53 protein-coding genes (1 of these 53 running past the window's edge) are annotated in these 57,080 nt (G+C 73.5%); 36 read left to right on the forward strand and 17 right to left on the reverse strand.

What is annotated here, in order from left to right:
* The 3 genes from A0J59_RS22025 to rpsA all read left to right on the forward strand — a co-directional run.
* Positions 1-201 (forward strand): hypothetical protein (locus A0J59_RS22025; protein ID WP_220084435.1); only part of this gene is annotated, 201 nt, incomplete at its 5' end.
* Positions 202-319: 118 nt separating this feature from the next.
* The gene (locus A0J59_RS04065; protein ID WP_053370761.1) at positions 320-1,345 is read left to right on the forward strand and encodes a 6-phosphofructokinase; all 1,026 of its coding nucleotides are present in this window, start codon (positions 320-322) and stop codon (positions 1,343-1,345) included.
* Between the two features lie 203 nt (positions 1,346-1,548).
* Positions 1,549-3,033 carry a 30S ribosomal protein S1 gene (rpsA, locus tag A0J59_RS04070; protein WP_047232834.1) on the forward strand — a complete coding sequence of 495 codons (1,485 nt, stop codon included), beginning with the start codon at positions 1,549-1,551 and terminating at the stop codon, positions 3,031-3,033.
* Between the two features lie 198 nt (positions 3,034-3,231).
* On the opposite strand, the gene A0J59_RS04075 is transcribed toward rpsA, so the two are convergent.
* Positions 3,232-5,184, reverse strand: coding sequence for an ABC transporter ATP-binding protein (locus A0J59_RS04075; protein ID WP_064315304.1), 1,953 nt, complete (start codon positions 5,182-5,184; stop codon positions 3,232-3,234).
* Between the two features lie 171 nt (positions 5,185-5,355).
* On the opposite strand from A0J59_RS04075, the gene A0J59_RS04080 reads away from it, so the two are divergent.
* The 3 genes from A0J59_RS04080 to A0J59_RS04090 all read left to right on the forward strand — a co-directional run bounded on the left by A0J59_RS04080 (position 5,356) and on the right by A0J59_RS04090 (position 7,222).
* Positions 5,356-5,898 (forward strand): MarR family winged helix-turn-helix transcriptional regulator, encoded by a 543-nt coding sequence (locus A0J59_RS04080; RefSeq protein ID WP_255364971.1) that lies wholly within the window; start codon positions 5,356-5,358, stop codon positions 5,896-5,898.
* Positions 5,899-5,966: 68 nt separating this feature from the next.
* A complete protein-coding gene (coaE, locus tag A0J59_RS04085; RefSeq protein WP_064315306.1) occupies positions 5,967-6,608 on the forward strand; it encodes a dephospho-CoA kinase in 642 nt (213 codons plus the stop codon).
* Positions 6,605-7,222: a hypothetical protein gene (locus tag A0J59_RS04090; protein ID WP_053370765.1), complete on the forward strand. Its 618-nt coding sequence runs from the start codon at positions 6,605-6,607 to the stop codon at positions 7,220-7,222. Before coaE ends, A0J59_RS04090 begins: the two co-directional genes overlap by 4 nt.
* A 66-nt stretch (positions 7,223-7,288) precedes the next feature.
* On the opposite strand, the gene A0J59_RS04095 is transcribed toward A0J59_RS04090, so the two are convergent.
* A complete protein-coding gene (locus A0J59_RS04095) occupies positions 7,289-8,653 on the reverse strand; it encodes a choice-of-anchor A family protein (protein WP_064315307.1) in 1,365 nt (454 codons plus the stop codon).
* A 246-nt stretch (positions 8,654-8,899) separates the two neighbouring features.
* Here A0J59_RS04095 and uvrB point away from each other — a divergent pair, with 246 nt between their 5' ends.
* The 3 genes from uvrB to A0J59_RS04110 all read left to right on the forward strand — a co-directional run bounded on the left by uvrB (position 8,900) and on the right by A0J59_RS04110 (position 13,424).
* Positions 8,900-11,008, forward strand: coding sequence for an excinuclease ABC subunit UvrB (uvrB, locus tag A0J59_RS04100; protein ID WP_047232830.1), 2,109 nt, complete (start codon positions 8,900-8,902; stop codon positions 11,006-11,008).
* Between the two features lie 281 nt (positions 11,009-11,289).
* Positions 11,290-12,294: a TerC family protein gene (locus A0J59_RS04105; RefSeq protein ID WP_047232829.1), complete on the forward strand. Its 1,005-nt coding sequence runs from the start codon at positions 11,290-11,292 to the stop codon at positions 12,292-12,294.
* Entirely contained in the window at positions 12,294-13,424 is a 1,131-nt protein-coding gene (locus A0J59_RS04110) for a TerC family protein (RefSeq protein ID WP_082918725.1), read from the forward strand. Before A0J59_RS04105 ends, A0J59_RS04110 begins: the two co-directional genes overlap by 1 nt.
* 8 nt (positions 13,425-13,432) lie before the next feature.
* Here the strand turns inward: A0J59_RS04110 and A0J59_RS04115 are convergent, their stop codons facing one another.
* The gene (locus A0J59_RS04115; RefSeq protein WP_064315308.1) at positions 13,433-13,732 is read right to left on the reverse strand and encodes a YciI family protein; all 300 of its coding nucleotides are present in this window, start codon (positions 13,730-13,732) and stop codon (positions 13,433-13,435) included.
* Positions 13,733-13,823: 91 nt separating this feature from the next.
* Complete coding sequence (locus tag A0J59_RS04120; protein ID WP_064315309.1) at positions 13,824-14,531, reverse strand: MBL fold metallo-hydrolase; 708 nt, start codon at positions 14,529-14,531, stop codon at positions 13,824-13,826.
* 129 nt (positions 14,532-14,660) lie between these two features.
* Here A0J59_RS04120 and uvrA point away from each other — a divergent pair, with 129 nt between their 5' ends.
* A complete protein-coding gene (gene uvrA / locus A0J59_RS04125; RefSeq protein ID WP_082918726.1) occupies positions 14,661-17,645 on the forward strand; it encodes an excinuclease ABC subunit UvrA in 2,985 nt (994 codons plus the stop codon).
* A gap of 103 nt (positions 17,646-17,748) precedes the next feature.
* Here the strand turns inward: uvrA and A0J59_RS04130 are convergent, their stop codons facing one another.
* Positions 17,749-18,234, reverse strand: a complete 486-nt coding sequence (locus tag A0J59_RS04130) for an OsmC family protein (RefSeq protein ID WP_047232826.1) — start codon at positions 18,232-18,234, stop codon at positions 17,749-17,751.
* A gap of 116 nt (positions 18,235-18,350) precedes the next feature.
* Here A0J59_RS04130 and uvrC point away from each other — a divergent pair, with 116 nt between their 5' ends.
* The 9 genes from uvrC (at position 18,351) to A0J59_RS04175 (ending at position 28,080) form a co-directional block, all read left to right on the forward strand.
* Positions 18,351-20,543 carry an excinuclease ABC subunit UvrC gene (uvrC, locus tag A0J59_RS04135; RefSeq protein WP_064315310.1) on the forward strand — a complete coding sequence of 731 codons (2,193 nt, stop codon included), beginning with the start codon at positions 18,351-18,353 and terminating at the stop codon, positions 20,541-20,543.
* 20 nt (positions 20,544-20,563) lie between these two features.
* The gene (gene rapZ, locus A0J59_RS04140) at positions 20,564-21,550 is read left to right on the forward strand and encodes an RNase adapter RapZ (RefSeq protein WP_064315311.1); all 987 of its coding nucleotides are present in this window, start codon (positions 20,564-20,566) and stop codon (positions 21,548-21,550) included.
* Between the two features lie 2 nt (positions 21,551-21,552).
* Entirely contained in the window at positions 21,553-22,518 is a 966-nt protein-coding gene (yvcK, locus tag A0J59_RS04145; protein ID WP_064315352.1) for a uridine diphosphate-N-acetylglucosamine-binding protein YvcK, read from the forward strand.
* Positions 22,519-22,601: 83 nt separating this feature from the next.
* The gene (whiA, locus tag A0J59_RS04150; protein ID WP_047232822.1) at positions 22,602-23,582 is read left to right on the forward strand and encodes a DNA-binding protein WhiA; all 981 of its coding nucleotides are present in this window, start codon (positions 22,602-22,604) and stop codon (positions 23,580-23,582) included.
* A 329-nt stretch (positions 23,583-23,911) separates the two neighbouring features.
* Positions 23,912-24,916 carry a type I glyceraldehyde-3-phosphate dehydrogenase gene (gene gap / locus A0J59_RS04155; protein WP_047232821.1) on the forward strand — a complete coding sequence of 335 codons (1,005 nt, stop codon included), beginning with the start codon at positions 23,912-23,914 and terminating at the stop codon, positions 24,914-24,916.
* Between the two features lie 158 nt (positions 24,917-25,074).
* Positions 25,075-26,274 carry a phosphoglycerate kinase gene (gene pgk / locus A0J59_RS04160; protein ID WP_064315312.1) on the forward strand — a complete coding sequence of 400 codons (1,200 nt, stop codon included), beginning with the start codon at positions 25,075-25,077 and terminating at the stop codon, positions 26,272-26,274.
* Between the two features lie 106 nt (positions 26,275-26,380).
* A complete protein-coding gene (gene tpiA / locus A0J59_RS04165; protein WP_053370771.1) occupies positions 26,381-27,154 on the forward strand; it encodes a triose-phosphate isomerase in 774 nt (257 codons plus the stop codon).
* Positions 27,155-27,361: 207 nt separating this feature from the next.
* Positions 27,362-27,604, forward strand: coding sequence for a preprotein translocase subunit SecG (gene secG, locus A0J59_RS04170; RefSeq protein ID WP_047232868.1), 243 nt, complete (start codon positions 27,362-27,364; stop codon positions 27,602-27,604).
* A gap of 128 nt (positions 27,605-27,732) precedes the next feature.
* A complete protein-coding gene (locus A0J59_RS04175) occupies positions 27,733-28,080 on the forward strand; it encodes an RNA polymerase-binding protein RbpA (protein WP_047232819.1) in 348 nt (115 codons plus the stop codon).
* Positions 28,081-28,120: 40 nt separating this feature from the next.
* On the opposite strand, the gene A0J59_RS04180 is transcribed toward A0J59_RS04175, so the two are convergent.
* The 6 genes from A0J59_RS04180 to tkt all read right to left on the reverse strand — a co-directional run bounded on the left by A0J59_RS04180 (position 28,121) and on the right by tkt (position 35,729).
* The gene (locus A0J59_RS04180; protein ID WP_064315313.1) at positions 28,121-28,807 is read right to left on the reverse strand and encodes an O-methyltransferase; all 687 of its coding nucleotides are present in this window, start codon (positions 28,805-28,807) and stop codon (positions 28,121-28,123) included.
* Complete coding sequence (gene pgl / locus A0J59_RS04185) at positions 28,804-29,592, reverse strand: 6-phosphogluconolactonase (RefSeq protein ID WP_064315314.1); 789 nt, start codon at positions 29,590-29,592, stop codon at positions 28,804-28,806. The genes A0J59_RS04180 and pgl overlap by 4 nt, the downstream gene beginning before the upstream one ends.
* Positions 29,589-30,506 carry a glucose-6-phosphate dehydrogenase assembly protein OpcA gene (gene opcA, locus A0J59_RS04190; protein WP_047232816.1) on the reverse strand — a complete coding sequence of 306 codons (918 nt, stop codon included), beginning with the start codon at positions 30,504-30,506 and terminating at the stop codon, positions 29,589-29,591. Before opcA ends, pgl begins: the two co-directional genes overlap by 4 nt.
* Before the next feature lie 106 nt (positions 30,507-30,612).
* Positions 30,613-32,154, reverse strand: coding sequence for a glucose-6-phosphate dehydrogenase (gene zwf, locus A0J59_RS04195; protein ID WP_047232815.1), 1,542 nt, complete (start codon positions 32,152-32,154; stop codon positions 30,613-30,615).
* Positions 32,155-32,302: 148 nt separating this feature from the next.
* Entirely contained in the window at positions 32,303-33,442 is a 1,140-nt protein-coding gene (gene tal, locus A0J59_RS04200) for a transaldolase (RefSeq protein WP_047232814.1), read from the reverse strand.
* A gap of 124 nt (positions 33,443-33,566) precedes the next feature.
* Positions 33,567-35,729 (reverse strand): transketolase, encoded by a 2,163-nt coding sequence (gene tkt, locus A0J59_RS04205; protein ID WP_064315315.1) that lies wholly within the window; start codon positions 35,727-35,729, stop codon positions 33,567-33,569.
* Between the two features lie 353 nt (positions 35,730-36,082).
* Here tkt and A0J59_RS04210 point away from each other — a divergent pair, with 353 nt between their 5' ends.
* The 13 genes from A0J59_RS04210 (at position 36,083) to A0J59_RS04270 (ending at position 47,908) form a co-directional block, all read left to right on the forward strand.
* Positions 36,083-37,111 (forward strand): heme o synthase, encoded by a 1,029-nt coding sequence (locus tag A0J59_RS04210; protein ID WP_255364974.1) that lies wholly within the window; start codon positions 36,083-36,085, stop codon positions 37,109-37,111.
* Between the two features lie 30 nt (positions 37,112-37,141).
* Positions 37,142-38,095, forward strand: coding sequence for a site-specific tyrosine recombinase XerD (xerD, locus tag A0J59_RS04215; protein ID WP_047232812.1), 954 nt, complete (start codon positions 37,142-37,144; stop codon positions 38,093-38,095).
* Positions 38,096-38,352: 257 nt separating this feature from the next.
* Positions 38,353-39,183: a ParA family protein gene (locus tag A0J59_RS04220; RefSeq protein ID WP_231581801.1), complete on the forward strand. Its 831-nt coding sequence runs from the start codon at positions 38,353-38,355 to the stop codon at positions 39,181-39,183.
* The gene (locus tag A0J59_RS04225) at positions 39,167-40,102 is read left to right on the forward strand and encodes a ScpA family protein (protein ID WP_064315316.1); all 936 of its coding nucleotides are present in this window, start codon (positions 39,167-39,169) and stop codon (positions 40,100-40,102) included. The genes A0J59_RS04220 and A0J59_RS04225 overlap by 17 nt, the downstream gene beginning before the upstream one ends.
* Positions 40,099-40,875, forward strand: a complete 777-nt coding sequence (locus A0J59_RS04230) for an SMC-Scp complex subunit ScpB (protein ID WP_082918727.1) — start codon at positions 40,099-40,101, stop codon at positions 40,873-40,875. The genes A0J59_RS04225 and A0J59_RS04230 overlap by 4 nt, the downstream gene beginning before the upstream one ends.
* Entirely contained in the window at positions 40,872-41,897 is a 1,026-nt protein-coding gene (locus A0J59_RS04235) for a pseudouridine synthase (protein ID WP_082918728.1), read from the forward strand. Before A0J59_RS04230 ends, A0J59_RS04235 begins: the two co-directional genes overlap by 4 nt.
* Positions 41,898-41,973: 76 nt before the next feature.
* Positions 41,974-42,336, forward strand: coding sequence for a chorismate mutase (gene aroH, locus A0J59_RS04240; protein WP_047234608.1), 363 nt, complete (start codon positions 41,974-41,976; stop codon positions 42,334-42,336).
* Positions 42,337-42,365: 29 nt separating this feature from the next.
* Positions 42,366-43,094 carry a (d)CMP kinase gene (cmk, locus tag A0J59_RS04245; RefSeq protein ID WP_064315355.1) on the forward strand — a complete coding sequence of 243 codons (729 nt, stop codon included), beginning with the start codon at positions 42,366-42,368 and terminating at the stop codon, positions 43,092-43,094.
* Positions 43,091-43,801 (forward strand): 1-acyl-sn-glycerol-3-phosphate acyltransferase, encoded by a 711-nt coding sequence (locus tag A0J59_RS04250; protein WP_064315317.1) that lies wholly within the window; start codon positions 43,091-43,093, stop codon positions 43,799-43,801. Before cmk ends, A0J59_RS04250 begins: the two co-directional genes overlap by 4 nt.
* Entirely contained in the window at positions 43,798-44,766 is a 969-nt protein-coding gene (locus A0J59_RS04255) for a DMT family transporter (protein WP_255364976.1), read from the forward strand. Before A0J59_RS04250 ends, A0J59_RS04255 begins: the two co-directional genes overlap by 4 nt.
* A 78-nt stretch (positions 44,767-44,844) precedes the next feature.
* Positions 44,845-45,216, forward strand: coding sequence for an iron chaperone (locus tag A0J59_RS04260; protein WP_047234610.1), 372 nt, complete (start codon positions 44,845-44,847; stop codon positions 45,214-45,216).
* Between the two features lie 83 nt (positions 45,217-45,299).
* Entirely contained in the window at positions 45,300-46,844 is a 1,545-nt protein-coding gene (gene der / locus A0J59_RS04265; RefSeq protein ID WP_047234611.1) for a ribosome biogenesis GTPase Der, read from the forward strand.
* Positions 46,841-47,908 carry a hypothetical protein gene (locus A0J59_RS04270; protein WP_064315318.1) on the forward strand — a complete coding sequence of 356 codons (1,068 nt, stop codon included), beginning with the start codon at positions 46,841-46,843 and terminating at the stop codon, positions 47,906-47,908. Before der ends, A0J59_RS04270 begins: the two co-directional genes overlap by 4 nt.
* A gap of 27 nt (positions 47,909-47,935) precedes the next feature.
* On the opposite strand, the gene A0J59_RS04275 is transcribed toward A0J59_RS04270, so the two are convergent.
* The 3 genes from A0J59_RS04275 to A0J59_RS04285 form a co-directional block, all read right to left on the reverse strand.
* Positions 47,936-48,418 (reverse strand): hypothetical protein, encoded by a 483-nt coding sequence (locus A0J59_RS04275; RefSeq protein WP_197088866.1) that lies wholly within the window; start codon positions 48,416-48,418, stop codon positions 47,936-47,938.
* 111 nt (positions 48,419-48,529) lie between these two features.
* The gene (locus A0J59_RS04280; protein ID WP_064315319.1) at positions 48,530-49,096 is read right to left on the reverse strand and encodes an NADPH-dependent FMN reductase; all 567 of its coding nucleotides are present in this window, start codon (positions 49,094-49,096) and stop codon (positions 48,530-48,532) included.
* Positions 49,093-49,728: a YitT family protein gene (locus A0J59_RS04285; RefSeq protein ID WP_064315320.1), complete on the reverse strand. Its 636-nt coding sequence runs from the start codon at positions 49,726-49,728 to the stop codon at positions 49,093-49,095. The genes A0J59_RS04280 and A0J59_RS04285 overlap by 4 nt, the downstream gene beginning before the upstream one ends.
* A gap of 57 nt (positions 49,729-49,785) precedes the next feature.
* Here A0J59_RS04285 and A0J59_RS04290 point away from each other — a divergent pair, with 57 nt between their 5' ends.
* The gene (locus A0J59_RS04290) at positions 49,786-50,262 is read left to right on the forward strand and encodes a MarR family winged helix-turn-helix transcriptional regulator (protein WP_064315321.1); all 477 of its coding nucleotides are present in this window, start codon (positions 49,786-49,788) and stop codon (positions 50,260-50,262) included.
* Between the two features lie 227 nt (positions 50,263-50,489).
* On the opposite strand, the gene A0J59_RS04295 is transcribed toward A0J59_RS04290, so the two are convergent.
* From A0J59_RS04295 to A0J59_RS04305, 3 genes are all read right to left on the reverse strand, one after another.
* Entirely contained in the window at positions 50,490-52,340 is a 1,851-nt protein-coding gene (locus A0J59_RS04295; RefSeq protein ID WP_255364977.1) for an amidase family protein, read from the reverse strand.
* Between the two features lie 71 nt (positions 52,341-52,411).
* The gene (locus A0J59_RS04300; protein WP_064315323.1) at positions 52,412-53,158 is read right to left on the reverse strand and encodes a cohesin domain-containing protein; all 747 of its coding nucleotides are present in this window, start codon (positions 53,156-53,158) and stop codon (positions 52,412-52,414) included.
* Positions 53,159-53,367: 209 nt separating this feature from the next.
* A complete protein-coding gene (locus A0J59_RS04305; RefSeq protein ID WP_082918736.1) occupies positions 53,368-54,885 on the reverse strand; it encodes an MFS transporter in 1,518 nt (505 codons plus the stop codon).
* Positions 54,886-55,076: 191 nt separating this feature from the next.
* Here A0J59_RS04305 and A0J59_RS04310 point away from each other — a divergent pair, with 191 nt between their 5' ends.
* The 3 genes in view from A0J59_RS04310 to A0J59_RS04320 are tightly spaced (at most 38 nt apart) and all read left to right on the forward strand, a layout consistent with a single transcriptional unit that may run on beyond the window.
* Positions 55,077-55,913: an alpha/beta fold hydrolase gene (locus A0J59_RS04310; RefSeq protein ID WP_064315325.1), complete on the forward strand. Its 837-nt coding sequence runs from the start codon at positions 55,077-55,079 to the stop codon at positions 55,911-55,913.
* 38 nt (positions 55,914-55,951) lie between these two features.
* Positions 55,952-57,043, forward strand: coding sequence for a DNA glycosylase AlkZ-like family protein (locus A0J59_RS04315; protein WP_064315326.1), 1,092 nt, complete (start codon positions 55,952-55,954; stop codon positions 57,041-57,043).
* 35 nt (positions 57,044-57,078) lie between these two features.
* Positions 57,079-57,080: a 2-nt sliver of a putative immunity protein gene (locus A0J59_RS04320; protein ID WP_064315327.1), read on the forward strand. 541 nt of this gene lie beyond the right edge of the window; only 2 of the gene's 543 nt are visible here; its start codon straddles the right edge of the window (only 2 of its three bases are visible, at positions 57,079-57,080); its stop codon lies beyond the right edge, outside the window.

Raw genomic sequence — 57,080 nt, forward strand, 5'->3', positions numbered from 1 at the left:
GGTGAGAAGTCCGATGCGCACCTGTTCCTCCGTCTCGTCGTCGCGTCGCGCGTCCTCGCGCGCGTGCCCGGCGTCGACGGAGGTGCCGACCTCCGCGGCACCGCGTCGCCCTCAACCCTAGTCAACCCGGCGCCGTGGGTCACGGCCCGGGTGCTCGGGACCTTGGTCGTCGGCGTGCCCGAGGACCGGGACGGGCCGTGACCCACGGCGCCGGGTTGACTAGGGTTGAGGGCGACGCGGTGCCGCGGAGGTCGGCACCTCCGTCGACGCCGGGCACGCGCGCGAGGACGCGCGACGCGACGACGAGACGGAGGAACAGGTGCGCATCGGACTTCTCACCGGCGGAGGCGACTGCCCCGGCTTGAACGCGGCGATCCGGGCCGTGGTCAAGCAGGGGACGGGGGAGTACGGGCACACCATCATCGGCTTCCGCAACGGCTGGCGCGGGGTCGTCGACGGCGACGTGCACCCGCTCGGCCGCCAGGACATCCGGAACGTCCTCCCCGTGGGCGGCACGCTGCTCGGCACGGCGCGGTTCCACCCGCGCGAGGAGGACGGCAGCATGGACGCCGTGCTCGCGACGGTCGAGGCGGAGCACCTCGACGCGCTCATCTGCATCGGCGGCGACGGCACGCTGCACGCCGCGAGCCGCGTCGCCGAGGCGGGCGTCAAGATCGTCGCGATCCCCAAGACGATCGACAACGACGTCGAGGGCACGGACCTGTCCATCGGCTTCCACACCGCGGTGAACATCGCGACCGAGGCCCTCGACCGCGTGCACACCACGGCCGAGAGCCACAACCGCGTCATGGTCGTCGAGGTCATGGGCCGCCACGCCGGGTGGATCGCGGTGAACTCCGGCATCGCGGGTGGTGCCGAGGTCGTCCTCGCCCCCGAGGAGCCCTTCGACATCGACCAGCTCGTGAAGTTCCTGCGGCACCGGCACCGGGCGCACGCGAACTTCTCGATCGTCGTCGTCGCGGAGGGCGCCGTCCCGCGCGAGGGCTCGTCGATGGAGTTCACGCAGCAGCTCGGCCGCTTCGGCGAGATCGTCGCGGGGTCCATCGGAGAGCGCGTGAGCGCGGAGATCGCGGAGCGTACTGGGTTCGACACGCGGCTCACGGTGCTCGGGCACGTGCAGCGCGGTGGCGAGCCCACGCCCACCGACCGCATCCTCGGCAGCCGGTTCGGCGTCGCCGCCGTCGACGCCGTGAGCGCGGGGACGTCGGGCGTGATGACGGCGCTGCGCGGGGAGCGCGTGGAGCTCGTGTCGCTGGCGGAGGTGGCCGGGCGTCCCAAGCGCGTGCCCGAGGAGCTGCTGCGCGTCGCGCGCGTGCTCGCCTGACGCGGGAACGGGTGAAGCCTGCGCGGCCTCCGGCGCCGCGTTGACCACCGGGGTGACACCCGGATAAGGTGGACGGCGGTGCGTTGCGCCTGCCTTCGTCCCGGATCACGACGCCAACCATGACGTCCACGGGTCAGCGGCAGCGGCGCGCCGAGAACCCTACCCGCTCGACTACACCTGTCCGCATCGGAGCATCGAACTCAATGACCATCTCTACCCCCGCGAAGTCCGCACCCCAGGTTGCCGTCAACGACATCGGCACCGAGGAGGACTTCCTCGCCGCCGTTGACGCGACCATCAAGTACTTCAACGACGGCGACATCGTCGAAGGCACGATCGTCAAGGTGGACCGCGACGAGGTCCTCCTCGACATCGGCTACAAGACCGAGGGCGTCATCCCCTCCCGCGAGCTGTCCATCAAGCACGACGTGGACCCCGGTGAGGTCGTCAACGTCGGCGACGCGGTCGAGGCCCTCGTCCTCCAGAAGGAGGACAAGGAAGGCCGTCTGATCCTGTCCAAGAAGCGTGCGCAGTACGAGCGCGCCTGGGGCACGATCGAGAAGATCAAGGAGGAGGACGGCGTCGTCACCGGCACCGTCATCGAGGTCGTCAAGGGTGGTCTCATCCTCGACATCGGCCTCCGTGGCTTCCTCCCGGCCTCCCTCGTGGAGATGCGTCGCGTCCGCGACCTCCAGCCGTACGTCGGCAAGGAGATCGAGGCGAAGATCATCGAGCTCGACAAGAACCGCAACAACGTCGTCCTCTCGCGCCGTGCCTGGCTCGAGCAGACGCAGTCCGAGGTCCGCTCCACCTTCCTGCAGACGCTGCAGAAGGGCCAGGTGCGCCCCGGTGTCGTCTCCTCGATCGTCAACTTCGGTGCGTTCGTGGACCTCGGCGGCGTCGACGGCCTCGTGCACGTCTCCGAGCTCTCCTGGAAGCACATCGACCACCCCTCCGAGGTCGTCGAGGTCGGCCAGGAGGTCACGGTCGAGGTCCTGGACGTCGACTTCGACCGCGAGCGCGTCTCGCTGTCGCTGAAGGCGACGCAGGAGGACCCGTGGCAGACGTTCGCCCGGACCCACGCGATCGGTCAGGTCGTGCCGGGCAAGGTCACCAAGCTCGTCCCGTTCGGTGCGTTCGTGCGCGTCGAGGACGGCATCGAGGGCCTCGTGCACATCTCGGAGCTGGCCGTGCGCCACGTCGAGCTGCCGGAGCAGGTCGTCAACGTCGGTGACGAGGTCTTCGTCAAGGTCATCGACATCGACCTCGAGCGTCGCCGCATCTCGCTCTCGCTCAAGCAGGCCAACGAGGGCGTGGACCCGGAGTCGGACGACTTCGACCCCGCGCTCTACGGCATGGCCGCCGAGTACGACGAGCAGGGGAACTACAAGTACCCCGAGGGCTTCGACCCGGAGACCAACGAGTGGCTCGAGGGCTTCGAGACGCAGCGCGAGGCCTGGGAGGCGGAGTACGCCAAGGCGCACGAGCGCTGGGAGGCCCACCGCAAGCAGGTCGCCGAGGCCGTCAAGGCCGACTTCGACGCCGCGTCGGGCGACTCGGGCTCGTCGAGCTCGTCGTCCTCGAGCAGCAGCACGTCCTACTCGTCGGCCCCGGCCGCCGAGGCCACGGGCACGCTCGCGTCGGACGAGGCGCTCGCCGCGCTCCGCGAGAAGCTGACCGGCAACTGATCTCCTGACGCCCTCCGCCGCTCCGGCGGAGACGTCGCAGGTCGCACGAAGGCCCGCCACCCCCAGGGGTGGCGGGCCTTCGCCGTTCCCGACGGCCGTGTCCGGTGCCGAACAGGTCGTCGCGGTCCGTCGGTGGCCGCGGACGAGCCGGAACCACCTGGTCGGCGGTGCGGGATCTCCTGGTCGGCGGTCAGGCCGTCAGGCCGTGGCGGTCGCCGGCTCCGCTGACGCGCTGGCCGGGTCGACGGCCGACGGCGCGGGCGAGTCCGCGAACTGCGTCCGGTAGAGCGCGGCGTACCGGCCGCTGCGGGCGAGCAGCTCGGTGTGCGTGCCGGTCTCGACCACGCGCCCCGCGTCGAGGACGACGATGAGGTCCGCCTCGCGCACGGTCGAGAGCCGGTGCGCGATGACGAGCGACGTGCGCCCGCGCAGCGCCTCGGCGAGCGCGGCCTGGACCGCGGCCTCCGAGCCGGAGTCGAGGTGCGCCGTCGCCTCGTCGAGGACGACGAGCCGCGGCGCCTTGAGGAACACGCGCGCGATGGCCAGGCGCTGGCGCTCCCCGCCGGACATCCGGTAGCCGCGGTCGCCGACCACGGTCTCCATCCCCGACGGCAGTGCCGCGACGACGTCCCACACGTGCGCGCGCCGCAGCGCGGCCTCGAGCTCGGCGTCGGTCGCGTCAGGCTTGGCGTACCGGAGGTTCTCCGCGATGGAGTCGTGGAAGAGGTGGGCCTCCTGCGTGACCACGCCGACGGCGTCGTGCAGGCTCTCCTGCGTGACCTCGCGCAGGTCGCGCCCCGCGATCCGCACGTGCCCGGAGGTCGGGTCGTACATGCGCGTGACGAGCTGCGACACGGTCGTCTTGCCCGCGCCGGACGAGCCGACGAGGGCGACCATCGCCCCCGCGGGGACGGAGAACGAGACGTCGCGCAGGGTGTCGGTCGTGGGGTCGGCCCCCTCGACGGCGACCGACTCGAGCGAGGCGAGGGAGACCTCGGCGGCCCCCGGGTAGCGGAACGTCACGCTGTCGAGCTCGAGGCTCGCGCCGCCCTTCTCGAGGTCGTCGGCGAGGTCGTCGGCGTCGGGCGCGTCCGTGACGGTCGGCTCGAGGTCGAGCACCTCGAGCACACGCTCGAAGCTCACGAGGGCGGTCATGACGTCGACCTGGACGTTGGACATGGCCGTCAGCGGGCCGTAGAGGCGCCCGAGGTAGGCGGTGAGCGCGACGACCGTGCCGACCGTGAGCGAGCCCGAGATCGCCATGACACCGCCGAGCCCGTAGACGATCGCCACGGCGACGGAGGCGACGACGGTGAGGCCGACGCGGAAGACGGTGCCGTACATGGCCTGCTTCACGCCGATGTCGCGCACGCGGCCGGCCTGGGCGGCGAACCGCGACGACTCGCGCGCGGGGTCGCCGAAGACCTTGACGAGGTGGGCGCCTGCGACGTTGAACCGCTCGTTCATGGTCTGCGCAGCCTCGGCGTTGAGCTCGTAGCTCTCGCGCGTGATCGCGGCGAGGCGCTTGCCGACCCAGCGGGCCGGGAGCACGAACGCGGGCAGCAACGTCAGGGCGAGGAGCGTGAGCTGCCAGGACATGGAGAGCATCGCAGCGAGGACGAACACGACGGTGAGGAGGTTCGAGAAGACGTTGGAGAGCGTCGACGTGAAGGCCTGCTGCGCGCCGAGGACGTCGCCGTTGAGCCGCTGGACGAGCGCGCCGGTGCGGGTCCGGCTGAAGAAGGCGAGCGGCATGCGCTGCACGTGGTCGAAGACGGCGGTGCGCAGGTCGACGATGAGGCCCTCGCCGATGCGCGAGGAGAACCAGCGCTGGGCGACGCCGAGGGCGCCGGAGAGGATCGCGAGCCCGGCGGCGACGAGCGAGAGCGTGACGACGACGCCGACGTCGCCGGCGGTGATGCCGTCGTCGATGATGCGCTGGAACAGCAGCGGCGTGGCCGCGCCCGCGGCGGCATCGATCGAGATGAGCACGAGGAAGGCGGCGAGCTGGCGGCGGTAGGGCCGGGCGAACGTGAGGACGCGTCGGATCGTGCCGCGATGCAGCCGCCGGGACGCGACGGAGGAGTCCTGGCGGAACGAGCGCATGCCGCGCCCGCCGCCCGAGCCGGGGAGAGGTGAGGTGAAAGACATGGGGCCTCCTGGATAGGGGAGGGGCGCGGTCGTCCGCGGCGGCGTGGCGCCGGCCGGCGCGGCCGGCTGGGGGACTCGGTCGCATGGACCGCTCGCGCGACAACGATAGTGAGTCTAACTCACAATGAGCGTTCTCAACAAGACCCCGTCCTGCCGGGTACGCTCGGCCTCGTGACGAGCGATGCGAGCGCGCGCCCCGCACCGGGCGCGGTGGGCGACCCGGCCTCGACGGAGGAGGCAGGGGAGTTCCTCGCGCTCCTGCACGCGGCGCTCCGGAGCGTACGACGCGAGGCCAGCGAGCGTGCCCAGCCGGCGGGGACCACCCCCGGGCAGTACCGGATGCTGCGGTTCCTCGCCCGATGCGACGAGCCCTGCCGGCTCGGTGCGGTCGCCTCCGCGCTGGACGTCGCCCCTCGCTCGGTGACGTCCAAGGTCGACGACGCCGAGCAGGCGGGTCTCGTCCGGCGCACCCCCGACCCGCACGACCGGAGAGCGACGCTCGTCCAGCTCACCCCGCGGGGGCGGGAGGTCGTCGCGCAGGTGGGAGCGGAGCGTTCGTCGAGCGCCGGCACGCTCCTCGCGCGCCTCGACGCCGCCGAGCGTGCCGAGCTCCTGCGGCTCCTGCGTGCCGTCGCGGGCGAGCGGCAGGACGATGCGCGCGGCGGCGACCGACCGGCGGCTGGCGCGGTCGAGCCGCGGGGTGCGCACGGCTGAGCGCTCCGTCCCTCCCAGGGTCGATCGTCCCGGCGCGAGGTCGCCCACCGGCTGGCAGGATGGGGCGCATGTTTCGCATCGGCCTGACCGGAGGAATCGCGGCGGGGAAGTCCGTCGCGCTCGCACGCTTCGCCGAGCTCGGCGCCGTCGTCGTGGACTACGACGCGCTCTCCCGCGACGCGGTCGCGCCCGGGACGGTCGGCCTCGACGAGGTCGTCGAGGCGTTCGGGCCGGGCGTCCTCGACGCCGACGGCGCGCTCGACCGCGCCGCGCTCGGTCGCGTCGTGTTCGGCAACGACGCCGCCCGCGAACGCCTCAACGCGATCGTCCACCCGGAGGTGCGCCGGCTCGCGGCCGAGCACGAGGCGGCGGCCGGAGCGGCCGACCCGCGAGCCGTCGTCGTGCACGACATCCCGCTCCTCGTCGAGACGGGCGACCCCGCGCGCTTCCACTGCGTCGTGGTCGTGCACACGCCCGTGGACGTGCGGGTCGGGCGGCTCGTCGAGGGGCGAGGACTGAGCGAGGACGAGGCCCGCGCGCGCCTCGCGGCCCAGGCGGACGACGCGGCGCGGCTCGCCGCGGCGGACGTGACCCTCGACGGCTCCGGCTCGCCGGAGGCGCTGCGCGAGCAGGTCGACGAGCTCTGGGTGCGGGTCCGCGCCGAGGTCGACGCCGAGGTCCAGGCCGAGATCGAGGAGCACGAGGCGTGACCGTCGTCGTCAGCGGGTTCGAGCCGTTCGACGGCGCCCTCGCGAACCCGTCGTGGGAGACGGCCGCGCGACTCGCCGAGCGCGGGGAGGAGCTCGTGGGCGACCGGGTGGTCGCCGTCCGGCTCCCCGTGACCTTCGCCGGGGCGTGGCCGATGCTCGACGCGGCGATCCGTGAGCACGACCCCGACGTCGTCGTGGCGCTCGGCCTGGCGGGCGGTGCGCCGGGCGTGCGCCTCGAACGGGTCGCGGTGAACGTGCGCGACGCGCGCATCCCCGACAACGCCGGCGACCGTCCGGTGGACGTCCCCGTCGCGGAGGGAGGTCCGGTCGGGTACTGGTCGACGCTCCCGCTCAAGGCGTCGCTCGCGGAGATCCGCGCGGCGGGTGTGCCGGTGGCGGTGTCGAGCACCGCGGGAACCTACGTGTGCAACGACGTCTTCTACGCCCTCATGCACCACTGGGGTCTCGGGCCGGGGCGGCGTGCCGGGTTCGTCCACGTCCCCGGGTCCGACGTCGTCCCGATCGACGATCAGGTCTCCGCCGTGGCCGCCGTCGTGCGGCACGCGCTCCTCGGTACCCCCGAGCCGGTCCTCGCGGGCGGCACGGAGAGCTGAGCGCGGCGCAGGGACGCCGAGGGCCCGGCAGGCGTCCTGCCGGGCCCTCGGTGCGCGCTGGGAGCGTCAGCTCGTCGCGCGCCGACGTGCGACGACGAGGATCGTCGCGCCCCCGGCGAGCAGCAGCGCGGCCACCACGGCCAGCACGACGACCGAGGCGCCCGTCGTCGCGAGGCCGCTCTCCGGCGTGTCGTCGCCCGGCTCGGCGGACGTGGAGGGCGCCTCAGGGCTCGGCGTCGCCGAGTTCTCGGCGGCCGGTGTCGACTCCGGCGAGGGCTCTCCCGGCTCCTCGGTGACCGGGGTCTCCTCGGACGTCGGCGGCGTGGTCACGCCCTCGCCCGGGTTGGGGCCCTCCGGCGACGGCTCCGGCTTGGGCTCCTCGACCAGCGGCGTCGTCTCGCACGGGCCGGCGAACGGGTAGTTGTGGTGCTCGATCCCGGCGCCGCCGGTGTAGGAGACGGCGCCGTTCGCCAGGATGCGCCCGTTGGTCGAGGTCGCGACGGTGAGGGTCGCGTCCGTGCGGGGGACGACGATCGTCCCGGGGAACTGGTCGTTCGTGCCGAGCGTCACCTGCGTCGCGTCCGGGAAGCTCCACAGGAAGTGCGCCGACAGGTGCTGGGCGGCCTGGTAGACGCGCACGCCCCCGTACTCGACGTGCTGGAGCCGCGGCACGTCGACGGTGGTGCCGGTGACGGTGAGGAGCACCGGACCGATCCCGGTGACGTACAGCGTCGTCAGGGTGGAGGCCTGGGCGGCCGTGAGCGTGTACCGCGCGCCCGCCTCGAGCGTCAGGATCCCGTCGCGGGGCGTGGCGGCGACGGCACCGTCGGCGGCGTCGGCCGCCATGCCCGTGACGAGCCCGGGGAGCGCGGTGTAGGGGCGCAGCGCGGCGTCGCGGCCGACGCCCTGCGTGACGATGCCTGGGCGGCCCGGGGCGTTGCGGCTCTCGGTGCTCGGGGTCGCGCCGGTGATCTCGCCGCCGACGACGACGTTGCCGCCGCTCGACGCGTGGAAGCCCACCTGGGTGTTCGTCGCGGTCGCGAGGTCGCCGCCGACGACGAGCATGTCGGTCCCGCCGGCCGGGGTGATGGCCGAGCCGCCGCCCCCCGCGGTCCCGACGTTGAGGCTCCCGGCCCCGGAGAGGTCGGCGTCCCCGCCCACGACGACACGGCCCTCGAGCTCGGTCGCCGTCGTGACGGTGAGCCCGCCCCCCGCCCAGATGCCGACTCCCGCGTCCTCCACGGCAGTGAGCTCGTACACGCCGACCGGTCGCGTGGACGGGTCCGCGGTGCAGACGTCGTCGGCGGTGAGCGTCGGCGCGGCAGCCAGCGGGGCGGCGGTCGCGGGCGCGGCGAGGCCGACGGTCGTCAGGGCGAGCGCGGTGAGCGCGAGCAGGGGGATTCCGCGGGGGCGCGCGGGGTGAAGGCGCATGGTGTCGGCTCCAGGTCGAGGGTTCGCTAGCGGCGCTGACTTACTGCGGGCGGACTCCGTCGCCCGTGGTCCGTGCTGTCAGGCTGCTCCACGGGCGTCGGGGAGCGCGGCAGGGTCGAGGCGACCCTAGGGGTTCCGAATGACACCTTCCAAATCACGTCCGGGTGATTTCCGGGGGCGGCTTCGTGGTGGTGCGTCGACCGCGCGGGGAGGGTCCGTGTGGGTGGCTCGACGTACCGTGGAGTCATGCGTCCTGTGACCGATCTCCAGCGTGCGACCGCCCCGTTCGAGGTCATCTCCGAGTACCAGCCGTCCGGCGACCAGCCGACGGCGATCGCGGACCTCTCGCAGCGCATCCGCGCGGGGGAGAAGGACGTCGTGCTCCTCGGCGCGACCGGGACGGGCAAGTCGGCCACGACGGCATGGCTCATCGAGGAGCTCCAGCGCCCGACGCTGGTCATGGCGCCCAACAAGACCCTCGCCGCGCAGCTCGCGACGGAGTTCCGGGAGCTGCTGCCCAACAACGCGGTCGAGTACTTCGTCTCCTACTACGACTACTACCAGCCCGAGGCGTACATCGCGCAGACGGACACCTACATCGAGAAGGACTCGTCGATCAACGACGAGGTCGAGCGGCTGCGGCACTCCGCGACCAGCTCGCTGCTCACCCGGCGCGACGTCGTCGTGGTCGCGTCCGTGTCGTGCATCTACGGCCTCGGCACGCCCCAGGAGTACGTCGACCGCATGGTCCGGCTCGACGTCGGCATGCAGGTCGAGCGCGACGACCTGCTGCGGCAGTTCGTGACCATGCAGTACACGCGCAACGACATGGCGTTCACGCGCGGCACGTTCCGCGTGCGCGGGGACACGGTCGAGATCATCCCGGTGTACGAGGAGCTCGCGGTCCGCATCGAGTTCTTCGGCGACGAGATCGAGAGCATCCAGACCCTGCACCCGCTCACGGGTGACGTGATCCGGTCCGAGCCGAGCATCCACGTGTTCCCCGCGACGCACTACGTCGCGGGGCCTGAGCGCATGGAGCGCGCGATCTCCTCGATCGAGGCCGAGCTCGCCGAGCGGCTGGACGAGCTCGAGCGGCAGAACAAGCTCCTCGAGGCCCAGCGGCTGCGCATGCGCACCACGTACGACATCGAGATGATGCGCCAGATCGGCACCGCGTCCGGGATCGAGAACTACTCGCGGCACATCGACGGCCGCGAGGCGGGATCGGCGCCGAACACGCTGCTCGACTACTTCCCGGAGGACTTCCTCCTCGTCATCGACGAGTCGCACGTGACCGTGCCGCAGATCGGCGCGATGTTCGAGGGCGACATGTCGCGCAAGCGCAGCCTCGTCGACCACGGGTTCCGCCTGCCGAGCGCGATGGACAACCGGCCCCTGCGCTGGGAGGAGTTCGTCGAGCGGATCGGCCAGACCGTGTACCTGTCGGCGACCCCCGGCGACTACGAGCTCTCGATGGCGGACGGCGTCGTCGAGCAGATCATCCGCCCGACCGGCCTCGTCGACCCGGAGGTGCTCGTCAAGCCCACCACGGGGCAGATCGACGACCTGCTGCACGAGATCCGCGAGCGCGTCGAGCGGAACGAGCGCGTGCTCGTCACGACGCTCACCAAGAAGATGGCGGAGGACCTCACCGACTACCTGCTCGAGAAGGACGTGCGGGTCCGGTACCTGCACTCGGAGGTCGACACGCTGCGGCGCGTCGAGCTGCTGCGCGAGCTCCGCCTCGGCGAGTACGACGTCCTCGTCGGGATCAACCTCCTGCGCGAGGGTCTCGACCTGCCCGAGGTGTCGCTCGTCGCGATCCTCGACGCGGACAAGGAGGGCTTCCTGCGGTCGCCCAAGTCGCTCATCCAGACGATCGGTCGTGCGGCCCGCAACGTCTCGGGCCAGGTGCACATGTACGCGGACAAGATCACGCCGGCGATGGCCGCGGCGATCGAGGAGACCGAGCGCCGTCGCGAGCGGCAGATCGCGTACAACACGGAGCACGGGGTCGACCCGACCCCGCTGCGCAAGCGCATCTCCGACGTGACGGACATGCTCGCGCGCGAGGACGTCGACACGGCCGAGCTCCTCGCGGGCGGGTACCGGCAGCCGGGCAAGGGCGCGAAGGGCAAGGCGCCCGTGCCGGGCGGACCCAAGGAGGGCGCGTCGTCGGGCAACCGGCTCGCGGGCGCCGCGGCGAGCGACCTGGCCCAGCTCATCCAGGAGCTCAGCGACCAGATGCACGCGGCCGCGGGCGAGCTCCAGTTCGAGCTCGCCGCTCGGCTGCGCGACGAGATCTCGGGACTCAAGAAGGAGCTGCGGCAGATGCAGGCCGCGACCGCCTGAGCGGTGCCGGCCGCGCTCCGGACGGGTGGCCCACGAGCGCCCGAGGAACAGTCCACGGTGGCGTGGTGTTGTCACGTCCGGAGGAGCGATGGCCTATGCTGGCTCCTCGTTGAAGGGGAGTATTCCTCCGCGGTGATGTCGTCATCACGGCCGGCGCAGTCGTCGGCCCGGTGTCACCGGTCCCGCAGCCACCAGCCCGCGTCCCGTGCGGGTGCGCGTGGCGGCGCGTGGCGGAAGAGACCTTCGGTACACAGTGCTCCCCACGTACCGGAGGAATCTTCATGGATGTGCCTGTCTGGGCCTGGCTCGTCACCATCGGCGTGATCCTCGCGATGCTTGCCGTCGACTACGTCGGGCACGTGCGCACGCCGCACGCCCCGAGCCTGCGCGAGGCCACCTGGTGGTCCGCCGGCTACGTCGCCGTCGCGGTCGCCTTCGGCGGGATCGTCTGGGCCGTCTGGGGCTCGACGTACGGCGGCGAGTACTTCGCCGGCTACATCACCGAGAAGAGCCTGTCGGTCGACAACCTCTTCGTCTTCGTCCTCATCATGACGAGCTTCCGCGTCCCGCGGCTCTACCAGCAGAAGGTGCTGCTCATCGGCATCACGATCGCGCTGGTCCTGCGGACGATCTTCATCTTCCTCGGCGCGGCCCTCATCGAGAACTTCAGCTGGATCTTCTACGTCTTCGGCGCGTTCCTGCTCTACACCGCGTGGACGCAGGTGAAGGCCGGCTCGGGCCACGACGAGGAGTTCCACGAGAACGGCGCGCTGAAGCTGACCCGCCGCCTGTTCCCGACGACGGAGACGTACGTCGAGGACAAGATGACGGCGAAGATCGACGGCAAGCGCTACATCACGCCGATGCTCATCGTGATGATCGCGATCGGCAGCGCGGACCTGCTCTTCGCGGTCGACTCGATCCCGGCGATCTTCGGGCTCACGCAGGAGACCTACCTCGTGTTCGCCGCCAACGCGTTCTCGCTGCTCGGCCTGCGCCAGCTCTACTTCCTCATCGACGGCCTCCTCGACCGCCTCGTGTACCTCGCGTACGGCCTCGCGGCGATCCTCGGCTTCATCGGCGTCAAGCTGCTCATCCACGCGCTGCACAAGAACGAGGTGCCGTTCATCAACGGCGGTGAGCACATCACCGTCATCCCGGAGATCCCGACCGCGCTGTCCCTCGGGTTCATCGTCGTCGTGCTCACGATCACCACGGTCGCGAGCCTCGCCAAGGACCGCGCCGACCGTCGGCGTTCCGTCGAGAGCTCGGAGGGCTCACGCTGATGGTTCACGAGCTCCCCGTCTGGTTCGAGTGGGCGTCGCTGTCGGCGCTCGCAGTGCTGCTTCTCGTCGACCTGTTCGTCGTAGGGCGCCGCCCGCACGTCCCCTCGATGCGCGAGAGCGCGCTGTGGGTCGGCTTCTACGTCGCGCTCGCCCTCGTCTTCGGGGCGATCGTGGGCGCGGTGGGCGGGGCGGCACCGGCCGGGGAGTTCTACGCGGGGTGGCTCACGGAGTACAGCCTCTCCGTGGACAACCTCTTCGTGTTCGTCATCATCATGGCGAGGTTCGCGGTCCCGCGGGACCAGCAGCAGCGCGTGCTGATGGTCGGCATCATCGTCGCGCTCGTCCTGCGCGGGGCGTTCATCCTCGCGGGCGCCGCGATCATCGCGCAGTTCGTGTGGGTGTTCTACCTGTTCGGCGCGTTCCTCATCTACACGGCGATCAAGCTCGTCGCCGGCGGGGACGAGCCCGAGGAGTACCACGAGAACCGCGCCGTGCGGGCGCTGCGGAAGGTGCTGCCGCTGGGCACGCGGTACGACGGCGGCCGGCTGCGCACGGTCGAGGACGGCAAGCGGGTCTTCACCCCGCTCGTCATCGTGTTCCTCGCGATCGGCAGCACCGACCTGCTCTTCGCGTTCGACTCGATCCCGGCGATCTTCGGGCTCACCCAGGACCCGTTCATCGTCTTCACGACGAACGTCTTCGCGCTCATGGGCCTGCGCCAGCTCTACTTCCTCCTGGGCGGCCTGCTCGAGCGGCTGGTCTACCTGCCGATCGGTCTCGCGGTGATCCTCGGGTTCATCGGCGTGAAGCTCATCCTCGAGGCGCTGCACGAGAACACGCTGCCGTTCATCAACAGCGGCGAGCACCTCGACGCCGTCCCGACGGTCCCGATCTGGCTGTCGCTCGTCGTGATCATCGGTGCGCTCGTGGTCACCACCGTCGCGAGCCTGCTGCGGACGCGGGCGCTGCACGCCCAGGACGACGCCGCTGCCGCTCCCGCGGGCGGCGGCCCCGGGCCCGTGGAGGATGCGGTCGAGACGCCGGCCGACGAGCCGGTGGGCGAGGTCGCGCCGGCGGCCGGCGAGGCACCGCCGTGGGGGACGGGCCCGCAGGACGGCGCCGCGCGCTAGCGTGCTGGTCAGGCGCGGTCCGCCCAGTCGCCGATGACCGGCGCCCAGGGGCGGACGGTGCGCTCGGCGACGAGGCCCGCCCGCCCGAACGGGTCCTCGTCGAGGACTGCGGCGACGGCGTCGGGCGTCTCCGCGTCGAGGACGAGCAGCGCCCCGGCGGGTGCGCCCTCGTACGGAGGCAGGGGACCGGACGCCAGGAGCGTGCCCCGGGCGTACAGGTCGCCCAGGAACGCGCGGTGCTCCGGACGCAGCGCGTCGAGCTCGGCGGCGCGGTCGGCGTAGACGTAGGTGACGGCGTGGATCGGCATGCCGTCAGTGAACCAGGACCCGCGACGGCGCGCGGTCGGGTCCGCGCCTCGGTCGTCACCGCGGCGGCGTCCCGGGCTGGTCCGTCCTCCGCTACCAGCCGCGCTCCCGCCACTCGTCGAGGTGCGGGCGCTCGGCGCCGAGGGTCGTGTCCGCGCCGTGGCCGGGGTAGACCCAGGTCGCGTCGTCGAACCGGTCGAAGACGCGCTCCGTGACGTCCGTGAGCAACCGCTCGAAGCGGGCCGGGTCGCGCTGGGTGTTCCCGACGCCGCCCGGGAACAGCGAGTCGCCCGTGAACAGGTGCACCCGGCCCGCCACCGCCTCCGGCTCGTGCACCTCGGCGGGCTCGCGGTAGGCCAGCGCGACGGATCCCGGCGTGTGCCCGCGCAGCGCCACGACCTCGAGCGCGATGTCCCCGGCGCGGACGACGTCGCCATGACGGAGACGGCGGGTGACGTGCACGTCCGCGGCGGTCGCGGCCGCGTCGGCATCGAGGTCCCCGACGGCCGTCGTCGCGCCGGTGACCGCGACGATCGAGGCGAGCGCGCGCAGGTGGTCCGTGTGGCGGTGCGTCGTGACGACGACGTCGAGGCGCGCGGCCGGCGACCCGTCGCGGACGAGCGCGAGGACGTCGTCGGGCGCGTCCGCGGCGTCGATCAGGACCTGGGCACCCGTCCGCCGGCACGTGAGCAGGTAGACGTCGTTCGCGAGCGGTCCGACGGCGAGCTTGCGGATCTCGACCTCGTCGAGGCGGCGCCGGTCGCTCGGCCCGCCCACGACGACCTGTCCCGTGTACACCATGCCGTCAGTCTGCCGCGGCGGGGACCGTGTCGGGGACGGGTGCGCCCGCGGTGAGCGTTCGTCGGAGGAGGCGCGAAGGTGACGTCGAACACCTGTGCGAATGTGGGTGGTCGGTCGTACGATGCTGCGGTGAGCAATCGCCTCGTCATCTCCGGTGCCCGCGAGCACAACCTCCGCAACGTCGACCTCGACCTCCCGCGGGACAAGCTCATCGTCTTCACGGGCCTCTCCGGCTCGGGCAAGTCGTCGCTCGCGTTCGACACCATCTTCGCGGAGGGGCAGCGCCGCTACGTCGAGTCGCTTTCCGCGTACGCGCGCCAGTTCCTCGGGCAGATGGACAAGCCCGACGTCGACTTCATCGAGGGCCTGTCGCCCGCGGTGTCGATCGACCAGAAGTCCACGAACCGCAACCCGCGCTCGACCGTCGGCACCATCACCGAGGTCTACGACTACCTGCGCCTGCTCTTCTCGCGCGCCGGCACGCAGCACTGCCCCGTCTGCGGCGAGCGCGTGACCGCGCAGACACCGCAGCAGATCGTCGACCGGCTCCTCGAGCTTCCGGAGGGCACGCGGTACCAGGTGCTCGCGCCGGTGGTCCGCGGGCGCAAGGGCGAGTACTCCGAGCTCTTCAAGGAGCTCCAGACCAAGGGTTTCGCGCGCGCCCGCGTCGACGGCGAGGTGCGCACGCTCACCGACGTCCCCGCTCTGGAGAAGAAGCTCAAGCACGACATCGAGGTCGTCGTCGACCGCCTCGTGGCGCGCGAGGGCGTGCAGCGCCGGCTCACCGACTCGGTCGAGACCGCGCTCGGCCTCGCGGGCGGTCTCGTCGTCATCGAGCTCGTCGACGCCGACGCCGACGACCCGGCGCGCGAGCGCCGCTTCTCGGAGAAGCGGGCGTGCCCCAACGACCACGAGCTCGCGCTCGACGAGATCGAGCCGCGCACGTTCTCCTTCAACGCGCCCTACGGCGCGTGCCCCGAGTGCACGGGCATCGGCTTCCGCCTCGAGGTCGACCCCGACCTCGTGGTGCCGGACGTCGAGAAGTCGCTGGGCGAGGGCGCGGTCGCGCCGTGGGCGCAGATCTCCTCGGAGTACTTCGAGCGGGTCCTCACGGCGCTCGCGGACGACCTCGGGTTCTCCATGGACACGCCGTGGCGGGCGCTGCCCGAGCGCGCGAAGAAGGCCGTGCTGCACGGGCAGAACCACCAGGTGCACGTGCGGTACAAGAACCGCTGGGGCCGCGAGCGGCAGTACTCGACCGGGTTCGAGGGCGTCATCACGTTCCTCGAGCGCCGGCACACCGAGACCGAGTCGGACTGGTCGAAGGAGAAGTACGAGGCCTTCATGCGCGAGGTCCCGTGCCCCGTGTGCCAGGGTGCTCGTCTCAAGCCCGAGGTCCTCGCGGTCAAGGTGGGCGGCAAGTCCATCTGGGACGTGTGCCGTCTCCCGCTGCGCGAGGCCGCGGCGTTCCTCGGGGCGCTCGAGCTCGGCGCGCGCGAGCGCGCGATCGCGACGGAGGTGCTCAAGGAGATCGACGCGCGGCTCGGCTTCCTGCTCGACGTCGGCCTCGACTACCTCTCGCTCGAGCGCCCCGCCGCGACGCTGTCCGGCGGCGAGGCGCAGCGCATCCGCCTCGCGACACAGATCGGCTCGGGCCTCGTGGGCGTCCTCTACGTCCTCGACGAGCCGAGCATCGGCCTGCACCAGCGCGACAACCGCCGCCTCATCGAGACGCTCACGCGCCTGCGCGACCTCGGGAACACGCTCATCGTCGTCGAGCACGACGAGGACACCATCCGCACCGCGGACTGGGTGGTCGACATCGGCCCGGGCGCGGGCGAGCACGGCGGTCGCGTCGTGCACTCCGGCGACTACGCGGGCCTGCTCGAGGCGCCGGAGTCCGTCACGGGCGCGTACCTCTCGGGCCGTCGCAGCATCCCGCTCCCGGCGGAGCGCCGCCCGACCGACCCGGGCCGTCAGGTCAAGGTCGTCGGCGCCCGCGAGCACAACCTCACGGGCATCGACGTGAGCTTCCCGCTCGGGACGTTCACCGCCGTGACCGGGGTGTCGGGGTCGGGCAAGTCGACGCTCGTGAACTCGATCCTCTACACGGTCCTCGCCAACGAGCTCAACGGCGCGCGCCAGGTCGCGGGCCGGCACACGCGCGTCACGGGCCTGGACCACCTCGACAAGGTCGTGCACGTCGACCAGGGGCCGATCGGGCGCACGCCGCGGTCGAACCCGGCGACGTACACGGGCGTGTGGGACCACGTGCGCAAGCTCTTCGCGGAGACCACCGAGGCCAAGGTGCGCGGGTACACGCCCGGCCGCTTCTCGTTCAACGTCAAGGGCGGCCGCTGCGAGGCGTGCTCGGGCGACGGCACGCTGAAGATCGAGATGAACTTCCTCCCGGACGTCTACGTGCCGTGCGAGGTGTGCCACGGCGCGCGCTACAACCGCGAGACGCTCGAGGTGCACTTCAAGGGCAAGACCGTGGCCGACGTCCTCGACATGCCGATCGAGGAGGCGTCGGAGTTCTTCGCGGCCGTCCCGGCGATCTCCCGCCACCTCAAGACCCTCGTGGAGGTCGGCCTCGGGTACGTCCGCCTCGGACAGCCCGCGCCGACCCTCTCCGGGGGCGAGGCGCAGCGCGTGAAGCTCGCGAGCGAGCTCCAGAAGCGTTCGACGGGGCGCACGATCTACGTGCTCGACGAGCCGACCACGGGCCTGCACTTCGAGGACATCCGCAAGCTGCTCGGCGTGCTCCAGTCGCTCGTCGACAAGGGCAACAGCGTCCTCGTCATCGAGCACAACCTCGACGTCATCAAGAGCGCCGACTGGGTCGTCGACATGGGACCCGAGGGCGGCTCGGGGGGCGGCAAGGTCGTCGCGCAGGGCACGCCCGAGCAGGTCGCGCGCGTCGAGGCGAGCCACACCGGCCGCTTCCTCGCGGAGATCCTCGACCAGCACGACCCGGTGCCGGTCGGTGCACCGACGAAGCCCGGCGCCGCGCAGACGCCCGCCGCGAAGGGGGCCAAGGGCCGCTCGGCCAAGGCCCGCCGGGCGACGGACGAGGGCACGACGCGCTCGCGCCGCAAGGCCTCCGCGGCCTAGCCGCGACCCGGCAGGGGAGCCCCGGCACGCCGTCGTCGGGCGACCCCGCGGTGACGCGTCCTCGGACCGTCACCGCGGGCGTCCGCGACCACGGACGGAGCGCTCAGGCTGCCGCCCGCCGCGCGGGCGCCGGCTCCACGAGCACGCGGAAGTTCACCGAGCGCGCGATGAAGCAGTGGTCGTGCGCGCGGCGGTGGAGCGCGGCCAGCGACTCCTCGTCGGTCCCCGGGCCGTCGTCGACCACGACGCGGGGGTGCAGCGTGACGTCCGTGAACTGCCCCTCGCCGCCAGACTCGACGCGCATGGTGCCGGTGACGTCGTCCACGTACTCCCGCACGACCACGCCCGCCGCCGCGGCGAGGTGGAGGAACCACAGCATGTGGCACTGCGAGAGGCTCACGACAAACAGCTCCTCGGGGCTGTAGCGCGTCGGGTCGCCGCGGAACGCCGGGTCCGCGGACCCGGGCAGCGGCGGCCTCCCCTCGAGGAGCACGTCGTGGTCGCGGCCGTAGGCCGTGTACGAGGCGGTGCCCCTGTCGCCCGCGCCCGTCCAGCGGACCGTGGCGGCGTACCCGTGGTGTGCGCTCATGGCCGCCACCCTAGCGGGCGGTGGTGCAGGTCACACCACGTCTTCGCCGGGCCCGCCGCGGCACTCGCACGTCCCCTGCCGCCGCACCGTCGGTGGCCTGACCTAGGCTGGAGAACATGGCTGATCCCGCGACGTACCGCCCGGCGCCGGGGGAGATCCCCACCTCGCCAGGCGTCTACCGGTTCCGCGACGACCACGGGCGCGTGATCTACGTCGGCAAGGCCAAGAACCTGCGCGCGCGCCTGTCGAACTACTTCCAGGACGTCGCGAACCTGCACCACCGCACGCAGACGATGGTGACGACCGCGGCGTCCGTCGAGTGGACCGTCGTCGGCACCGAGGTCGAGGCGCTCGCGCTCGAGTACTCCTGGATCAAGGAGTTCGACCCGCGGTTCAACGTCAAGTACCGCGACGACAAGTCCTATCCCTACCTCGCGGTGACGATGGGGGAGGAGTTCCCCCGCGCCCAGGTCATGCGCGGCGCCAAGCGGCCCGGCACCCGGTACTTCGGCCCCTACGGGCACGCGTGGGCGATCCGCGAGACGCTCGACCTCCTGCTCCGCGTCTTCCCGGTGCGCACGTGCTCGGCGGGCGTGTTCAAGCGGGCCCACCAGACGGGCCGCCCGTGCCTCCTGGGGTACATCGACAAGTGCTCGGCGCCGTGCGTCGGGCGCATCACGCCCGAGGACCACCGGGCGCTCGCCGAGGACTTCTGCGACTTCATGGCGGGCGACACGCAGCGCTTCGTCCGCCGTCTGGAGCGCAAGATGAACGAGGCCGCCGCCGCGATGGAGTACGAGGCCGCGGCGCGCCTGCGCGACGACATCGTGGCTCTCCAGCGCGCGACCGAGAAGAACGCGGTGGTGCTCGGCGACGGCACGGACGCCGACGTCTTCGCGCTCGTCGGCGACGAGCTCGAGGCGGCCGTCCAGGTGTTCCACGTGCGCGGCGGGCGGATCCGCGGCCAGCGCGGCTGGATCGTGGAGAAGGTCGAGGACGTGACCGACGCGGAGCTGGTCGAGCACCTGCTCCAGCAGGTCTACGGTGCGGCCGAGGAGGCCGCGGCGGCCGACCCGGGGACCGGCCAGGGCCGTGCCGGCGCGCGCGACGTCGTCCCGCGCGAGGTGCTCGTCCCCGTCCTGCCGCCGGACACCGAGCAGGTCACGACCTGGCTCTCGGGGCTGCGGGGCGCGCGCGTCGACGTCCGGGTCCCGCAGCGCGGCGACAAGAAGGAGCTCGCCGCGACCGTGCGGGCGAACGCGGAGCACGCGCTCGCCCTGCACCGCACGCGCCGGGCGGGCGACCTCACGACGCGCAGCCAGGCGCTGCGCGAGATCCAGGAGGCGCTCGACCTCGACACCGCCCCGCTGCGGATCGAGTGCTACGACGTCTCGCACAACCAGGGCACGTACCAGGTCGCGTCGATGGTCGTGTTCGAGGACGGCCTCGCGCGCAAGAGCGAGTACCGCCACTTCACCGTGCGCGGGCCCGACGGCGACGGCGCCGCGGACGACACGGCGGCGATGTACGAGGTCATCACGCGCCGGTTCAAGCGCTACCTGTCCGACCGCTCGCGCTCGGGCGAGGTCGAGCTGGACCTCGAGGCCGACGACGTGGCGGCCGGTTCCGACGCTTCGGGCCGCCGCGCGGAGCGGGCCGCGGAGGCTGCGGGGTACGTGCCGCGCAGCGGCGAGGTCGACGCCGACGCCCCCGTGGACAGGCGAGCGAGGTTCGCCTACCCGCCGAACCTCGTCGTGGTCGACGGCGGCCCCCCGCAGGTCGCCGCCGCCGCCCGGGCGCTGGCCGACCTCGGGATCGACGACGTCGCGCTGTGCGGCCTCGCCAAGCGCCTCGAGGAGGTGTGGGTCCCGGGGGACGACTACCCGGTGATCCTCCAGCGCTCGTCGGAGGGCCTCTACCTGCTCCAGCGCGTGCGCGACGAGGCGCACCGGTTCGCCATCGCCCAGCACCGCAGGCAGCGCAGCAAGGGCATGACCGCGTCCGCGCTCGACGACGTCCCGGGCCTCGGTCCGGCGCGGCGCACCGCGCTCCTCAAGCACTTCGGCTCGCTCAAGCGCCTGCGCGCCGCGAGCGTCGAGGAGATCGCGAGCGTGCGGGGCATGGGCGAGCGCACGGCGCGCGCCGTGGTCGCGGCCCTGGGCGGAGCCGCCGAGCCGTCCCCGGGAACGGCCCCCACGGCGCCGGCCCCGACGGAGCCGGCGCCCGCCGAGGGCGCCACGCGCCCGGAGGACGTGCCCGAGGTCGCCCGGGACACTCCGGTGGGTGACGGGGCCACGGCCCGGGCGTGAGCGGCTGGCATGCTGGTGCCATGACCTCGGAGCCGACCCCGGACCTCAGCCCGCAGGGGCCGCCCGACCGCGTGCCGGAGCCCTCGCCGACCACGGTCCCCAGCGGGATCCCCGCGATCGAGGCGGCGACCCACGCCCCGGAGCCGCGCGAGGCCGAGGTGCTCATCATCACGGGCATGTCCGGCGCCGGGCGCACCCGGGCCGCGGCCGTGCTCGAGGACCTCGACTGGTACGTCGTCGACAACCTGCCGCCGCGCATGATCGTCCCGCTCGTGGACCTCATGACGCGGTCGGGCTCGACGCTCGAGCGCATCGCGGCGGTCGTCGACGTGCGCGGCCGCGAGTTCTTCACCGACCTCGTCGAGGTGCTCGACCACCTCCGCCAGAGCGGGGTGTTCTACCGGATCCTGTTCCTCGACGCCTCCGACGAGGTGCTCGTGCGCCGGTACGAGCAGGTCAGGCGCCCGCACCCGCTCCAGGGGGAGGGGCGCATCCTCGACGGCCTGGCCGAGGAGCGACGCCTCCTCGCGAGCCTCGAGGAGCGCTCCGACGTCGTCATCGACACGTCCGAGCTCACGGTGCACGACCTCGCGCGCGAGGTCCGTGCCGCCGTGGCGGACGGGACGCCCGAGACCCTGCGGATCAACGTCGTCTCGTTCGGGTTCAAGTACGGGCTGCCGCTCGACGCCGACCACGTGGTCGACGTGCGGTTCCTCGCGAACCCGTACTGGATCACCGAGCTGCGCCACCTCACCGGGCGGGACGCCCCCGTGCGGGACTACGTGCTCGGGCGCCCCGGCGCGCTCGAGTTCGTCGACCGCTACGTGAACGCGCTCGAGCCGGTCCTGGCCGGCTACCTGGGTGAGGAGAAGCGCTACGTGACGATCGCCGTGGGCTGCACCGGGGGCAAGCACCGTTCCGTCGCGATCAGCGAGGCGATCGCCGCGCGCCTGCGCGCGCAGGGCCAGCGCGTCATCGTCACCGCCCGCGACCTCGGCAAGGAGTGATCGTGGTCGCCCAGCGCAACCCTGCCGTCGTCGCCCTGGGCGGTGGCCACGGCCTGTCCGCGAGCCTGTCCGCGCTGCGCCTCATGTCCGACCGGCTGACCGCCGTCGTGACCGTGGCCGACGACGGCGGGTCGTCCGGGCGCCTGCGCACCGAGCTCGGCGTCCTGCCCCCGGGGGACCTGCGCATGGCGCTCGCGGCCCTGTGCGACGACTCGGAGTGGGGCCGCACGTGGAGCGCGCTCCTGCAGCACCGGTTCACGTCGGAGGGTGACCTCGACAACCACGCGGTGGGCAACCTGCTCATCGTCGCGCTGTGGGAGCTGCTCGACGACCCGGTCGCCGGTCTCGACTGGGTGGGCAAGCTCCTGGGCGCCCGCGGGCGCGTGCTGCCCATGGCGTCGGTGCCCCTCGGGATCGAGGCCGACGTGCGGACCGGGGACCGGCTCGAGACGGTCGTCGGGCAGAGCCACGTCGCGGTGACGCACGGCCGCATCGAGCAGCTGCGACTCGTCCCGGCGGACCCGCCGGCCTGCGCCGAGGCGGTCCAGGCGGTCGAGGACGCGGACTGGGTCGTGCTGGGCCCGGGCTCGTGGTTCTCGTCGGTGATGCCCCACCTGCTCGTGCCCGACCTCGCGCGCGCCCTGCACGAGACCTCCGCGCGCCGCTGCGTGACGCTCAACCTGTCGAGCGAGACGGGGGAGACCTACGGGCTGACGGCGACGGACCACCTCGAGGCGCTGCACAAGCACGCGCCCGGTCTCCGGATCGACGCCGTCGTCGCGGACCCGTCCGCCGTCGAGGACACGGAGCAGCTCGCGGAGGCGTCCGCGCGCATGGGTGCGCGCCTCCTCCTGCGGCAGGTGCGGCGCGGGGACGGCACCCCGCGGCACGACGCGCTGCGCCTGGCGGCGGCGTACCGGGACGTGTTCGACGACTTCCTCGGCGACGTCGGCTCGCCCGCGCGCTGAGCCCGCGGGACGCGGGTCCCGGCGGCCCGCGGGCGCCCGGTCCGCCGCCGCGACGCCACGGCATCGATGGCAGGATGTCCCGCATGGCGCTCACGGCACAGGTGAAGGACGAGCTGGCTCGACTGCGGGTGGACAAGACCTCGTGCCGCAAGGCGGAGGTCTCGGCGATGCTCCGGTTCTCGGGCGGGCTGCACCTCATCTCGGGCCGCGTCGTCATCGAGGCCGAGCTCGACACCGCGATCGCGGCGCGCCGCCTGCGCGAGACCATCGCGGACGTCTACGGGCACACGAGCGAGCTGATCGTGGTGTCGGCCGGGGGTCTGCGCAAGAGCAGCCGGTACGTCGTGCGCGTCGTGCGCGACGGCGAGTCGCTGGCCCGCCAGACGGGCCTCCTGGACCAGCGCGGGCGGCCTGTGCGAGGGCTTCCGCCGCAGGTCGTCTCCGGCGGGGTGGAGGAGGCCGAGGCGGCATGGCGCGGCGCGTTCCTGGCGCACGGGTCGCTCACCGAGCCGGGCCGGTCGTCGGCGCTCGAGATCACCTGCCCCGGTCCGGAGGCCGCGCTCGCCCTGGTCGGCGCTGCCCGCCGCCTCGGCGTCTCCGCGAAGTCGCGCGAGGTGCGCGGCGTCGATCGCGTCGTCATCCGGGACGGGGACGCGATCAGCGCGCTCCTCACACGCCTGGGCGCGCACGAGGCGGTCCTGGTCTGGGAGGAGCGACGCGCCCGGCGCGAGGTGCGCGGGACCGCGAACCGGCTGGCGAACTTCGACGACGCGAACCTGCGACGCTCGGCCCGGGCCGCCGTCGCGGCGGGGGCGCGCGTCGAGCGGGCGTTCGAGATCCTCGGCCCGGACCTGCCCGACCACCTGCGCGAGGCCGGCGAGCTCCGGCTCGCCCACAAGCAGGCGTCGCTCGAGGAGCTGGGACAGCTCGCGGACCCGCCGCTGACCAAGGACGCGGTCGCGGGACGCATCCGGCGCCTGCTGTCGACGGCCGACAAGCGCGCGGCCGAGCTCGGCATCCCCGACACCGAGGCGGGCCTGAGCCCGGAGCTGCTCGACCTCTGACCAGCCCGTCCGGGGCGCGCCCGCCACCTGGACGTCATGCACCGACGGGACGATGGTCCCGAACCGTGGGATCCAGGTCACACGCTGGCGTGGTGTTGGTATAGGCTCGGATGCGTCAGGTGACAACGACGTGCTCCTTCGCTGACACCCCTCGTGGGCGTGGGTGGTCCCGGCTGTCGCCGTGACGGTCCACGGGCACGGAGGATGCTGTGCCGGGATCCCGGGCAGCGGGGCACGGGCGCGATCACCACCTGCGTACGACGGCGTACGTGATCGTTCGGCATCAACCGTGTGCGTCGGGACAACCGGCGCGCCCTGAGGAGGGCATTGTGACCATCCGCGTCGGTATCAACGGCTTCGGTCGTATCGGACGGAACTTCTACCGCGCCATCGTCGAGTCGGGCGCCGACATCGAGATCGTGGGCGTCAACGACCTCACGGACAACAAGACGCTCGCGCACCTGCTCAAGTACGACACGGTCCTCGGCCGTTTCCCGCTGAGCGTGGACTTCGACGACGACAACATCATCGTCGACGGCAAGAAGATCCGTGCTCTCGCCGAGCGCGACCCCGCGAACCTCCCCTGGGGCGAGCTGGGTGCCGACATCGTCATCGAGTCGACCGGCTTCTTCACCGACGCGACCAAGGCGAAGGCGCACATCGACGCCGGCGCCAAGAAGGTCATCATCTCGGCCCCGGCCAAGAACGAGGACGCGACGTTCGTCGTCGGCGTGAACTCGGACCAGTACGACCCGGCCGCGCACCACATCATCTCGAACGCGTCGTGCACCACGAACTGCCTCGCCCCGCTGGCGAAGGCGCTCAACGACTCGATCGGCATCGAGCGTGGTCTCATGACCACGATCCACGCCTACACGGGTGACCAGAACCTGCAGGACGGCCCGCACCGCGACCTGCGTCGCGCCCGCGCCGCCGCGCAGAACATCGTCCCGACCTCGACGGGTGCGGCCAAGGCCGTGTCGCTCGTCCTGCCGGAGCTCAAGGGCAAGCTCGACGGCTTCGCGCTGCGCGTGCCGGTCATCACGGGCTCGGCGACGGACCTCACCTTCACCGCCTCGCGCGAGGTCACGGTGGACGAGGTCAACGCCGCGGTGAAGGCCGCGTCGGAGGGCCCCCTCAAGGGCGTCCTGGCCTACGTCGAGGACGAGATCGTCTCGAGCGACATCGTCACGGACCCGCACCAGAGCATCTTCGACTCGAAGCTCACCAAGGTGATCGGCGACCAGGTCAAGGTCGTCTCCTGGTACGACAACGAGTGGGGCTACTCGAACAGCCTCGTCGCGCTGACGCAGCTCGTCGGCGACAAGCTCTGAGCCACCTGCTGACGCAGCACGACCCTGCGTAGCAACCATGCGTCCGCGTGCGCGTCCCGGCACCGCCCGGTGACGCGCACGCGGACGTCCTCATGTGCGGGCCCGGCCGGTCCTCGGCAGGCGCCCCGTACGACGGCGACCGAACCGTAGGAGACCGCATGAAGACCATCGACTCCCTGGGCGACCTGCGCGGCAAGCGCGTCCTCGTCCGCTCCGACTTCAACGTCCCGCTCGACGGGACGACCATCACGGACGACGGCCGCATCCGGGCCGCGCTCCCCACGCTGAAGAAGCTCACCGACGCGGGCGCGAAGGTGATCGTCACCGCGCACCTCGGCCGCCCCAAGGGCGAGCCGGACGCGAAGTACTCGCTCGCGCCCGTGGCCGCGCGCCTCGGCGAGCTGCTCGGCGTGCCGGTCCACCTGGCGCAGGACGTCGTGGGCGACTCGGCGCGCGAGACGGTGGCCGCGCTCGGCGAGGGCGAGGTCGCGCTGCTGGAGAACATCCGCTTCGACGCGCGTGAGACCTCCAAGGACGACGCGGAGCGCCAGTCGCTCGCGCACGACCTCGCCCAGCTCGCGGACGTGTTCGTCTCCGACGGGTTCGGCGTCGTGCACCGCAAGCAGGCGTCGGTCTACGACGTCGCGCAGGTGCTCCCGTCCGCGGTGGGCGAGCTCGTCCTCAAGGAGGTCGACTCCCTGCGCAAGGCGACGGAGGACCCCGCGCGCCCGTACGCGGTCGTCCTCGGGGGGTCGAAGGTCTCGGACAAGCTCGGCGTCATCGCGAACCTGCTCACCAAGGCGGACCGCCTGCTCATCGGCGGCGGCATGGTGTTCACGTTCCTCGCCGCCAAGGGCTACGGCGTCGGCAAGTCCCTCCTCGAGGAGGACCAGATCGACACGGTCAAGGGCTACCTCGCGGACGCCGAGAAGAACGGCGTCGAGATCGTCCTGCCGACCGACATCGTGGTCGCCGACGCGTTCGCCGCCGACTCGCCGCACGAGGTCGTCGCCGCGGACGCGATCCCGGCCGACAAGATCGGCCTCGACATCGGCCCCGAGTCCGCGCAGCTCTTCGCGAGGAAGATCGTCGACGCGAAGACGGTCGTGTGGAACGGTCCCGCCGGCGTGTTCGAGTTCGAGGCGTTCTCGGGCGGCACGCGTGCCGTGGCCCAGGCGCTCGTCGACGCGACCGCGAACGGCGCGTTCACGATCGTCGGCGGCGGCGACTCGGCCGCCGCGGTCCGCATCCTCGGCTTCGACGAGGCCGGCTTCAGCCACATCTCGACCGGTGGCGGCGCGAGCCTCGAGTTCCTCGAGGGCAAGGACCTCCCGGGGATCTCCGTCCTCGAGGGCTGAGCCCTCCCGAACCATCCTCACGCACCGCCCGCGGCACGCCGTGCCCGCGGGCGGTGCGACCCCCACAGAGAGAAGAAGGACCGTGGCGAACAGCCGTACCCCGCTCATGGCGGGCAACTGGAAGATGAACCTGGACCACCACCAGGCGACGCACACCGTGCAGAAGCTCGCGTGGACCCTCAAGGACGCGAAGCACGACTACGCGGCCGTCGAGGTCGCCGTGCTGCCGCCCTTCACCGACCTCCGGTCGGTGCAGACGCTCGTCGACGCGGACAAGCTCGAGCTCAAGTACGGCGCGCAGGACGTCTCGGCGCACGCCGAGGGCGCGTACACGGGCGAGATCTCCGCGACGATGCTCGCCAAGCTCGGCGTGAGCTACGTCGCGATCGGCCACTCCGAGCGCCGCCAGTACCACGGCGAGACGGACGCGCAGGCCAACGCGAAGATCGTCGCCGCCGTGGGCCAGGGCGTCGCCCCGATCCTGTGCGTGGGCGAGGGTCTGGACGTCCGCAAGGCCGGCGAGCAGATCTCCTACACCCTCGCCCAGGTCGAGGGCGCCCTCGCGGGCATCCCCGCCGCGCAGCTCGCGACGCTCGTCATCGCGTACGAGCCCGTCTGGGCCATCGGCACGGGCGAGGTCGCGACGCCGGAGGACGCGCAGGAGGTCTGCGGTGCCATCCGCGGCGCCCTCGGCGACCTGTACGACGCGGACCTCGCGGACGCGACGCGCATCCTGTACGGCGGCTCGGTGAAGTCGTCCAACGTCGCCGCGATCATGGCCCAGCCCGACGTCGACGGCGCGCTCGTCGGCGGCGCGAGCCTCGACCCCGAGGAGTTCGCGAAGATCGCGCGCTACCAGTCGCACGCGACCGGGGCCTGACCTCCGCGAGACCCTCGCGCCGACGGCCCCGGGAGCGGATCCCGGGGCCGTCGGTCGCTGACGTGAGACGACGGCGACCGGGGTTGGCCGCAGCGGCCTCCCGTCGCCTACTCTTGTCCCCTGTGCGGCAGGTCACGCCTGCGCACGACAACCGTGCGGTCGCGCTCGACATCGGTCGGGACGGCCCTGAGCCTCAAGGACGTACTCGTGGACGTGCTGCGCATCATCCTCCAGATCCTGCTGGTCCTCACCAGCGGCTTCCTCACCCTGCTCGTGCTCATGCACAAGGGCAAGGGCGGCGGCCTCTCCGACATGTTCGGCGGCGGGATCTCGAGCTCGGTGGGCAGCTCCGGCGTCGCCGAGCGCAACCTCAACCGGATCACCGTGGCGTTCGCCCTCGTCTGGGCTGTCGTCATCGTGCTCCTGGGGCTCCTCCAGAAGGTGAGCTGACCCGCAGGCGTCCCGCACGGGGCGTCGCGGTCGAGCAGGGCTCGAGGAGTCGGCAGGGGGCAGCCGCGCCGGACGGCGCGGTACGGGCAGTATCGAGTGCCGACGACGGCACGGACGGGGGAGAGCACGTGGCAGGTGGTAACGCGATCCGCGGGTCGCGCGTCGGGGCGGGACCGCTCGGGGAGTCCGAGCGCGGCGAGATCGCACCGCGCTTCTGGGTGTCCTACTGGTGCGCGAACGGCCACGAGACGCGGCCCAGCTTCTCCTCGGAGGCGGAGATCGAGGCTCCCGAGACCTGGGACTGCCCGCGGTGCGGGTTCCCGGCCGGGCAGGACCGGGAGAACCCGCCGACGCCGTCGCGCAACGAGCCCTACAAGACGCACCTCGCGTACGTGAAGGAGCGTCGCAGCGACGAGGACGGCGTCGCGATCCTCGACGAGGCGCTCGCCGCCCTGCGGGCCCGTCGCGGTCGCTGACGTTCCGGGCCCGGCGCGGAGGCCGGGCCTCGCACGCGGGTCAGCGCACGCGCGCGAGCACGAACCCGTCGTAGCCCTTGGAGCCCACGGTCTGGACGGCCGTGGCGTCGAGCCGCGGGTCCGCGACGACGCGGTCGACCATCTCCCGGACCCCGAGCACGTTCGGGTCGGTGCTCTCCGCGTCGGCGACGGCGCCGCCACGGACGGTGTTGTCCACGACGACGAGCGTGCCCGGGCGCGAGAGCCGGACCGCCAGGTCGACGTAGACCGGGTTCGACGGCTTGTCGGCGTCGACGAACACGAGGTCGAACGGTTCGACGCCCTTGTCGACGAGGCGCCGCAGCGTGTTCGCGGCCGGACCGAGCACGACGTCGACGACCCCCGCGAGGCCGGCCTCGGCCAGCGACTCTCGCGCGACCGCGGCGTGCGCGGCGTCGATCTCGCACGTGAGCAGCGCGCCGTCGGGTGGCAGCGCACGTGCGAGCCAGATCGTCGAGTAGCCGCCGAGCGTGCCGACCTCCAGCACGCGGCGCGCGCCGGTCGCGAGCGCGAGGAGCTGCAGGAGGCGGCCCTGCGCGGGGGAGACCTGGATCTCCGGCAGGCCGGCGGCCCGCGCCCTCGCGCTGGCGGCGGCGAGCACGTCGTCCTCCCCCACGAGCGGGGCGAAGTAGGCGTCGACCGCGTCCCAGGTCGCGGCGGGGTCGAGGTGCTCGCCGCCGGGCGTCATCGGTCGGCGTCCCGCGTGCCTGCCGCCGCGGCGTCCACGAGCCACAGCGTGCGCTCGGTGCCGGTGACGGCGCCCGCCGGGGTCTCGGCCGCGGGGGCCCCGCCGAGCGCCGACGCGACGGCCGGGGCCTTCTCGGCGCCCGCGGCGACGACCCACACCTGACGAGCGCGCGCGATGGCCTCGAAGGTCAGCGTCACGCGCTCCGGCGGGGGCTTGGGCGAACCGTGGACGCCGGCGGTCGGGACGCCCGTCACGTCGAGTCCCGGGTGCCCGGGGAAGAGCGACGCGACGTGGCCGTCGGGTCCCATCCCGAGCAGGAGCACGTCGAACTCGGGCACCTCGGCGCCGTCCGGGGCGTGCTCGGCGAGCGTCGCCGCGTACGCCGCGGCCGACTCCTCGGGGGTCGCCACGGCGTCCGCCGCGGGCATCGGGTGGACGTTCCCGGCCGGGAGCTGGGGCAGGTGGGCGAGCAGCGCGTCGCGCGCCTGCGTCTCGTTGCGGTCCGGGTCCCCGGCGGGCAGGAAGCGCTCGTCGCCCCACCAGAGGTGCACGCCCGACCAGTCGACGGCGTCGCGCGCCGGGTGGCGCTCGAGCGCCGCGAGGCTCGCGATGCCGACGGTGCCGCCGGTCAGCACGACGTGCACGGGGCGGCGCACGGACTGCACGTCGAGCAGGCGCGTCACGAGCCGCGACGCGACCGCCTCGGCGAGGACGTCCGCGTCGGGGTGGACGACCACGAGGCGCCCGTGGGACGCGTGCGCGCCCCCGGGTCGGGCGGCGGTCACGCGCCCACCTTCTGCAGCCCCTTGGTGAGCACCTCGCCGTAGATCTCGTCCGGGTCCAGGCGGCGCAGCTCCTCGATGAGCGCCTCGCTGAGCGTCCGGATGGGCAGCGCGACGCGGCGGTCGGGCTTGCCCGGCTGGCTGATCGTCACGATGCGCCCGTCCGGGCGGTCGAGGATGATCGGCCCGCTCTTGCGCTCGAGCGTGACGCGCGTGATCGCCTCGGCCCCACGACGGCGCACGACCTGCGTGGGGCAGCGCAGTCGAGAGCCGAGCCACGCCGCGAGCAGGTCGAGCGAGGTGTGCTTCGCCTGGCCCTCGACGAGGACGCTCGTCACCGGCTCGTACGGCGGCTGGTCGAGCGCGGCGGCGATGAGGCCGCGCCACAGGGTGACGCGCGCCCACGCCAGGTCGGAGTCGCCGGGCCCGTACGTCGTCGCGAGCTGCGCGAGCGTCGCCTCGGGGTCCTTGGACGTGATCGAGTCGGTGATGCGGCGCTGGGCCATCGCCCCGACCGGGTCGTCGTCCGGCGAGGCGGGCGGCTGGCCCGGCCACCACACCACGATCGGCGCGTCCGGGAGCAGGAGCGGCATGACGAGCGTGTCCGCGTGCTCGAGCAGGGGGCCCGCGGTCCGCAGCACGACGACCTCGGACGCGCCGGCGTCGCCGCCCACGCGAATCTGGGCGTCGAGGTGCGGGGTCGCGCTCCGGCCGGACGGTGCCACGACGATGACGCGGCACGGATGCTCGCGGCTCGCGTCGTTCGCCGCCTCGATCGACGTCTCGACGTCGGACTCGCGCGCGATGACGACGAGCGTGAGGACGCGACCGAGCGCGATCGCGCCGCCCTCGTCGCGCAGGCGGACGAGCCGCTTGTTCACCGCGTTCGTCGTCGTGTCGGGCAGGTCGATGATCATCGCGGGGTCCTCGCCTGTCGGAGGGTCGTGCCGCCCTGCGGGGCACGACGGGGTTGGGGGTTCTCTGGGCGGGGCGCCGCGCTCCGCGGTGCCGGGACAACGGTCGTCACGGGCGCCGCCACGAGCGGCCGTCGCGCGCGAGCATCGCGTCGGCCGACTCCGGCCCCCACGTGCCGGACCGGTACTGGTCGGGCGTGCCCTTGGCCGCCCAGTGCGCCGTGATCGGGTCGAGGATCTTCCACGAGAGCTCGACCTCCTCGCGCGTCGGGAAGAGCGGCGGGTCGCCGAGCAGGACGTCGAGGATGAGGCGCTCGTAGGCCTCGGGGGAGGACTCCGTGAACGCGTGCCCGTAACCGAAGTCCATCGTGACGTCGCGGACCTCCATCGCGGTGCCCGGGACCTTCGCGCCGAAGCGCATCGTGACGCCCTCGTCGGGCTGGACGCGGATGACGAGCGCGTTGTTGCCCAGGTCGGAGGCCTGCGACGTCTCGAACGGCAGGTGCGGGGCCTTCTTGAACACGACGGCGACCTCGGTCACGCGGCGCCCGAGGCGCTTGCCGGTGCGCAGGTAGAACGGGACGCCCGCCCAGCGGCGGTTGTCGATGTCCACGCGGATCGCGGCGTAGGTCTCGGTCGTCGAGTCGGCGGGGATCCCGTCCTCGTCGAGGAAGCCGATGACCTCCTCGCCGCCCTGCCACCCGGCGGCGTACTGGCCGCGCGCGGTGTGCTTGGACAGCTCGCGCGGCAGCCGGACGGCCGACAGCGCCTTGATCTTCTCGGCGCGCAGCGACGGGGCGTCGAACGACACGGGCTCCTCCATCGCGACGAGCGCGAGGAGCTGGAGCAGGTGGTTCTGGATGACGTCGCGTGCGGCGCCGATGCCGTCGTAGTAGCCCGCGCGGCCGCCGATGCCGATGTCCTCGGCCATCGTGATTTGCACGTGGTCCACGTAGTTCGCGTTCCAGATCGGCTCGAACATCTGGTTGGCGAACCGCAGCGCGAGGAGGTTCTGGACCGTCTCCTTGCCGAGGTAGTGGTCGATGCGGAAGACCGAGTCGGGCGGGAAGACCTCCGACACGACGGCGTCGAGCTCGCGGGCGCTCTCGAGGTCGTGGCCGAAGGGCTTCTCGATGACGACACGGCGCCAGGCGTCTCCTTCGGAGCGGGAGAGCCCGGAGCGGGAGAGCTGCCGGCACACGACCGGGAACGCGCTCGGCGGCACCGAGAGGTAGAAGGCGTGGTTGCCGCCCGTGCCGCGCTCGGCGTCCAGCGTCTCGACGGTCTCGCGCAGGCGCTCGAAGGCGTCCTCGTCGTCGAACGTGCCCTGCACGAACCGGATCCCCTCGGCGAGCTGCCGCCACGTCGCCTCACGGAACGGCGTGCGCGCGTGCTCCTTGACGGCGTCGTGCACGACCTGCGCGAAGTCCTGGTCCTCCCAGTCCCGGCGCGCGAAGCCCGTGAGCGCGAAGCCCGGGGGGAGCAGGCCGCGGTTGGCCAGGTCGTACACCGCGGGCATGAGCTTCTTGCGGGCGAGGTCGCCCGTGACGCCGAAGATGACGAGCCCGCAGGGGCCCGCGATCCGGGGCAGGCGCAGGTCGAGGGGGTCGCGCAGCGGGTTGTGCTCTGGCGTGATCTTGGCCGGTCTCACCTGGTGGCACCGTTTCGTTTCGAGGAGGGGTCGGGAGGACTGCAGAAGGCTGAGGCGTCTGCGGATGATACGGGCGGCGCGCGTCGTCGCGTCGTCGTTCCCGCAGGTCGGACGCCCGACCGCCGCCCGGCGGTCAGGCGCGCCGGGATCAGGAGGAGGCGATGCGGCGCAGGTTGTCGCGCGTCGTCGCGAGCAGCTCGGTCCAGCTGTCCTCGAACTTGCGCACGCCCTCCTCCTCGAGGCGGTCGGTGACCTCGACGAGCGAGACGCCGAAGGACTCGACCGTCTCGAGCGTGCGGCGGGAGGCGGCGGCCGTGCCGGTGATCGTGTCGCCCGTGACGACGCCGTGGTCGGCGAACGCCTGGAGGGTCGCCTCGGGCATCGTGTTGACGATGCCGTCGGTGACGAGCTCGTCGACGTACATCGTGTCGCGGTACTCGGGGTTCTTCACGCCGGTCGACGCCCAGAGCGGGCGCTGCGGGTGCGCGCCGGACGCGGCGAGCGAGCGCCACCGGTCGGTCTGGCGGAACTCCTCGTAGGCCTCGAACGCGAGGCGCGCGTTGGCGATCGCGGCCTGGCCGCGCAGGTCGAGCGCCTCCGGGGTGCCGACCTTCTCGAGCGCGGCGTCCACCGCGGTGTCCACGCGCGAGACGAAGAACGACGCGACGGAGCCCACCGGCGCGAGGTCGATGCCGTCCGCGCGCGCCTGCTCGAGCCCGATCGCGAACGCCTCCATGACCGCGCGGTAGCGCGCGAGCGAGAAGATGAGCGTCACGTTGACGCTGATGCCCTGCGCGAGGGTGCGGGAGATCGCGTCGAGGCCCGCGACGGTCGCGGGGATCTTGATGTAGACGTTGGGCCGGTCGATGGTGGCCCAGAGGCGCTCGGCCGTGACGACCGTCTTGTCGGCGTCGTGCGCGAGGCGCGGGTCCACCTCGATCGACACGCGCCCGTCGACACCGTCGGTCGCGTCGTACACGGGACGCAGCAGGTCGGCGGCGGCGCGCACGTCGTCCGTCGTGATCCGCTCGACGGCGGCCTCGACCGCCGCGTCGTCCACGCCGGCGGGCGCGAGCTCGGCGAGCTGGGCGTCGTAGGCGTCACCCTTCGAGAGCGCGGCCGCGAAGATCGTGGGGTTCGTCGTGACCCCGACGACCCCGCGCGTGGCGACGAGGTCGGCGAGGTTGCCGGTGCGCAGCCGTTCTCGCGAGAGGTCGTCGAGCCAGATGGACACGCCCGCTCCCGTGAGCTGCTCGATGGGGCCGGGGACGGTGGGGGACTGCGTCATCGGACTTCCTCTCGGTGGTGCTCTCGCTGCGGGCGTGCTCCCGGGCGGTCGCGCACGGCGGCCGGCTCCCGGGGCAGTTCCGAGGTGGGGCCGCGCACGGCCCCACCTCGGAATCTACGAAGGGTCAGCGCTGGTCGCCAGTGCCGCCCTCCGAGGGCGTCGGCGCGGCACCCGGGGTGTCGCCACCGCGCGCGGCCGCGATCGACTCGCGCGCCGCCGAGGCGACGGCCTCGGACGTGATGCCGAACTCGCGGTACAGCACCTGGTAGTCGGCCGACGCGCCGTAGTGCTCGAGGCTCACCGAGCGACCCGCGTCGCCGACGAGCTCGCGCCAGCCCTGCGCCACGCCCGCCTCGACGGACACGCGCGCACGGACGCCGGACGGCAGGACCGACTCGCGGTAGGCGTCGTCCTGGCCGTCGAACCACTCACGGCTCGGCAGCGACACGACGCGCGCCTGCACGCCCTCGCCCGCGAGGATCTCGCGCGCCTCGACGGCGAGCTGCACCTCGGAGCCGGTGCCGATGAGGATGACATCGGGCGTGCCGTCGGTGTCGAGCAGCACGTAGCCGCCGCGGGCGGTGCCCGACGCGTCGGCGTAGCCCTCGGTCCCGCGCGGGAACGTCGGGACGTTCTGGCGCGTGAGGATGATGCCCGCCGGTCGCTCGGTGTTCTCGAGGATCGTGCGCCACGCCCACGACGTCTCGTTGGCGTCGGCCGGACGGACGACGTCGAGGCCCGGGATGGCGCGCAGCGCGGCGAGGTGCTCGACGGGCTGGTGCGTCGGGCCGTCCTCGCCGAGGCCGATCGAGTCGTGCGTCCACACGAACGTCGTCGGGATCTCCATGAGCGCGGCGAGGCGCACCGCGGGGCGCATGTAGTCGCTGAACTGGAGGAACGTGCCGCCGTAGGCGCGCGTGCCGCCGTGCAGGACGATGCCGTTGAGGATCGCGCCCATGGCGTGCTCGCGGATGCCGAAGTGCAGCGTGCGGCCGTACTCGTGGCCCGGGAACTTCTTGGTCGCGTGCTCGACGGGCACGAACGACGGCTCGCCGTCCATGGTCGTGTTGTTCGAGCCGGCGAGGTCGGCGGAGCCGCCCCAGAGCTCGGGGAGCACGTCCTTGAGCGCGGTGAGGACCTTGCCCGACGCGGAGCGCGTCGCGACGGCCTTGCCCGCCTCGAACGTCGGCAGCGCGTCCTCCCAGCCCGCCGGGAGCTCGCGGTTCTCCAGGCGGCCGAGGAGCTCGGCGCCGGACGGGTTCGCGGTCTTCCACGCCGCGAAGGCCGTGTCCCAGGCCGCGCGCGCGTCGCCCTGGCGCTCGCCGACGGCACGCGTGTACGCGAGCACCTCGTCGTCGATCGCGAAGCTCGCCTCGGGGTCGAGGCCGAGCTCGATCTTCAGGCCCTTGATCTCGTCGGCGCCCATGGCCGAGCCGTGGATGCCGCCGGTGTTCTGCTTGGTCGGCGACGGGTAGCCGATGATCGTGCGCAGCGCGATGATCGACGGCTTGCCGGTCTCGGCCTTGGCGGCCTCGATCGCGGCGTGCAGCGCGTCGACGTCCTCGCCGTAGCCCGTGCCCCCGTTGGTCCAGTCGACGCGCTGGGTGTGCCAGCCGTACGCCGCGTAGCGCGCGAGGACGTCCTCGGTGAACGCGATGTCCGTGTCGTCCTCGATGGAGATCTTGTTGTCGTCCCAGATGACGACGAGGTTGCCGAGCTGCTGGTGACCGGCGAGCGAGGACGCCTCGCTCGTCACGCCCTCCTGCAGGTCGCCGTCGGACGCGATGACGTAGACGTGGTGGTCGAACGGCGACTCGCCCGGGGCGGTCGACGGGTCCAGCAGGCCGCGCTCGCGGCGGGCCGCGAACGCCATGCCGACGGAGGACGCGAGGCCCTGGCCGAGCGGGCCGGTCGTGATCTCGACGCCGCGAGTGTGCTTGTACTCCGGGTGGCCGGGGGTCTTGGAGCCCCACGTGCGCAGGGCCTCGATGTCCGCCATCTCCAGGCCGTACCCGGCGAGGAAGAGCTGGAGGTAGATCGTGAGCGACGAGTGGCCCGCCGAGAGCACGAACCGGTCGCGGCCGACCCAGTGGTCGTCCGACGGGTCGTGGCGCATGACCTTCTGGAACAGGAGGTAGGCGGCCGGGGCCAGCGAGATCGCGGTGCCGGGGTGGCCGTTGCCCACCTTCTCCACCGCGTCGGCGGCGAGCGCCTTGATCGTCTTGACGGCCCGGTCGTCCAGGTCCGTCCAGTCCAGGGGCGTGTGAGCAGGGGACAACGCGTTCACCGAACCTCATTCCCGTCCGGAGCGCGCGCCCCGGATCCTCGCGACAACTCGAAACAACCGTTGAACATTTCCCGGCCTCACGCCTCAGGGGGCGGGGCGGCCCGGTGCCGGTCACGTCGTCCGCGGGCCACAGGTCTTGACGGGCGGTCCGACGCGGGACGGTTGCAGACCCAGCCTATACGCGGACGCCGTTCCTGCCTGGGCGGTGCCCACGTGCTGGATTTCGGTCGGATGTCACACAATCGCCCGGCCCGTCCGGTCGGCCCCGGCGCAGGCGGGGACGTACGATGAGCGAGGACGACCGGCGGTCCGTCCCAGCTCGCCCCCCACCTCAGAACGGAACACCGAAGCGCGTGCACACCACGAGCCAGGCACCGATCGACGGGACCGGAAGCCCGTCTGGCGCCGCGTCGACCCAGCAGCCGTCCTCGCCGACGAGCCCCGCGACCCCCCTCGCGCCGACGGCCGAGGCGGCCCGCGCCACCCTCGCGATGCGCGAGCGCATCGGCGCCTACGTCGCGCTGACCAAGCCGCGCATCATCGAGCTCCTCCTCGTGACCACGGTGCCGACGATGATCCTGGCGCAGGGCGGGCTGCCGAGCATCGGGCGCATCCTGGCGACGCTCGTGGGCGGCACGCTCGCGGCCGCGTCGGCCAACGTCTACAACTGCTACCTCGACCGCGACATCGACGAGGTCATGAACCGCACCAAGCGGCGCCCGCTCGTCACGGGCGAGGTGACACCGCGGGCCGCGCTCGTGTTCGCGACCGTCCTCGGTGTCGTGTCGCTCGTGTGGTTCGCGCTCCTGGTCAACGTGGTCTCGGCCTGGCTGACGTTCGCCGCGATCGCGATCTACGTCGTCGGCTACACGATGATCCTCAAGCGCCGCACGCCGCAGAACATCGTCTGGGGCGGCATCGCGGGCTGCATGCCGGTACTCATCGGCTGGTCCGCCGTGACGGGCTCGCTGAGCTGGGCCGCTCTCGCGCTGTTCCTCGTCATCTTCTTCTGGACGCCGCCGCACTACTGGCCGCTGTCCATGAAGTTCAAGCGTGACTACGCCAACGCCGGCGTGCCGATGCTCCCGGTCGTCGCGGACGACCGCAGGGTCGCACGCGAGATGATCGTCTACGGCGTCGCGATGGTCGCCTCGTCGCTCGCGCTGTGGCCGCTCGCCGGCATGACCTGGGTCTACGGCGTCGTCGCCACCGTGCTCGGGGTCTGGTTCCTGTCCTCGTGCGTGACCATGCTGCGCCGCGCCCGCGACAAGGCGGACGGCAAGGGCGGCAAGGTCGGGGAGATGAAGGTCTTCCACGCCTCGATCACGTACCTCACCCTGCTCTTCGTCGCGGTGGCGGTCGACGTCTTCCTCCCGCTGTGAGCCCGGCCGTGCCGGGAGGGCGGTAGGGCGATGGGGGCCGGCGAGGCGCACGTGCCCGACGCGCTGGACCGCGCCGCGCGCGAGTACCTCGCGCACCTCGCCGTCGAGCGCGGCCTGTCCGCGAACACCGTCGCCGCCTACCGGCGCGACCTCGCGCGCTACGTCGCGTTCCTTGCCGCGCGCGGCAACCACGCCGTGCGCGAGGTCGAGGCGGACGACGTCGCGGCGTACGTCACCGCGCTGCGCACCGGGGCCGACGGCGGGGCGAGCCTCTCGCCGTCGTCCACCGCCCGGTCCGTGGCCGCCGTGCGCGGCTGGCACCGCTTCTGCGCCGCGGAGGGCCTGGCCGACGCCGACGCGTCCGCCGACGTCCGACCGCCCGCCCAGGGCAAGCGGCTGCCCAAGGCGATCTCGACCGACGAGGTCGCGCGCATCCTCGAGGCGGCGGGCGTCGGCGACGGCGCCGCCCCCCTGCGCGACCGGGCGCTGCTCGAGCTCGTCTACTCGACCGGCGCGCGCATCACCGAGGCCGTGAGCCTCGACGTCGACGACCTCGACCTCGGTACCGGCGCCGTCCGCCTGCTCGGCAAGGGCGGCAAGGAGCGCGTGGTGCCCGTCGGGTCGTTCGCACGGCGCGCGCTCGACGCCTACCTGGTGCGGGGCCGCGCGGCGCTCGCCGCGCACGGGCGCGGCACGCCGGCTGTCTTCCTCAACACGCGGGGCGCGCGGCTGTCGCGGCAGAGCGCCTGGGCCGTGCTGCGCACCGCCGCGGAGCGCGCCGGCATCGACCACCCCGAGCGGATCTCGCCGCACACGCTGCGGCACTCGTTCGCGACCCACCTGCTCGCGGGCGGCGCGGACGTGCGCGTCGTCCAGGAGCTCCTGGGGCACGCGTCCGTCACGACGACGCAGATCTACACGCTCGTGACCCCGGACACCCTGCGCGAGGTGTACGCCGCCGCCCACCCCCGCGCGCTGGGCTGACGGAGCCGGTCCCGGAGCGACGGGCGGGAACGCGGCGCGCGGGCGCGTGCGCACGAGCGGGGGCGAGGTCCTGCGATACCGTGGCGAGCGTGAGCAGCCAGGCCGAGACCCAGCCCGAGACGCGCGGCGCGCAGAGCTCGCACGGCGACGCCGTCCGTCCGGCCGCCCCCGTGACCTCCTCCGAGCGCGACGTCGCACCCGTCGTCGACCACGCCACGAACGGCGCGAGCCGCGAGACGACCGAGGCGCCCACCGACGTGGTCGGCCGTCCCCTGCCGGAGTTCCCGGTCCCCGCGCCGCTCGCGTCGCACGGCCCCGGGCGCATCATCGCGATGTGCAACCAGAAGGGCGGCGTCGGCAAGACGACGACCACCATCAACCTCGGAGCGACGCTCGCCGAGTACGGCCGCAAGGTCCTGCTCGTCGACTTCGACCCGCAGGGCGCCGCGTCCGTCGGCCTCGGCGTCAACCCGCACGAGCTCGACCGCACGGTCTACAACCTGCTCATGGAGCGGGGCGCGGACATCCACGACGTGCTCGTCCCGACGGAGGTCGAGAACCTCGACCTCCTGCCCGCCAACATCGACCTCTCGGCCGCCGAGGTCCAGCTCGTCGGCGAGGTGGCACGCGAGTCCGTCCTGTCGCGCGTGCTGCGGCCCGTCGTCGACGACTACGACGTCATCCTCGTGGACTGCCAGCCCTCGCTCGGCCTGCTCACCGTCAACGCGCTCACCGCCGCGCACGGCGTGCTCATCCCGCTCGAGTGCGAATTCTTCGCGCTGCGCGGCGTGGCGCTGCTCGTCGAGACGATCGAGAAGGTGCGCGACCGGCTCAACCCGCGCCTCGAGATCGACGGCATCCTCGCCACGATGTTCGACTCGCGCACGCTCCACTCGCGCGAGGTCGTCGCGCGCGTGCACGAGGCGTTCGGCGACAAGCTGCTCCAGACCGTCATCGGGCGCACCGTGAAGTTCCCCGACGCGTCCGTCGCGGCCGAGCCCATCACCGTCTACGCGCCGACGCACCCCGGCGCCGTCGCCTACCGGCAGCTCGCCCGGGAGCTGGTCGCCCGTGGCGACGCCGCCTGACGCGCCGACCGAGTCACCGCCCGGCTCGACCTCGCCGGCACGGAGCGGCTTCGAGGTCCGCCTCGACAACTTCAGCGGCCCGTTCGACCTGCTGCTGTCCCTCATCACCAAGCACAAGCTCGACATCACCGAGGTCGCGCTCGCGCGCGTGACGGACGACTTCATCGCCTACATCCGCGACGCCGAGCGTGCGGCCGCCGCCGCGCGCGCCGCGGGGGAGGACCACCCCGGGTGGGACCTCGGGACCGCGAGCGAGTTCCTCGTCGTGGCCGCGACGCTGCTCGACCTCAAGGCCGCGCGGCTGCTGCCCACGGGCAGCGTCGAGGACGACGAGGACCTCGCGCTGCTCGAGGCGCGCGACCTGCTGTTCGCGCGCCTCCTGCAGTACCGCGCGTACAAGGACGTGTCGGGCGTCCTCGCGGAGCGGTTCGAGAGCGCGGGGCGCCGCTTCCCGCGCGTCGTGCAGCTCGAGCCGCACCTCGCCGCGCTGCTGCCCGAGCTCGTGTGGACCATGGGCCCCGACCAGCTCGCCGCGCTCGCGGCCCGGGCGCTCGCGCCCAAGGCGCCCCCGCCCGGCGTCTCGCTCGACCACCTGCACGCTCCCGCGGTGAGCGTGCGCGAGCAGGCGGGCATCGTCGTCGACCGCGTCCGCAGCCACGGCATGACGACGTTCCGCGCCCTCGTCGCAGACGCGGGGGAGACCGCCGTGGTCGTCGCCCGGTTCCTCGCGCTGCTCGAGCTCTTCCGCCAGGCGCTCGTCGCGTTCGACCAGGTGACGCCGCTCGGCGAGCTCACCGTGCGGTGGTCGGGCGACGACGCGCCCGAGCCGGCGCTGGCCGACGTCGGCAGCGAGTTCGACGAGGGCGACGTCGCGCCCGCCGACGCCCCCGAACCCATCACCCAGGAGGTCCCCGCGTGACGCAGCCCGACGGCGCCCCCGCCCTCGACGAGGTCCTCGCGCCGGCCGTGCACGACCTTCCCGGCGGGCTGCCGGCGGCGCTCGAGGCCGTGCTCATGGTCGCCGACGAGCCGATCCCCGTCCTCGAGCTCGCGACGGCGCTCGCGGTCCCGGTCGACGACGTGCTGAGCGCGTTGCACGACCTCGCCGCCGAGTACCGCGGAGACGACGGCGGGCGACCCCGCGGGTTCGAGCTGCGCGAGGCGGGCGGCGGCTGGCGCGTCTACTCGGCACCGGCGCACGCCGAGGTCGTGGGACGGTTCGTGCAGGGTGGCCAGACGGCGCGGCTCACGCAGGCGGCGTTGGAGACTCTGGCCGTGATCGCGTACCGTCAACCGGTCAGCCGCGGCCAGGTGTCGGCGGTGCGAGGGGTCAACGTGGACGGCGTGGTGCGCACTCTCGTGGCGCGCGGGCTCGTGGCCGAGGTCGGTCAGGACCCGCACACCGGCGCCGGCCTGTTCGGCACCACGGGCTACTTCCTCGAGCGCATGGGCTTCACGTCGCTCGACGAGCTGCCCCCGCTCGCGCCGCACCTGCCGGACATGGACGACCTCGAGGGCCTGGACGGGCTCGCCGACCTGCGCGGACCCGCGCGGGCAGCCGCCGTCGCGCCCGGGACGGACCTCTCCGACGGCGCGGCTGACGACGGGGACGACGCACCGGCGTCGGCCCCGACGCCGCACGACGTGGCGGACGACGCCACGCAGGACACGACGGACGAAGGACACGCATGAGCTCGAAGGACGGACGCCAGCCCGGTGACGGGGGGCGCGGGCGCTCCCCGCGCGACGGGGCGGGCGACGCACGTCGCGGTGGCCCGCGGCGCGGCGACGCCGCACGCTCGGGCGGTGCCCCGCGGGGGGTCGGCTCCGGGTCGAAGGGCACGTCCGCGGGCCGGGGCGCGAGCGCCGGCCGGGGTGGCCAGGGCACGGGGCGCGGCACCACGCCGTCGCGCGGCGGGCAGCAGGCCGGTCGGCCGCGCCGCCCGGGGCGCGGGCAGCCCACGGAGCCGCAGCGAGACGTGCACGTCGAGGACGGCGTGCGTCTCCAGAAGGTGCTCGCGTCGGCGGGGCTCGGCTCGCGCCGGGCGTGCGAGGAGCTCATCACCCAGGGGCGGGTCGAGGTCGACGGCGTCCGTGTGAGCGAGCTGGGCGTGCGGATCGACCCGGAGCGCGCCGTCGTGCACGTGGACGGGATGCGGCTCCAGCTCGACTCGTCGCGCGTGACGCTCGCCCTCAACAAGCCGCGCGGCGTCGTCTCGACGATGCACGACCCCGACGGTCGCCCGTCCATCGCCGAGCTCGTCGCGGACCGCTCCGAGCGACTCTTCCACGTCGGGCGGCTCGACGCGGACAGCGAGGGCCTGCTCCTGCTGACCAACGACGGCGAGCTCGCGAACCACCTCGCGCACCCGTCGCACGAGGTCGCCAAGACCTACCTCGTCACGGTGCGGGGCAAGGTGCCGGGCAACGTCGCCAACAAGTTCCTGCACGGCATCGAGCTCGAGGACGGGGTCGTGCGTGCCGACGCGTACCGGGTCGTCGACCAGGTCGCGGACCAGACGATGATCGAGGTCGTGCTGCACTCGGGGCGCAACCGCGTCGTGCGGCGCATGTTCGAGGAGGTCGGCTTCCCCGTGACGCGCCTCGTGCGCACGCGCATCGGCCCCATCGCGCTCGGCAACCTGCGCCCGGGGACGACGCGCGTCCTCGGCCGGACCGAGCTCGGCAGCCTCATGGCGGGCGTCGGGCTCTAGGCGCGCCCGCAGTCCGCACCACCACCCCGACGGACCGCCGTGAGGCGGGCCGTCCCGCACTGAAGGAGCACCACCCATGCCGGTCCGGGCGATCCGGGGCGCGACCCAGCTCGACGTCGACGAGCGCGAGCACCTCTTCGAGCGCACGCGCGAGCTCGTCCAGGAGGTGCTCGACGCGAACGCCGTCGACACCGACGCGCTCATCTCGATCCTCTTCACGTGCACGCCCGACCTCGTCGCGGACTTCCCGGCGGCCGCGGCGCGCGAGATGGGGCTCGGCGACGTGCCGCTCATGTGCGCGACGGAGATCGCGGTACCGCACGCGCTGCCGCGCGTCGTACGCCTCATGGCGCACGCCGACCTCGACGTCGAGCGGTCCGCCGTCCAGCACGTGTACCTGCACGGTGCCACGTCGCTGCGCAAGGACTTGGCCCAGTGAGCGCGGGGGAGACCGGCACCGCGAGCACGATGGGCGCCGCGCTGACGATCGCGATCGACGGACCCTCGGGGTCCGGCAAGTCGAGCGTGTCCAAGGGCGTGGCTCGTCGGCTCGGGCTCGCGTACCTCGACACGGGCGCCATGTACCGCGCGGCGACCTGGTGGTGCCTGTACCGCGGCGAGGACCTCGCCGACCAGGCGGCGGTCGCGCACGCGGTGCGCGTCATGCCGCTGGTCATGGGGCTGGACCCATCCGGGCCGACGGTGCACGTGGACGGCACCGACGTCGGCGAGGCGATCCGCTCCACGGAGATCTCCACGGCCGTGAGCGCGGTCGCGACCAACCTCGACGTCCGCGCGGAGCTGCGGCGCCTCCAGCGCGCGGTGATCGAGGCCGAGCGCACGCCGTCCGGGTTCGCCGGCGGTCGTGGCGTCGTGGCCGAGGGCCGGGACATCACGACGGTCGTCGCGCCGGACGCGGACGCGCGCGTCCTGCTCACCGCGAGCGAGGAGGCTCGCCTGGCGCGCCGCTCGCTCGACGTGCACGGCACGGCCGACGCAGCCGCCGTCGAGGCGACGAAGGACCAGGTGCTGCGCCGGGACCGCGACGACGCGACCGTCTCGCAGTTCCAGGTCGCGGCGGACGGGGTCGTGACGGTCGACTCCTCCGAGCTCGACCTCGAGCAGACGATCGACGCGGTGCTCGCCGTCGTCGAGCAGGTCACCGGGCGGGTGGTCGGCCCGCGCCACGGCTCGTGAGCCCGACGGCGGGGTCTGCGGGGGAACGGGTTCCCTCGCCCGCCGGTCCGGCGTGGTCCCGGTGGGTCGGCCGCTTCCTCGCGCGGGTCGTCTGGTCGACCCAGGTCCTCGGCTCGGAGAACGTGCCGACCGAGGGCCCCGTCGTGCTCGCGGCGAACCACACGGGCGTGGTCGACGGGCCGATCGTGCTCGGCGTCGCCCCCCGCCCGTTGCACGTCCTCGTCAAGGAGGAGATGTTCGTCGGGCCGGTCGGGTGGGTCCTGCGCGCGGCGGGCCAGATCCCCGTCGACCGCAGCGGCGGGCGGCGCGCGCTCGCGACCGGGCTCGGCGTGCTGCGCCGGGACGGCGCGGTCGGTGTGTTCCCGGAGGGCAACCGCGGGCGCGGCGACGCGACGTCGGCGCGCGCGGGGGTCGCGTGGCTCGCGCTCAACGGCAAGGCCCGCGTCGTGCCGGTGGCCGTGCTCGGCACGCGCCGCACGGGGGAGGGCGTCAACCGGATCCCGGGACTGCGTCGCCGGCTGGTCGTCCGGTTCGGCGAGCCGTTCGCCGTCGAGCGGGCGCCCGGCGTGAGCGGCAAGCAGGCGCTCGAGGACGCGAACGAGCGCATCCGCACCGCCCTCGCGGACCTCGTCGCGGACACCGTCGCCACGACGGGCGTGGCCCTGCCCACGGACGACCCGAACCGGGAGCGGCGGGCGGCGCCGTGACCGCGTCGCCGGAGGGGCGCCTCGACGGGCCGGCGGGACCCACGACGGCGCACGTCGTGGGCGATCGCCCGGGCACGGGCATCCTCGTCGGCCTCGCGTCCGCGCTCGCGTTCGGCGCGAGCGGCCCGTTCGTCAAGCCGCTGCTCGAGGCCGGGTGGACGCCGGGCGCGGCCGTCTTCGCGAGGGCGCTGTGCTCGGCGCTCGTCCTCGCCCCGGTCGCGGCGGTCGCGCTGCGGGGCAGCCACCGGATGCTGCGCGAGGAGTGGCGCCTCGTCCTCGGGTTCGGCCTGGTCGCGGTCGCCGGGACGCAGCTCTGCTACTTCGCGGCCGTCGCGCGCATGCCCGTCGGCATCGCGCTGCTCGTCGAGTACCTCGCACCCGTGCTGCTCGTCGGGCTCGCGTGGCTGCGCACGCGGCACGTCCCGCCGCGGCTCACGCTCGCGGGCTGCGTCGTGGCGGTCATGGGGCTCGTGCTCGTCGTGGACCCCGCCGGGGCGCGCCCCGACCTGATCGGCCTCCTCTTCGCGCTCGGCGCGGCCGTGGGCCTGGGGGCGTACTTCGTGCTGTCCGCGCGCCCGACCCGCCTGCCGCCCGTCGCGCTCGCGGCGTCCGGGCTGGGCGTCGGGGCGCTCGCCCTGGGAGCGGCCGGCCTCGTGGGCGTCCTGCCGTTCGCCGCGCCGTTCGTCGACGTCGCGCTGCTCGGCTCGTCCGCGCCCTGGTACGTGCCGCTCGCCGTCGTCGTGCTCGTGGCGACGGCGTTCGCGTACGTCTCCGGCGTGGCCGCGACCGTGCGCATGGGCGAGCGCCTCGCGTCGTTCGTCGGGCTGTCCGAGGTGCTGTTCGCCGTCGTCATCGCCTGGCTCCTCCTCGGCGAGGTGCCGACCCTGGTGCAGGCCGCGGGTGGCGTCCTCGTCGTCGCCGGCGTGGTGCTCGTGCGCCTCGCGGGGTCGCCCGCCGCGCGGTAGGTTCACGCGTAGCCGGCCAGGAGGCCGTGCCGTCGCGAGGTCGCGGACGCCGACCAGCACGTGCGGAGGAGAGAGCGGATGACGGACGCTCCGGGCAAGCCCACGACCGTCGACGAGTACCTCGCGACGCTCGCCCCGGACGCGCGCGAGGTCGTCGCGCACCTGCGCGCCCTCGTGCACGAGACGGTGCCGGGCCTGGACGAACGCATCAGCTACGGGATCCCGACCTTCACGCGCGACGACCGCTACGTCGTCTACCTCGCGGGGTGGGCGCACCACGTGTCGCTGTACCCCGTCCCGGAGGTCGACGACGAGCTCGCGCGCCGCATCGCGCGCTACCAGGACGGCAAGGGCACGCTGCGGTTCCCGCTCGCCGAGCCCGTGCCCGACGACGTCGTGCGCGCCGTCGTCGAGCGCCTGGCCGCGCGGCGGGACGGCGCCGCAGGCTGAACAGGACCGCTCGGGGAGCACGAGCGCGCCGCGCCGGAGCGGCCGGTTCGGAGCCCGGCCCGCGGCCTGGGAGAATGGATGCCATGACCACACCCGACCCCGCCCAGCCCGGCACGCCCGGACAGATCGACGACGCCGGGCAGGCCGAGGAGCCCCAGGCGCCCGCGGACCTTGCGGACCTCGCGGACTCGGCGGACGACGCGGCGCGCGAGCGCGCGCTGCGCGCCGGCCTCGAGGACTACGAGCTCGAGGACACCGACCTCGTCCTCCTCGACGCCGACGGCGAGGTGATCGAGGGCTACGAGCCCGAGGCGCCGCTGCCTGTGCTCGCCGTGGTGGGGCGCCCCAACGTCGGCAAGTCGACGCTCGTCAACCGCATCATCGGGCGCCGCGAGGCCGTCGTCGAGGACAAGCCCGGCGTCACGCGCGACCGCGTCAGCTACCCCGCGGAGTGGGCCGGGCGCCGGTTCACGCTCGTGGACACCGGCGGCTGGGAGGTCGACGTCGCGGGCATCGAGTCGAAGGTCGCCGAGCAGGCCGAGGTCGCGATCTCGCTCGCCGACGCCGTGCTGTTCGTCGTCGACGCGACGGTGGGCGCCACGTCCACCGACGAGCGCGTCGTGCGCCTGCTGCGCGAGTCCGGCAAGCCGGTCGTGCTGTGCGCCAACAAGGTCGACGGGCAGTCGGGCGAGGCGGACGCGGCGTACCTGTGGAGCCTCGGGCTCGGCGAGCCGTACCCGGTGTCCGCGCTGCACGGCCGCGGGACCGGCGACCTGCTCGACGCCGCCATGGCCGCCCTGCCGACCGAGTCCGCGCACGGCGAGGTGCGGCCCACGGGCCCGCGCCGCGTCGCGCTCATCGGGCGGCCGAACGTCGGCAAGTCGTCGCTGCTCAACAAGATCGCCGGCGCCGACCGCGTCGTCGTGGACGAGACCGCCGGCACGACGCGCGACCCCGTCGACGAGCTCGTGACGATCAAGGACGTGCCCTACGTCCTCGTCGACACCGCGGGCATCCGGCGCCGCGTGCACCAGACCAAGGGCGCCGACTTCTACGCCTCGCTGCGCACGCAGGCCGCGATCGAGAAGGCGGAGCTCGCGGTCGTGCTCGTCGACGCGTCGGTCCCGCTCACCGAGCAGGACACGCGCGTCATCTCGCAGGTCGTGGACGCCGGCCGCGCCCTCGTCATCGCCTACAACAAGTGGGACCTCATGGACGAGGACCGCCGCCCGTTCCTCGAGCGCGAGATCGAGAAGGACCTGGTGCAGGTGCAGTGGGCGCCGCGCGTCAACGTCTCCGCGCGCACCGGCTGGCACACCGACCGGCTCGTGCCGGCGATCCAGCGCTCGCTCGAGTCCTGGGACACGCGCATCCCGACCGGACGCCTCAACGCGTTCCTCGGAGAGCTCGTCGCCGCCCACCCGCACCCGCTGCGCGGCGGCAAGCAGCCGCGCATCCTCTTCGCGACCCAGGCGTCCACGCGCCCGCCGCGGTTCGTGATCTTCGCGACCGGCTTCCTCGAGGCCGGGTACCGCCGGTTCATCGAGCGCCGCCTGCGCGAGACGTTCGGGTTCGAGGGCACGCCCATCGAGATCAGCGTGCGCGTGCGGGAGAAGCGCAAGCGGTGAGCGACGGCGCGGCGCACGTCCCCGCGGGGGTCACCCGGCGGGGACGCGTGCTGCGCCTGGGCGTCGCGCGCGACACCGCCGCGACCCGCCACCTCGTGACGTTCCTCGTCGTGACCGTCGCGACCGTGCTCGTCACGCGCTTCCTCCTCGCCGCCTCGGGGTACCCGCAGGTGGGCGGGGGAGACCTGCACGTCGCGCACGTGCTCTGGGGCGGGCTCGGGATGGCGCTCGCGGTCGTCGTGCTGCTGTCGTTCGTCGGCCCCGCGCTGCGCTCGCTCGGGGCGGTGCTCGGCGGCGTGGGGTTCGGGCTGTTCGTCGACGAGATCGGCAAGTTCGTCACGGCCGACAACGACTACTTCTACCAGCCGACCGCGGCGCTCATCTACGCGACGGTCGTGGTCCTCGTGCTCGTGGTCGAGGCGCTGCACGGCCGGCGTCGCCACCACCCTGCCGAGTACCTCGCGGTCGCGACGGACCGCGCCGTCGCCGGCGTCGCGGGCGGGTTCACCGACGACGCGCGCGAGGAGACCCGGGCGCTCGTCGCGCTCGGCCGGGGCGAGCCCGGGGCGGACGAGGTCGCGGCGCTCGTCGAGGCCGTGCCGCGCGACGACGTCGACCTGCCCGACCCGGTCCGCGCGCTCGTGCGCCGCGCGTCGTCCTGGTTCGCGGCGGCGCTCGAGCGGCGCTGGGCGGCGATCGTGGTCGTGGTCCTCGTGGTAGGGACCGCGCTCGGGTCGCTGCTCGCGGGCGTCCGCGTCCTCACCGGGGACATCGACGTGCCGCCGTGGGTCGGGGCGGGGATCGTCGTCGGGGTGGCGGGGACGGTCGCGTGCGTCGTGGCGGGCGTGGTCGTGGCGCGGGGCGGACGGCCCGACGCCCGGCGCGCCGGCGCCGTCTGGGTACGGCGCGGCGTGCTCGTCTCCCTGCTCCTCACCCAGCTCCTGGTGTTCCGGGCGCTCCAGTGGGTCGGCGTCGCCGGGCTGGCGGTCGACCTGCTCGTGCTGGCCGCGCTCGGCGCCGCCCTCGGCGGGGACGACGAGCGCCGGGGTGCGGGTCGCCGCTGACCGACCCGGCCGCGACGCGGCGACCTCTCAGGTGTCGTACTCCCCGGTGTCCCAGGGTGCGTAGAACGCCATGTAGTCGCCGGGCTCGGCGGTGTACACGGTGACGCCGTCGTAGTCACCGCGGACGAGGCCGAAGGTGCGGCCGTCGTGCTCCACCTCGAACGGTGCGAGGGCGACGGGCCCGTTCTCGTGGTCTCCGAGGGTGGCGAGGAGCGACGTCGTCGCACGGTCGTGCTCCTCCGCGCTCTCGTCGACGTCACGGATCGTCGCGTCGAGCAGCGCGCCGTCGGCGTCGAACGTGTAGAGCGCGACCCAGGTCGGCCCGCCCGGCTCGAACGGCGTCGTGAGGAAGAACTGCCGGCCGTCGGTCGTCCGACCGACGTGCGCGCCCTGCCAGGGGTCGGGGTAGAGATGGATCGTCGACGGCGTGCCGTCGTCCGCGACGGTCACGGGCGGGAGGTCCCAGTCGTGCTCTGGACCCTCCGGCTCGCCGAAGGTGACACCAACCACGCCGCACCCCGAGAGCACGAGGGCCCCGAGGGTGGCCACCAGGGACGCGCGTCGCGACGGTCGGTTCACCGGGGGAGCGTACCGCCCGGCAACCCCGCCCCGTGCTCCTCCTCAGGCGACCGCGGCACGATCTTGTCGCAGGAGTGTGGCGAGACGGCGGACGTCGTCGAGCGTCCGCGCGGCGGCCCGCGCGAGCGTGCCGTCGTCCTGGAGCTGACCGTCGTCGTCGAGCCAGCGGCGCAGGTGGATCGTGACGGCGTTCGCGACGGGGACCATGCCGAGCGCGACGACGACGGGCGTGATCGCCTCGACCGCGCGCATGCCGCCCGACGACATCCCGTACGACACGAACCCGACGGGCTTGTCGCGCCACTCGTCCGCGAGGTAGTCCAACGCGTTCTTCAGCGGAGCGGTGTACCCGCGGTTGTACTCCGGCATGACCAGGACGACGGCGTCCGCCGCGTCGACGCGCGCGCTCCACGCGAGCGTGTGGGCGTGCACGTAGCCGCCGGAGTGCGCGTCGACGGGCTCGCCGAGGAACGGCAGGGCGATCTCGGCGAGGTCCGCGACGTCGACGTCGAGGTCCGGGTCGGTGGGCACCTGCGCGAGGAACCAGTCGGCCACGGCGGGACCGACGCGGGTCGGGCGGGTGCTGGCGACGACGACGAGCAGCTTCACGAGAGGTCTCCTGCGGGGTGGGTGAGGGCGGAGTGGGGGCGTTCCGCGGGTCGCGGCGCTGGGACGGTGAACAGGGCGAGGAAGGGCTGAACGAGCGGCCCGACGGCGAGCGCGTAGACGACGGTCCCCACGCCGACCGTGCCGCCGAGCGCGAGACCGACGCCGAGGACGGCGAGCTCGATCCCGAGGCGCGACCAGCGCAGCGACCAGCCGCGGGCGGCGAGGCCGGTCATCAGGCCGTCTCGGGGTCCGGGTCCGTACCCGGCGCCGATGTAGAGGCCCGTGGCCGCGGCGTTGACGACGACGCCCGCGACGAGCAGCAGGATGCGCCAGGGGAGCGGCTCGACCGTCGGGAGGACGGCGAGGGTGAGGTCGACGAACACGCCGACGAGCACGACGTTCGCGACGGTCCCGAGGCCCGGGCGCTGACGCAGCGGGATCCAGAGCACGAGCACGACGACGCTGGCCAGGATCACGACGACGCCCAGCGGCAGGCCGGTCGCGCGGGCGACGCCCTGGTGCAGCACGTCCCAGGGGAACAGCCCGAGCCCGGCGCGCACGAGGAGCGCGATGCTCGCGCCGAAGAGTGCGAGGCCTAGCACGAGCTGCACGAGACGACGTGTCGTTGACATGTCATCGATCCAAGCATGTACTCGATGACATGTCAACGAGTGTGCGATGCTGAGCGCATGATGACTGTCGAGAGCCCCGGACCCCGCTGGCTGACGCCCGACGAGGAGCGCGCTTGGCGGGCCTACCGCCGCATGCAGACCGTGCTGCCCGTCGCGCTCGCGCGCGACCTGGCGCGGGACTCCGGGCTGTCCGACCCGGACTACGACGTGCTGTCGACGCTGTCCGAGCAGCCGGGGCACCGTTGGCAGCTCCGCGACCTCGCCGCTCGCATGCTCTGGTCCCGCAGCCGGCTCTCGCACCACCTCGCGCGTATGGAGACGCGCGGGCTCGTGAGGCGCGAGCCCGACCCCGACGACGGTCGCAACGCCGTCGTCGTGCTCACCGACCACGGGTTCGCGACGCTCCGGGCCGCGGCGCCCGCGCACGTCGAGTCCGTGCGCCGCCACCTCGTCGACCTCGGCACGCCCGAGGAGCTCGCGGCGCTCGCGGCGCTCGCCGAGCGCGTCGTCGCGGAGGTGGGTGATCTCTCGTAGACGAGGCGCCCGGGGTGGTCGGGGCAGCGTGGGCGAGCGGAGGTCGGTCTGGGACGAGATGCGGGCGAGGGCTCGTGCGTTCCCCAGGTCATCGAGCGAGGAGAGAGCACGTGGTGGAGATCGTGATCGGGGTCCGCGACTGGCAGTGCATCGACGGGACCCTGGATGGACGACGGCGGCCGGCCCGCGCGAGGGGCCGACCGCCGTCGGGCAGGGAGGATGCCTGCTCAGCCCAGTGGGCCGTAGAGCGCCGGGGAGGTCCGTGCGTGCGTGGCCTGCTCGAGCGCGAACGCGAGGCCGAGGAGCGGGCCCTCCGCGAAGTCGCGGCCCAGGAGCTCGAGGTTGACGCCGCCGCCCGTGACGGTCGCGTCGGCCTCGGTCGCCTGCCCGATCGGCACCGTCACGGCGGGAAGGCCCGTGTTGGGGCTGAGCCGCAGGTTGGTGCCGATGGTCCCGTACGGGTTCGCGCTGGGGTAGACGAGCGCGTCGAGGTCGGCGTCGTCGAGCATCGCGGTGACGAGCTGCTTGCCCTCGGCGAGCACCTTCGTGTGCGTGCCCGCGGGGCCGGCCCACGCCTGGTACGTCTCCGGGGTGACGGCGTCGCGCGACACGTAGGTGCCGCGCCGCGACGGGACGTACCGCCCGGACTCCACGATGCCGGCCAGCGACCGGGCCTCGACGTCGGACGAGAGGTGGTTCGCGACGTACTCGTCCAGGTCGTGCTTGAACTCGTTCGTCGAGCCCGACCCCTCGTTGAGCACGCTCGCGAACCCGTTCGGGAGGACCGGCGACCAGGTCGTGGGCGGCGTCACCTCGACGACGGTGGCGCCGAGCGACTCCAGCGTGGCCCGCGTCTGCGCCCAGAGGCGCAGGGTCGTGGTGTTGCTCCCCAGCATGGACGGCACGTACCCGATGCGGGCGCCGTCGAGCGCGTCCGCGTCCAGGTACTGCGTGTACGAGGCGGGGACCGCTCCCTCCTGGCGCGACGTCACGGGGTCCGCAGGGTCGACGCCCACGACCGCGTCGAGCGCGACGGCCGCGTCCAGGACGGTGCGCGCCATGGGGCCACCCGTGTCCTGGCTCAGCGCGAGCGGGATGATGCCGTCGCGGCTCGCGAGCCCGACCGTCGGCCGCACACCCACGAGCTGGTTGTACGACGACGGCACCCGGATCGAGCCGCCCGTGTCCGTGCCGAACCCGAGCCCTGCGAGGTTGGCGGCGATCGCCGCGCCCGTGCCGCCGCTCGACCCGCCGGCCGTGCGGCTCGTGACGTACGGGCTCGCGACGAGCGTGCTCGTCCCCGCGTCCTGGTACGAGGAGAACTCGGACACGAAGCCGAACGCGAACTCGTCGAGGCTCGCCTTGGCCAGGACCACGGCCCCGTCGGCGCGCAGCCCGTCGACCATCGTCGCGTCGGTCGTGGTCCGGTTGCCGTCCCAGCAGCCGCAGCCGCCCGTGGTCGGCATGTCCTTGGTGTCGTAGTTGTCCTTGAGTGCGACCGGCACACCGAGCAGCAGGCTCGTCATGCCATCCGCGGCACGTGCCGCGTCGGCGCGCGCCGCCGCCTCGAGCGCGACGTCGCTCGTCGTGATGATCGAGTGCAGGGGTCGCCCGCCCGCGCCCGTGTCGACGAGCGTCGTGTCGTAGGCCGCGATGCGGTCCAGGTACTCCTGGGTGATCGCGACCGACGACGTCACCCCGGCGTTCATCGCCGCCTGCATGTCGAGCACCGAGGCCTCGACGAGCTCGAACGGTCCGTCGTCGTAGATCATCCGCTGGGAGACGGCCGCGAGGTCCGCGACGGTGATCGTGCCGTCGCCGTCCGTGTCGGCCGCCGCGACGTCGTCCCACGCGGCGTCGTCGGCCGTCGCGCCGAGCGCCGCGGTGACGACGTCGAGGTCGGCGACGGTCACCTGGTCGTCGCCCGTGAGGTCGAGCTCGGTCCAGTACGGCGCGAGGAACGGCGCGGTGACGGGGGCCGCCGTCGCGGCGGGAGCCGCGGCGACGGCGAGCACGAGGCCGGTGACGCTGAGCGCGGCGAGCCCGCCCGCCGCGGCTCGCCGGTGGGTGGTGGGCACGGGCTGCTCCTTCATGGTGGTGGGCCGTCGTGGTGCGCGGACGGCGGGTGCGACGGGTGTCGGGTCGTGGCTCATCGGGAGACCACCGCCCGGCGCCGCGCCCAGAGGATCCCAGCGCCCACCACGACGGCGAGCAGCGCGGCACCGGCGAGCCAGGCGACGCTCGCGCCCGTCGAGGCGAGCGCGCCCGAGCCGGTCGAGGTCGACGGCGAGTCGGACGCGTCGTCGGCCCCGGGGGCGGTCGTGCCGTCACCGGTCGGCGGCGCGGAGGTCGCGCCGTCCGTCGGCTCGCCCGTGGGCGGTGCCGTCACGACGGCGGTGACGGTCGTCGTGGCGGACGCGGCGTCGGTGAGCGACGCCGTCGTGCCGTCGGCACCGACGAGGGTGGCCGTGGGGACGGCGAACGGGGCGTCGCCCCCGGCCACGGCGGTGAAGGTGAGGGTCGCGAGCGTGACGTCGCCCGCGAGCCCGGGGGACGTGCCGAGCCGCGTGTGCGTGACGGCGACGGTCCCGGACCCGTCGTCGGTCACGTCCGCGAACCCGCCGTCGGGCATGACGGCGGAGTCCTCGACGAGCTCGACGAGGTCGGGGTCGTAGGAGACCGCCAGGTCGTAGGCGTAGAGGTCGACGGCTCCGGTCGCGGCGACCGTCACCGTGATCGGGGCGCCGACCTCGACGCTCGACGGCGCGTCGAGGGCCACGGCGGAGACGGACGGCGCGGCGTGCGCCGGGGCGGTGAGGGCGGTCGCGGCGACCGCCAGGCCGCCGACGAGCGCGGCGCGCCGGCCGAGCCGTCGGCGCGAGGGAGAGGGCGTCATGGAGGAGGTGGTCCTTCCTCGGGCGCGCGCCGACTGCGCGCACGACCGTGGTGGTGGTGGAGCCCCCTGCCGGGACCGATGCTCACAAGAGCCTGTTTCCCGGGCGTTTCACGACGGTTAGCGCGAGCAACGAAGGGTGTCTCGGTCCGGTCACGAGCGCTCCGGGGCGGTTCGCCCCGCGGTGCGCCGTCGTCGGGCGTCCGGGCGGTTCAGCCGAGGGCCGGGGGCGCGTCCTCGCGCACCTCGGGATCGGGGATGCGTCGCATGCGCAGCGCGGCGAGCACGCCGAGCAGCCCCGCGACGAGCGGGACGAGGAGCGCGACCTGGAGCGCGCGGGCCCGGACGTCGTCGTTGATGCGCAGGATCTCGTCCTGCACCTCGGGCGGTTCGTCCGCGAGCAGCTCGACGAGCTGGGCGTCGCTCATGATCTCGGCGTCGTCCTCGAGCACCGCCGCGACCTGTTGCTTGTCGTCCGGGGGCAGCACGGTGCTCGACTCGGCCTGCGCGGTGAAGCCCGTGGCGAGCGAGGCGAGCATCACCGCGCCGGCGACCGCGAGGCCGAGCGAGAGCCCGAACGACCCGGCGGCCGAGCTGACGCCCGCGGCCTCGCTCGCGCGCTCCTCGGGGACGGGGGAGAGCGTGTAGGCGTTGAGCTGCGACACGAGCAGGCCGAGCCCGGCGCCCGCGACCACGAGGGGAAGAGCCAGCCACCAGCCCGACGTCGCGCGCGGCACCACGAGGACGGCTGCCGCGATCCCGAGGACGAGCAGTGCGAAGCCCGCGAGCACGCGGGTCGCCGGCCGACGTCGGCCGGGGCGCTTGCCCGCGACGAGCGCGGCGGCGAACATCGTCAGCGACAGCGGGGCGAGCGAGAGGCCGGCCAGCAGCGCGTCGTAGCCGAGCGCCATCTGAAGGAAGATCGGCAGCGCGATCATCGCGCCACCGAGCGCAACCTGTTGCAGGAGCTGCTGCGAGACGCCGATGCGGAACGCCGGGGAGCGGAACAGACCCGGATCGACGAGCGTCGTCCGGCCCGCGCGGGCGCGCCGCACGAGCCACGCCGCGAGACCCACCAGACCCGCAGCCCCGACGACCACGAACGCCCCGACGGCCTCGCCGCCCTCCTGCCACACGAGGACGCCGAGCACGATGCCGCCCATCCCCACGACCGACAGGATCGTCCCGACGACGTCGACCGTGCGGTCTCCGGTGTACGGGACGTCGCGCACGAGCCGCACGCCCAGGAGCACCACCACGATCACCACGGCTTCGAGCCCGAAGGCCACGCGCCACGACAGCGTCGTGGTGATGACGCCGCCGAGCAGCGGCCCGACGGCCGCCGCGATCGACGCCGCGGCCCCCACGAGCGCATAGGCGGACTTGCGCGCGGCGCCGTCGAAGTTGCCGTGCACGAGCGACTGCATGGCAGGGAGCAGCAGCGCGGCGCCCAGGCCGCCGATGATCGACCAGAAGATCACGACCGCCACGAGGCTCTGCGCCAGCGTCATCGCGATCGCGCCCGCGCCGTACGCGAGCAGTCCCACGACGTACGCCCGGCGCCGGCCGACGAGGTCGCCCACCTTGCTGCCGACGAGGATGAACGACGCGGACACGAGCGCCTCGAGCGCGATCGCCGTCTGGACGCCGCTCACGGTCGTGTCGAGGTCGCGCACGACCGCCGAGATCGAGACGTTCATGAACGACGTGTCCACGACGAGGACGAACATCGCGGCCGCGAGGAGCAGCGCGAGGCGCCGGGCGGCCGCGGTCGGCCGGCCGGCGGTGTTCTCGGTGCTCTGCTCCACGTCGACCCCCGTCCGCCGTCCATGCTCACGGGCCGCGCGGCACCCGCGCCTCACCCGCCGAGGGTGCTCCCGCTGCCCGGGCGCCGCGACGCGCGCTCTGCCACCATCGGCCTATGGCTGCTGACGGGTGGCGCTCGCGCCACGTCGACGTGGAGGGGCACGACGTGTTCGTGCGGATCGGGCCGGACGTACCGGGTGCGGTCCCCATCGTGCACGTGCACGGCTTCGCCGTCTCGGGCACGTACCTGCTCCCGACCGCGGAACGACTGGCCCACCGGGCGACCGCCGTCGTGCCCGACCTGCCCGGCTACGGGCGCAGCGAGCGGTGGGGGCACACCCTCGGGATCCCGTCGCTCGCGTGGGCGCTGCTCTCGCTGCTCGACGCGCTCGAGCTCGAGCGGGTGATCCTCGTCGGCAACTCCATGGGCGGCCCCATCAGCCTCGAGGTCGCGCACGCCGCACCGGAGCGCGTCGCGGGCATCGTCCTCGCGTCCCCCGCCGGCGGCGTGCACAACCAGCCGTTCGCGCGCGCGCTTACCCAGCTCGCGCGCGACGCCCGTCGCGAGAGCCCGCGCATGGCCCGGATCGCGGTGCCCGACTACGCGCGCTTCGGCGCCGTCAACGCGCTGCACCTGTTCGCCGAGCTCGTCCGGTTCCCGTCGCTCGAGCGCGTGATCCGCGTCCCCGTGCCGACCCTCGCGGTCGTCGGCACGCGCGACCCGCTCATGCCGCCGCCCCGGCGTGTGCACGAGGTCGGCACGCTCGCGCCCCCGCACGTGACGATCGTCGCGATCGACGGCGCCGCCCACGCGATGAACTTCAGCCACCCCGGAGAGCTCGCCCACGTCATCGAGTGCTGGCTGGACGGACGCGAGATCACCGACGACCCCGACCAGCCGGGCGTCTCCCGCGTGCTCCAGATCGCCCAGGGCTCCGGTCCCGTGGTCTGACCGGCGCAGGTGTCGGTGCGCGGGGCTAGCCTGCGGACGTGGCGATCACCTGGGCGCAGGCCCTCGCCTGGCGCGCGCGGCGGCACCTGCTCGACCCGGTCGGCGACGAACCGGCCGAGGGGGTCGTCGGGCGGCTGGGCGCCGTCCCGGCGGCCTCCGACGACGTGGCCGAGCTCGCGGTCCGCGTCCGGCAGCGCGCGTCCGAGGCGGGCGAGGTCGGGCGGGCCCTCGCGGACGGGCGCCTCGTGCGCACCTACGCGTTCCGCGGGGCGACGCACCTCGTCACGCCCGAGGACGGCGGCGCGTACCTGGCGCTGCGCCGGGCGGGCCGCATGTGGGAGCGCGCGAGCTGGCGGGAGTACTACCGGCTCGAGCCCGAGGACTGGCCCGACCTGCGCGCCGTCGTGCGCGACGCCCTGGCGGACGGCCCGCTCACGCGGTCCGCGCTGGGCGACGCCGTTGCGGCGCACGCGCGGTTCGCCCACCTGCGACCGTCGTTCGGCGACGGGACGGACACGCTGCTCAAGCCGCTCACGTGGTTCGGCGACATGAGCTTCGCGCCCGCGCGCGACGGGCGCACGACGTTCCAGCGCCTCGACACCAACCCGCGCTGGGTCGACTGGCCCGACCTCGACGCCGCGGGCCGGCACGCGATCCTCGCGTACCTCGGCACGTACGGACCCGCGACGCCCGAGCACGTGCACTACTGGCTCGGGCAGGGACTAGGCGCCGGCCGTGCCCGCCTGAACCGGTGGCTGGCGGAGCTGCGCGACGACGCGCTCGTCGAGGTCGACGTCGAGGGCGACCGCGCCCTCGTGCTTCGCGAGCACGTCGACGAGCTCGCGGGCGCGCGCGCGTCGGAGGCGGTGCTGTTCCTTCCCGCGCTCGACCAGTGGGTGCTCGGCCCCGGCACCGCGGACCCGAACGTCGTGCCACCGGCGCACCGCGGCGTGGTGAGCCGCGGGGCGGCCGTCGTCACCGTGGGCGGGGTCGTCGCGGGGACGTGGGCGCTCGCGGGCGAGGAGGTGCGCGTCACGTGGTTCGACGGCGTTCGCGCGCCCGACGACGTGCTCGCCGGCGCGGTCGCACGGCTGGGTAGTGTGCTCGGGCCGGACCTGCGCGGCCCGTGAGGGACGCTGGACGAGGGCGGCGAAGGGAGCGGCGGGT

It is taken from the genome of Cellulosimicrobium sp. I38E (assembly GCF_001647255.1).
Taxonomy (GTDB): domain Bacteria; phylum Actinomycetota; class Actinomycetes; order Actinomycetales; family Cellulomonadaceae; genus Cellulosimicrobium; species Cellulosimicrobium cellulans_E.

Excerpts from the sequence above, each read along its gene's own strand:
- rpsA (WP_047232834.1), top strand. The coding sequence starts at position 1,549 with ATGACCATCTCTACCCCCGCGAAGTCCGCACCCCAGGTTGCCGTCAAC.
- A0J59_RS04075 (WP_064315304.1), bottom strand. The coding sequence starts at position 5,184 with ATGTCTTTCACCTCACCTCTCCCCGGCTCGGGCGGCGGGCGCGGCATG.
- coaE (WP_064315306.1), top strand. The coding sequence starts at position 5,967 with ATGTTTCGCATCGGCCTGACCGGAGGAATCGCGGCGGGGAAGTCCGTC.
- A0J59_RS04095 (WP_064315307.1), bottom strand. The coding sequence starts at position 8,653 with ATGCGCCTTCACCCCGCGCGCCCCCGCGGAATCCCCCTGCTCGCGCTC.
- uvrB (WP_047232830.1), top strand. The coding sequence starts at position 8,900 with ATGCGTCCTGTGACCGATCTCCAGCGTGCGACCGCCCCGTTCGAGGTC.
- A0J59_RS04105 (WP_047232829.1), top strand. The coding sequence starts at position 11,290 with ATGGATGTGCCTGTCTGGGCCTGGCTCGTCACCATCGGCGTGATCCTC.
- A0J59_RS04110 (WP_082918725.1), top strand. The coding sequence starts at position 12,294 with ATGGTTCACGAGCTCCCCGTCTGGTTCGAGTGGGCGTCGCTGTCGGCG.
- A0J59_RS04115 (WP_064315308.1), bottom strand. The coding sequence starts at position 13,732 with ATGCCGATCCACGCCGTCACCTACGTCTACGCCGACCGCGCCGCCGAG.
- A0J59_RS04120 (WP_064315309.1), bottom strand. The coding sequence starts at position 14,531 with ATGGTGTACACGGGACAGGTCGTCGTGGGCGGGCCGAGCGACCGGCGC.
- A0J59_RS04130 (WP_047232826.1), bottom strand. The coding sequence starts at position 18,234 with ATGAGCGCACACCACGGGTACGCCGCCACGGTCCGCTGGACGGGCGCG.
- uvrC (WP_064315310.1), top strand. The coding sequence starts at position 18,351 with ATGGCTGATCCCGCGACGTACCGCCCGGCGCCGGGGGAGATCCCCACC.
- rapZ (WP_064315311.1), top strand. The coding sequence starts at position 20,564 with ATGACCTCGGAGCCGACCCCGGACCTCAGCCCGCAGGGGCCGCCCGAC.
- whiA (WP_047232822.1), top strand. The coding sequence starts at position 22,602 with ATGGCGCTCACGGCACAGGTGAAGGACGAGCTGGCTCGACTGCGGGTG.
- pgk (WP_064315312.1), top strand. The coding sequence starts at position 25,075 with ATGAAGACCATCGACTCCCTGGGCGACCTGCGCGGCAAGCGCGTCCTC.
- tpiA (WP_053370771.1), top strand. The coding sequence starts at position 26,381 with ATGGCGGGCAACTGGAAGATGAACCTGGACCACCACCAGGCGACGCAC.
- A0J59_RS04180 (WP_064315313.1), bottom strand. The coding sequence starts at position 28,807 with ATGACGCCCGGCGGCGAGCACCTCGACCCCGCCGCGACCTGGGACGCG.
- opcA (WP_047232816.1), bottom strand. The coding sequence starts at position 30,506 with ATGATCATCGACCTGCCCGACACGACGACGAACGCGGTGAACAAGCGG.
- tal (WP_047232814.1), bottom strand. The coding sequence starts at position 33,442 with ATGACGCAGTCCCCCACCGTCCCCGGCCCCATCGAGCAGCTCACGGGA.
- xerD (WP_047232812.1), top strand. The coding sequence starts at position 37,142 with ATGGGGGCCGGCGAGGCGCACGTGCCCGACGCGCTGGACCGCGCCGCG.
- A0J59_RS04235 (WP_082918728.1), top strand. The coding sequence starts at position 40,872 with ATGAGCTCGAAGGACGGACGCCAGCCCGGTGACGGGGGGCGCGGGCGC.
- aroH (WP_047234608.1), top strand. The coding sequence starts at position 41,974 with ATGCCGGTCCGGGCGATCCGGGGCGCGACCCAGCTCGACGTCGACGAG.
- cmk (WP_064315355.1), top strand. The coding sequence starts at position 42,366 with ATGGGCGCCGCGCTGACGATCGCGATCGACGGACCCTCGGGGTCCGGC.
- A0J59_RS04260 (WP_047234610.1), top strand. The coding sequence starts at position 44,845 with ATGACGGACGCTCCGGGCAAGCCCACGACCGTCGACGAGTACCTCGCG.
- der (WP_047234611.1), top strand. The coding sequence starts at position 45,300 with ATGACCACACCCGACCCCGCCCAGCCCGGCACGCCCGGACAGATCGAC.
- A0J59_RS04285 (WP_064315320.1), bottom strand. The coding sequence starts at position 49,728 with ATGTCAACGACACGTCGTCTCGTGCAGCTCGTGCTAGGCCTCGCACTC.
- A0J59_RS04290 (WP_064315321.1), top strand. The coding sequence starts at position 49,786 with ATGATGACTGTCGAGAGCCCCGGACCCCGCTGGCTGACGCCCGACGAG.
- A0J59_RS04300 (WP_064315323.1), bottom strand. The coding sequence starts at position 53,158 with ATGACGCCCTCTCCCTCGCGCCGACGGCTCGGCCGGCGCGCCGCGCTC.
- A0J59_RS04305 (WP_082918736.1), bottom strand. The coding sequence starts at position 54,885 with ATGTTCGTCCTCGTCGTGGACACGTCGTTCATGAACGTCTCGATCTCG.
- A0J59_RS04310 (WP_064315325.1), top strand. The coding sequence starts at position 55,077 with ATGGCTGCTGACGGGTGGCGCTCGCGCCACGTCGACGTGGAGGGGCAC.